We start from the raw sequence: 57671 nt of genomic DNA on the forward strand, positions 1-57671 counted from the left end.
GAAAATGATTCAGCAAATGAATATGCATCATCCTTCAAAAACTTCTTCCAATTCTCATCATTACTTGGAATTTGCTTACCTTCCCATAACGGAAGTGTATAATTTTCAGCTTGTACTTTCGGCCATGTAAAACTTTCTGCACCAGTCGATTCCACTTCAATATTTAAGTGGTCTTTTTTCTTTTCTAAGTTTACTTTTACTTTTTGATCTGGATATTCCCATGATGTGCGATCCTTGTCTTTTTTTAAATTCGACACCTTCATTTTCGGTAACGGTTGTGATGCCTGTTCCTTTACACCATCATGTTCTACAGTTAACGTGAAAGTCTCTGGATTTACATCATAAGTAAAATCTTTATACGTCGCTTTCTTTATTTTAGACTCTTGTAAAGCATCATTACCATTTACATCACACCCGACTAAAGTCGAAAATGACATTGTTGTAAGAAGACATATTGCTATCATTTTGTTCATCTTCTGCACCTCCACCACTGAATATACAGGGGTTTTGTTACAGGAATGTGGCAAAAAATAATAGAGCTAGCATAATGCTAGCTCCATTCGGAATATGAAAAATAAATTCATGAACAAATCTATTCTGCTTTAAAGAAGATATGTAATACAATAAGACTTTAATCCATGCCTTTTCGCTCTAACTAATTATTAGTCCAAACGAATCAAAGTTTTAACAAGCATTCTTTATCTGAAAAAGTAACTGTATATAATATATCCTAAAACTAGCACTAAAATTAATATTCCTGTACCTTTCCAATTCATACCACCTACCATATCAACGTGGTTACCTGTTTCCGCTCTATTGAGCCCATCATTCAAAGAACCGGTAGGATTATTTTTCAATTCACTTTGTCTCATACGTTCTCTTTTTTCTTCTGGTGACTCTTTTGAACTCATATAATCACCTCCAAAATTAATACGCCCTTTACTCAACTATACAAAATTAAAATTCATTTTATATTCTCTTTCTAAAATATTATTTCTTTGAAAAAATTCCGATTAAAAATGTATTCCCCATAACGTAAAGAAAGCTAGCGATGCTAGCTTTCTTTATAATCCAATATGTTCTTCCTTATTTACAGTAACCCCTTTATGATCGATTTCAAGCTCACATACTTTCATTGCTATAAATACTCTCGCTAATTGCTCAGCAATTTCTTGCCGCTTCTCATATGGAGTTAATATAAAAATGGATGGTCCCGCGCCACTAAGTGCTGTACCATATGCCCCAAACTCTTTTGCACATTTACGAATAGATGGTAATAACGGTATAAGTTCTAAACGATACGGCTCGTGAAAATGATCTCTCTCCATCATCTCACCTACAACTTCCCACTTCTTTTGACATAATGCAGCTACTAACACATTGCTAATTGCACTAGCTTTAACAGCCTCATGAAAAGGAAACATCTTTGGTAATACAGATCGACTTTCATCCGTATTTAGCTCTTCATTTGGAATAAGAGAAATTACGCCTAACTCCTTACTTTCAATCCTCACGACCGAAACATTCTTTCCGTCCAGTGCTCCAATTACAGTTCCACCTAAAATAGACGCAGCAACATTATCTGGATGTCCTTCAAAATTTGTAGCAATTTGAACTTTTTGATCAGTTGTTAAATGTAAATTTCCAAGTTGATTCGCAAGCTCTATTCCTGCTACAATCGCTGACGCGCTGCTTCCTAGCCCTCTTGTCAACGGAATATTACTAGTAACTTCTATTATATGGGGTGATAAAGAAGGACATACTTTACATGCCGTACTAACAATTAAATTTTTATCGTCTGTTGGAATTGAATCGTCAAAAGAATGTACTACTTGCCACTTATCAGCTTCTCCTTTTACACTCACTTCTAAATATAATGACAATGCTATTCCTACTGAATCAAATCCAGGTCCAACATTCGCTGTGCTAGCAGGAACACGAACTCTTAATGGTATCACGACATAATCACCCCTTTAATATGATCTTTAATTTGTTCTATATCATTTGAAACACTTGCAATGTCTAATTTATTAGAGGAAATTGCGATATCAGGATCTTTCAAACCGTTTCCAGTTAAAACTGCAACAACTGTCTCTCCCTTTTTGATTTTTCCAGATTGAACATGTTTAATTACGCCCGCTAATGAAGCATTTGATCCTGGCTCTGCAAAAACTCCTTCAGTTTTTGCTAACAATCTATACGCATTTAAAATCTCCTCATCTGATACCATATCTATTTCACCATTAGACTGCTCAGCAGCCTCTACTGCATACGACCAACTTGCTGGGTTACCAATGCGAATCGCTGTTGCGATTGTTTCAGGTTCCTCAATTACATGTCCTTTTACAATTGCCGCTGCTCCTTCCGCTTCAAAACCGTGAATTCTTGGCTTCTTATAGCCTTTTTCTTTCTCATATTCACAGAACCCTTTCCAATATGCTGTAATATTCCCAGCATTCCCAACAGGAATAGCTAAAACATCTGGTGCGCTTTGCAACTGGTCACAAATTTCAAATGCCGCTGTTTTTTGTCCTTCAATTCGATAAGGATTCACTGAGTTTACTAATGTAATCGGCTCTTCTGCTGCAATATTTCTTACAGCCCGAAGTGCATCATCAAAGTTTCCTTCTATTGAAATGATCTCCGCCCCATAAGCGACTGCTTGCGCTAATTTTCCATGCGCAATTTTCCCTTCTGGTATTACGATAATACATTTCATCCCGAGGCGTGCCGCATAAGCTGCAGCCGATGCCGATGTATTACCTGTTGATGCACAAATAATTGCCTCTGAACCTTCTTCTTTCGCCTTAGCAACGGCCATTACCATACCACGGTCTTTAAAAGAACCTGTTGGGTTTGCTCCTTCATATTTTCCGTATAACTGAATCCCTAATTGCTTTGATATATTTAATAATGGAATAAGGGGTGTATTCCCTTCCATTAAACTGACATCAGGTGTGTTTTCATTCACTGGTAAATAAGAAACATACTGTTTTAATAGACCTTTATACATATTGTTTTTCCTCCTCAATAATGTAGTAACTGTTTATTTCACTTGCGACATCTTCTATCGCTCCTAAAACTCGTTCGAATTGATATTTTGAAGTTTGATGTGTCACAACAACGACCTCTGCAAGTTCACGATTCAAAGGTAATTGAATGACCTCTTTTAAACTCACAGAATAATTAACGAAACATTCTGTTACTTTTTGCAACATTCCAGGCTCATCTCGTAATGAAATGCGTAAAAAATATTTCGAAACTACTTCTTCATCTCCTTGTAATTCATATGGCTCTGGTTCTTTTAACGCACTTTTGTTTTTCGGAACTTGATTCATATTTTTAACGATTGAAATAATATCACTTACTACAGCAGAACCAGTTGGTAACTTCCCAGCTCCTGGTCCATAAAACATCACTTCCCCAACCGCTTGACCGTGAACATACACCGCATTGAATTCGTTATTTACATTCGATAATGGATGATGACTTGGCAATAAAGTCGGTTCTACGCTTAAATGAATGGATGATCCTTGTTTCTCCGCTTTACCAATTAATTTCATAGTAAATCCTAACTTTTCGGCCATTTCTAAATCTTTTTTTTCGACCTTTCGAATACCTCTAACTTGAACATCCTCTAAAGAAACATTCATCGAAAAACCTAAGTTAGCAAGAATCGCTACCTTTCTCGCAGCATCTAGTCCATCTACATCTGCTGTTGGATCAGATTCTGCGAAACCCAATTTCTGCGCCTCCTGTAAAGCCTCTTCATACGACCATCCATTTTGACTCATCTTTGTTAACATATAATTTGTTGTTCCATTTACGATTCCCATTATTTTTTCAATTTGATCTGAAGCTAGCCCGTCTGCTAATCCTCTTAATATTGGAATTCCACCTGCTACACTTGCTTCATAAAACAAATCGCAATTATTTTTATTTGCTAATTGTAGAAGCTCAGCCCCATATACAGCCATTAAATCTTTATTTGCAGTTACAACATGTTTTTTACTTTGTAAAGCCTTCATAATATGCTGTTTCGCTTCTTCAATTCCGCCCATTACCTCTACTACAATATCAATATTTGAATCATTTAGAACTTCATCCACATTACTCGTTACTACGATTCCCTCAATACAAACATCACGTTCTTTTTCTAAATCACGCACAACGACTGCCTTTACCTTTACTTCACACCCTGTATCAAGAGCGATTTTTTGATAATGTTCTTTCAAAATATGGACAACACCACTTCCGACAGTACCTAACCCTAATACCCCAACATTAATAACATTATTCATCTTCTAATCTCCTCCTAGAATTTTATTTTTCACCTCTATCAATCACCTTGCTCTGCCATTTTTTCATACAGGTGGTGGTTATTTCCGTACGTGCTAATCGTTTCATGTTACAGCACCTCCCTTCAAAGTAATAAAAAAACACACTCATCCCTAGTAAAGGGACGAATGTGTTTTCGTGGTTCCACCCTTGTTCCAACCCAGACTTATTTTCTTCCAGATTGCTCAAGTTCAGATAACGGCTGATACCGTCAATAATTACTAGATTACTCGTTCACTATTGAAGTTCAAAGGTGGTAAGATCATTTCCCGTGTTAGGAAGCTCGCAGCCTTTGGCTTCCCTCTCTGTAAACCGTAAAAATCATCTCATGTCCTTATCGTTACTTTTTCGTTCATGTTTATTTGTTAACTCATTATACTCGCATAAAAAACAAAATCAATATATTTTTTTATTATTTAAAATTTTCAATCTTAAAACCCATAAAAAAACACACTCATCCCTAGTAAAGGGACGAATGTGTTTTCGTGGTTCCACCCTTGTTCCAACCCAGACTTATTTTCTTCCAGATTGCTCAAGTTCAGATAACGGCTGATACCGTCAATAATTACTAGATTACTCGTTCACTATTGAAGTTCAAAGGTGGTAAGATCACATTTCCCGTGTTAGGAAGCTCGCAGCCTTTGGCTCCCCTCTCTGTAAACCGTAAAAATCATCTCATGTCCTTATCGTTACTTTTTCGTTCATGTCTATTTGTTAACTTATTATAGTTATGAAAATTTTAAAACGCAAGCCTATTTTCACTCACTAATTTAAAGATAATTTTTTATTATATTTCACAATAACATTTCACAAAGAGCGCTCTTATTGCGTATCTTATAACTTATCAACTTATAAACCAGCTGTTCACATATGAACATCACTTTCTACAATGTGAAGATCCTCCCTCACTAAAACTATATTAATAAAGAAATTTTCAATACAATCTTTTCGTATAACTTTCTTCTAACGAACGTGCAACTTCCTCTTCTGAGGCATTCACTTTCGCATGCTCAAGTAACATTTTTGCTGCTGAAGGTAGCGCTTTTTTATTTAACCACGATTCTGGATTCCACATATTTGAACGAATAAAAGCTTTTGCGCAATGAATATAGCATTCTTCTATTTCAACAACAATTCCAAGTAAAGGATTACGTCCATTCGCCTGCATTTCTTTTAATATTTCTTCATCATTTGTAACGTAAGCACGGCCGTTTATTCTCAGTGACTCTCCAAGACCAGGGATAAAAAAGATTAATCCTACGTGCGGGTTCGAAATAATATTTAAAATAGAGTCTATACGACGATTACCCGGTCTTTCAGGAATGATAATTTTATTTTTATTTATGATGTATACAAATCCAGGTGCATCTCCTCTCGGCGAAGCATCACACTCTCCGAATTTATTTGCAGTAGACAATACTAGAAAAGGAGATTTAGATAGAAAATCTACGCAATGATGATCAAGTGATGATATAACTTTTTTCAAAGCGCGTTCACTAGGTTGCCCCAATATTTGTCGTAATTCTTCCTCTGTTGAAATAATCGATTTTATTTCTTTACTTTCAATCCTCACTTATACCCACCTCTTTTTCTTTATTTTCCCAAAATTCAATACAAATATTGTATAATAAAATTTGCAGAAAGGGGAATTAAAATGACAGAGTGGTTAACGATATTTGATCCTGAAAGAAATACACTTGGAAAGAAATTACGTGATGAAGTGCATCGTGACGGTGATTGGCACGAAACATTTCATTGCTGGTTTGTAGAAAAAGATGCTGAAGATATGTTTTTATATTTTCAATTACGCTCTAAAAATAAAAAAGAGGCACCGGGTATATGGGATATTACATCAGCTGGACACATTATGCATGATGAAGATGTACAAATTGGCGGCCTACGTGAAATTGAAGAAGAATTGGGACTTTCCTTTCAAACTACTGATTTAGCATACAAAGGCATCTTTAAAATAGATTATGAAATTTCAAATCTTATTGATCGTGAGTTTTGTCATATGTATTTTCACAATGTAATAAAACCACTTCCATTTGCACCAGGTGAAGAAGTAGATGATGTGATGAAAGTACATGCAACTTCTTTTCTACAACTATTAAAAAGAGATATTTCATCTTTAACGGCTATTTCTGTTTTAAACAGGAAATCGATAACGATAACATTTGAAGATATCTATCCTTATGAACTTGAATACTATGAATTTGTTGTAGAGCAAGGACAGGAATTGCTAAAAAATAATAGTTTGTAAATAAAATAGGACTCCCAGCTTATATTGCCCGGGAGCCCTATTTTATTTTTCATTATTGTTCAAGTGTCTTTAATCTTTTCTCTACTCGCATAAATAAGTGAATAATCAACAATAGCATAACAATCAAAATCACTAAAGTTGTATGGGGATATCTAAACAGGATACTAATAATACTTCCTATCAACAACATAATGAACCCATTTTGTTTCATCACTTCTGCACTATACTGGTTACCAGCATCCCATAATTCCTTATTTTTCATAGATCGTTTCGTCCGGTAACCGTATGCTGCGTTTATATCTGTCGGTGGATTCTTTTGAAGAATAAGTGCGGCAAGTATAAATATAACACCAATCAATATGCTCATTCCTATGTTTACTAGTGCATACATCAATTATATCCCCTCCTAACTTACACGTTCATTATACGGTATAATCCTGTATTTCCCAATTACTAACACGTTTATTTTCTTTCCTTCGATGTTTGGAACATACTTGGAAGTGTTACAAAACGTGCTCCTTTCGTTTTTAACTGCGGAATGATTTTGTCTAGCGCATCTACAGATCCCTGCAAATTCCCACCTGGAGTTGAATGCTGAAGTATTACACTACCAGGAAATGAATTCCCTAACACATTATTTGTGATTGTGTCAGCACTTACACCTTTCCAATCAACTGTATCAACACTCCACTGCACAATCATAAAATTTTGCTCCGTTGCCCATTTCAATTGATTTTCAAGTATTTCACCATACGGTGGACGTATAAATTTAGGAGCATAACCAGCTAAACGACTTAATATTTCTTCCGTTTTTATAATTTGATTATGGTACTCAGCCTCATTTACTTTCGCTAAATTCGGATGATTATACGTATGATTACCAATTACATGCCCTTCATTAGCAATACGCTTTACTACATTCGGATACCTTTCTGCATTTTCACCGAGTAGGAAAAAGGTTGCTTTCACATTATGTTTTTTTAACTTATCTAATATTTTTGGTGTAAATACTAAGTCTGGTCCATCATCAAATGTAAGAGCTACTTCCGCTTTATTGTATGGCCCTGAAAAAGCATACGCATATTTTTCGACCCATGAAAACGGTGTCCATGATCCCCGATCCTCTTCTTTCATTTGGAGTTGATAATTTTGAGGAACATTTAATTCGTATGGCACTGCGCTTATATAGTTTCCATAATAAAATGAGTTATATGGCATATAAGCATACGAAATATCTCGTTCTAGTCCCCATTGAAATGGAACGAACATTTCTGGTGAATAAAAATAATACATGATAAAAACCTCCCTAAAATTTCATATGTCGCGTATATATACTTTGTTAGAGAATTTCTTATCAATATACAAAAATAAGACTGTCCATTATTAGGACAGTCCTATTACTCAATATAATTAATAAATTACTTTACTATCTCTCGGTAATTTTCTCACATGTTTTAAATAACTTGTCACCTTGTCATCATCACCTTGCGGGTATTGATATCCATAAGCGTTAGCAATCTCATTCGCAACTTCTCTAAACAGATCTTCCATTATAAAGAATGACTCCCATATGTTTTCATATTCTGCATTTGAAAATGTCTTTTTAAATTGCTCCCACATATCTTTTTCAAAATACTGTTCGAAATGCTTTCCAAACTTCCCTGTATTAACTGTAAAGCCTGTTTTCATCCCAATATGCCATTCTAGCATAACAATAAGCATATCTCGCACAGGGCCATCAAGCATTCCTTTCACGTAAGAAAGCTCTTCTCTCCATAGCCCCTTTGCCACATTTGTACTGCACCACCAAAACTCATTACAGCAATCTAAAAATTCTTTTTCTGAAGGCTTTTTTATAACATAATCTTTATCGCTTGTTGGTGGAAATTCTCCAATACAATCGTCTTTATCCAGTAGTAATTTACTTAAACTATCTTGTCCAACGAACTTATTTATCAAATCAAATGGAACTAGCGTTAAATCAATCCGATTCCCATCCGTAAACTGCATTAAATACGGAAACTTTCCATCTTCATCAGCTGGAACTAATGACATTTCTTCCGGCATTTGCACAATCATTATTTCTCCAAATCGTTTAATCCAACTATGATCACACGTAAAAGACTGTATTTCTTTCACAACATAAATAATATCATAGTCTTGAAAACAATCTTTTTTCACATTTGGATTTACACGTGATCCATTCATGATGACAGCTCGAATTCTCTCATCTTCTTTTGCTGTATTTATAATTAAGTCTAGCATTTCTTTTTCAGTTCTCATCTATTCCTAACCTCCAATTTTATATATAAACTTATATTGTTATGTATGTTGGAGGTCCACGAGCTAACTGTGTTGCACACGATACACGTTATAATTTTTGAAACTTCTTTTTCATCCCTTTTACCTCCTTACATCACTCTTTTACGACTGCCATTACAAATCCATCATACCCTTTACTTCCGACAGTTTGAAGCGCTGTAGCACTTACACGTGGCTCAGCAGCTATTATCTCATAGAAACGACGTATCCCTTGTACACGGGGATCACTACTAGTATTGTCAATAACTCCTCCTTCAAGTTTTTAATGCTTTTCTACCATTCACTTATGATTATACTGAAAATTCTGTTTTATATACAAAAATAAAGAAGGGACATCCACTCCATTACGAATAGATGTCCCTTCTCTGTTTTTAAATTTAGCACTTACGGATTAGTAGACCAAAGTCCAGCAGATTTAATAAATGTACGTTTATTTAATTTCAGCTGTGCTACGATAAATTCTGCAATATCTTCCGCTTGCATTACTTTATCAGGATTTCCATCAGTTAATCCTAAATCTACCGCCATATCAGTTGCTACTGTACTTGGTGTTAAAGCTGTTACACGAATGTTATGTTTACGAACTTCCATCGCTAACGATTCTGTTAAGCCAAGAACACCAAATTTAGAAGCACTATATGCACTCGTTACAGGTGCACCTTTTTGCCCTGCTGTAGATGAAATATTAATAATATCACCAGATTGTTGTTCAATCATGCTTGGTAAAGCTGCACGAGTTGCATAGTATACACCCATTAAGTTTACTTGAATGATTTTTTCCCAATCAGCAACGTCTAATTCTAAAAATTTACCAAACTTAGAAATACCTGCGTTATTAATTAAAATATCGATAGATCCTAAACCGTTTTTTAACGTTTCAATTGCAGTAGTTACCTCTTCATATGAAGATACATCTGCAGTCGCAATAACAGCTTTTACGCCTTCTGCTTCCACTTCCTTCGCAACTGCTTTTAAATTTTCTTCTGAACGAGCTAAAAGACCTACATTCACGCCTTCTTTCGCTAATGCGATTGCTACAGCGCGACCAATCCCTCTACCTGCTCCTGTAATTAAAGCATTTTTCCCTTGTAATAATTCTGCCAAGTATAACACTCCTTACTCTTCTCAGTTATTTATTATATTAAAAGTGTATCTATGTTTATGTAAAAAGGCAATGATGCACTTTCATGTGCGTAGGTTACTTATAGGTAACTATAGTAATAATAAATGTACCTGTAAAGAAAAGTAGTGCTAAAGGAACACCCCTAGCACTACTTTTCTTCATGATTTGGAATACGTACAATAAATTCCGCACCATGTCCTTCTATGCTCTCAACCTTTATTTCTCCTTGATGTAGATCAACTACTTTTTTTACTATCGCTAATCCTAAACCACTTCCTCCATACACTCGATTTCGTGAAGAATCAGCTTTAAAAAACCGTTCAAATATATGTTGTTTTTGTTCTTCTGAAATACCAATTCCCGTATCATGAATACGTACTTCTGCTAATTTCTTATGTTCTTTTAACCGAATTGTAATCGTGCCACCATTTGGCGTGAATTTAATGCTATTATGAATTAGGTTAATCCATACTTGACTCATACTTTCTTGGTCTGCAGTGAAAAGAACTTTCTCTAAATCAAGTTCCAACTCAATTCCTTTTTCATCCCAGAGCGGCTCACTATTTAACACAATCTGTTTCAACTGTTGATCTAATCGATAGGTAACTCTTTCTGGTGAATACTCTTCTGATTCTAAAAGTGTTAACTTTAATAAATTTTGACTCAATTTAGATAATCTCGTTGTTTCAGTTTCAATAATGGTAAGATAATGCTTCCTTTTTTCATCAGTAAGATTATCATCTTGTAGTGCCCGAGCAAATCCTTTTATAGTTGTTAATGGTGACTGTATTTCGTGAGAAACATTCGATACAAACTCTTGTCTCATTTTCTCCATTGTATTTAGCTCATCTGTCATATCGTTAATACTTTTTACAAGCACTCCAATTTCTCCATCATACTTTTCTTCATTTCGTATTTTTACGGAGAAATCTCCTTTTGCAATTTTTTGTATCGGTTCAATGATCGTCCAAATCATCGCCTCTCGCTTCGGTCTCATTAATACTCCGATCAATACCCAAATAAGAACAATAAATACAAAGCCGACCATATCACTAATTAGAAAAGTAATAAAAGGCGATACGTTTATTTCAAAAGCTTTCATTACACTAGACGATACAAAAAAAGCTATTGACCAAATTATAGTAAGAAAAGTAAAGAGCGCTACTATCGCCCCCATTACTTTTAACATCTTCATCTTACTCATTCTTTCTCTTTGTCTCATTTACTTACCTCTAAGCGATACCCTAAGCCCCTTATCGTCCTTATATTAAACTTCGATAGCTCTTCTTGAAACTTTTCACGCAACCGATTAATATGAACGTCTAGCGTGCGTTCATTCCCTTCAAAATCATATCCCCATATGCCTTCTATTAATTGCTCTCGTGAACAAGTTCTTCCCGCTTTAGATCCTAATGTAAAGAGCAACTCAAATTCTTTTAGTGGTAGCGTCACCGTTTGTTCTCCAACTGTAACTTCAAATGTTTTACGATTTAAAAGTACATTCCCCACTTGGATAGTTTGCGATACTGTAATTTGGTAACGTTTCAATAATGCCTTGACTCTTACAACTAATTCTAACGGATCAAATGGTTTCACAAGATAATCATCTGTTCCGAGGTGAAATCCTTTTACTTTTTGAGATGTTTCACCTTTAGCAGTTAGCATAAGAATCGGCATATCATAGTATTTTCTTAATTCATAACATAAATCATACCCATCCATATTTGGCATCATTATATCAAGGATTACCATATCAACTTTTACTTCTTCTATTTTTTTTAGAGCATCCAGTCCATCAACCGCCTCATATGTTTGAAAACCTTCTCGTTCTATAAATACAGAAACGAGTTCTCTAATGTGCGGATCGTCATCTACAATTAATATTTTAGGTATCAAGGAATCATATCCTTTCTGCTTAACATACTTTTTACAACTCTCTAAAATCAACAATCAGTGAAGTTCACCCTCACTGATTGTTTTCATTCTATAATGCACCTTCTTTAATTTTCAACTGCTGCGTTGCAAATTCACGGTACATGTCATGCGTTCGTAATAATTCGTCATGAGATCCACTACCTGTCAAATTCCCTTTTTCAATAAAGATAATTTTATCTGCATCTACTACAGTAGAAAGTCTATGCGCAATAACTAAAGTCGTTCTACCTTTCATTAAGTTATTTAAAGCCTTCTGAACAACCGATTCCGATTTACTATCAAGACTTGAAGTCGCTTCATCTAACATAAGAATTTGCGGATCTCGAAGCAGTGCTCGAGCAATCGCAATTCGTTGTCTTTGTCCTCCAGAAAGCTTCACACCACGCTCTCCCACTTCTGTTGCATACCCGTTTGGTAAATCATGAATAAATGCATCAACATACGCCATCGCTGCTACTTTTTCGATTTCTTTATCAGTCACTTCACCTTCAACACCGTAACAAATATTATCACGAATCGTTCCATCAATTAACGGACTATCTTGTGAAACGTAACCAATTTGACGTCGCCATGACTGTAATGAATATGCTGTAATTGGTTCTTCCCCTAATTTAATAACACCTTTCGTTGGCTCATAAAAACGTTCTAACAATGAGAATAAAGTTGTTTTCCCGCTACCACTTGGCCCTACAATTGCCGTTACTTTTCCGGATTCAATCGTGAAATCGATATTTTTCAAGACTTTCTCTTCTTCGTTATACTCGAAATGAACATTTTCAATCACTATCGGCTGCTTTGCATTTGTAACTTTCACACCAGTTTCATGGTCTTCTACTTCATACTCTAAAATTGTATTAATTCTTTCAGTTGCACCAATCGCCTTTTGGAATTGCGTAAAGAACATAGATAACTGACTCATTGGCATTATAATTTGAACTAAATATAAAATAAACGCTACAAGTTCACCTGTTGTTAATGCACCACTAGAAACTCGCATTCCACCGTAGCCTACGATAATAACAAGTAATGCCATTAATACAAACGACATAACTGGTGAAATTAAAGCTTGCACTTTTCCTTCTTTCAAACCAAATTGCAATAGCTTTTCGATACCTTTATTACCAGTTTCATATTCTCTTTTTTCTGTATTTGAAGATTTCACTAAGCGAATTTCTGATAGTACTTGTGTTAATACACTAGTAAAAGAAGCCGTTTCATCTTGAAGTGCTTTTGAAATCTTATACATTTTTCGTCCAAGTGGAACTAAAATTAGTACCGATAACGGAATAACCGTTAAAAGTAAAATCGTCATTTTCCAGTCTAAAACAAATAATACAATTAATGATCCAATAATTGAGATACCGCCTGTTAATAAGTTTGACAAATGCTCAGAAATTAATGTTTTAACAACACCTGTATCATTTGTCATACGACTAATTGTATCTCCCGTTCTGTTTTGATCATAATAAGACACTGGTAAGATAAGTACCTTTTTCCATAATCGCTCCCTAAGTCCAGCCACAATTTTTTGCCCGATATAATTCAGTAAATAAATAGACAACCCTGCAGCAATTGTTTGCATAATAAAGAATGCAACTAATCCAATAATTTGTCCCGTACTAATTGATGAAATTGAAAAATTATCGACTAAACCTTTTGTTAACATTGGAATAAACAAACTCGCTCCAGTTGAAAGCAAGCTCATTAATAAAGCGAAAATAAGAATGCCTTTCGGTGGATTTGTATCTTGAATGAGACGTAAAAACTGCCTCCAATTCCCTTTTTTCTTTTCTGTATTCCTAACTTCCATTGTCTTTCATCTCCTCGTTATAAACAAAACTATTATTTCTAAAACTAGAATACGCTATAAATGTAAACTGAATGTAAACACACTTTTTCTATTTTTACAAAATATACATATAAACGCATCTTTACAACAAGTATAAACATCTGATATTATTACCAGGTACTTATTATTATTCTATGCGAATTATAGACTACGCATAGAATATATATAACTAATTTTATCAATTAGCTAATTTAAAATACTATATAAATCTCCAGCATCGAAAGGAGTATCCTTTTTGCAAACAAATACACATTCCGAAAAGGAAACAATCATTTTTATTCATGGATTAGTTGGAAATCGCCGCGCCTTCAAAAAAGAGCATAAACGATTTTCTTCTTCCTACAACATTATAACTTATGACTTATTGGGTCACGGTGAAGATAAAGGAGAAGCTATTGAATTTTCATTGCAGCGGCTCGTAGATCAATTATTGAACTTGTATGAAAAAGAGGGTATTAAAGAGGCTCATATTTGCGCCCTAAGCTATGGCTGTTATATCTCTACGACATTTGCGCAAATGCACCCAGAAAAGGTACTAAGCATTTGTCATATTGGTGGACATTATAATAATCCTTCCCTTTTATATAACGTGTTTCAAAAATTTTGGGAAAAGCGAGGAGATGAATATTCCACTTGGCTTTCTCAATATGCAAATACAATTTTCCCAAGCGGAATATTAAAGGCAAATCCTTTCGCTGTTATTTCACGAAATATTTATTATCGCTTTGGGTTACAATTACATTCGTCTATAATTGCTCAATCATTACGTCATCGCTTAGAATTCGACTTAAAATCAAAATTAAAAGGACTTCCTCACCCTATATTATGGGTAATGGGTGAACATGATCATCTCTATAAATCTTGTCTTTTTGATTTAAAGTCTATTCTTCCAAATGTTTTATATAAAGAAATTCCATTGGCTGGACATGCAGCAAATTTGTTTCGTCCAAACTATTTCCATGATTTATATGCTAAATTTTTGCATGGAAATTTGAAATAAAGGCTACCCTATATTTCTAGTTTATATAACTATGAAAAAGGCTTCCCAAGTTTCCCTGGAAAGCCTTTTCTCTATACGAAAAGTAGTTTATAAACTACTTTTTCTTAGTATGCTTTTGTGTAACCTGTTAGGTGTTTAGACCAGTAAGAGTTATTAATTGAACTAATTCTTACACCAACACTTTCATTCTCTGCACTAATGAACTGACCGTTTCCTAAGTAAACACCCATGTGAGAAAGACCTGATTTATAAGTGTTAGAGAAGTATACTAAATCACCTGGTTGTGGATTGCTAGTTTTTGTTTTAGAGCTCCAGTATCCAGCAACTGTTTGACGTTCGCCTGAATGACCAGTTTTATTTAATACGTAGTGAATGAATCCACTGCAGTCGAAACCAGCAGTAGTTTGACCACCAAATACATATGGTGAACCATTTAAAGATCTAGCGAATGCAGCGATTGAAGATGTATCTCCACCTGTTGGCGCTGTTGGTTTTTGTACTTGGTTTTGTCCTTGGTTCGTACCTTGGTTACCACCAGTAACTACATTGTTCACTCCGCCTTTTACAAACTTAACAAAGTCTGCACTTACATAACCAGTGCGGCCGTTATGGTTAATTTTATACCAACCATTTTCAGCACCAGTAACGTTTAATACTGTACCGTTTGTTACCCCACCAATTACAGGGTTATATGTAGCTGGACCTGTACGTACTTTTAAAGCACCTGTGTTAACAACATATGAACCACCAGTTTGAACTGTAGTAGTATTGTTGTTTGTAGTTGGTTGCTGTGTTTCGTTAGATACAGCTGAACCACCTTTTGTTACGAAGTCTTTACTTACGTATCCAGTTCCACCATTGAAGTTAATTTTAAACCAATCTTGAACTTCACCTACAACTTGAACTGTTTTACCTTTGTTTACAGAACCTAAAACAGTATGAGACGCGCTTGGGCCTGTACGTACGTTTAGTGAAGAAACGTTTACTGTATAAGTACCTGTTCCTTGTTGAACAGTAGTTCCTTTATTGCCACCAGTTGTTACGAAGTCCCCACTTACATAACCTGTTTGACCATTTACATTAACTTTGAACCAACCGTTTTCTTGTCCAATTACTTGTAGTACTTGACCTTCTTTTACTTTAGAAATAACGTTATGTCCTGTACCAGCACCTGAACGTACATTTAATACATCAGCTGTTACTGTGTATTTTAATTCAGAAGTTGTTTCTACATTTTTTGTTTCAGTTACAGTCGTTTGAGTTTGTGTTTGAGCTTGTCCATTAATTTCTTTTAGCGCATCATTTGAAACTTGTGCATGAGCAGAATCCATTCCAGGAACTGCTACGCCTGCTACAGACGCTGCTGCTAAACCTGCGATTACTTTTTTCATAAGTTGTCTTTACTTCCTTTCCCTACTATCCTCTTGAGAAAAACTATAAACTTAATACTTTACAATATTATCAAAGTAAAATATTCATCCAGTTCCATTTTTTAGCAAGAGTTTTATTTTTCACACGTCGTTCATTTTAAACGAATGAAGTGAATTCCGTGTGAACTTCATGTGAACTTTACCATTAAACAGTGTGTTTTTGCAACGATTTTTTCAAATTTCTTATGTATTACATCAAAATCCAATACCTTATTAGTTATTTTAATATAAAATTCACACTTTATATCCAACATAAAAATTTCATTAATCTAATGTAAATACACAATAGTTTTCTAGAAAGTTCTTTTCATGAGGCATATTCTTATCATGACAAAAACACTTCGTTTATCAAAACGTATAATATTTTAAGAAAATTAATTTTCTATATTATCTATGATTTTAAACAAAGTGATAATTTGTAAGATTTCACACACAAAAATCCCGTCCCACTCGTGAGCATTCCAATTCCAAAAACACAATTGACGATTTGTTTTTTTACTAACTATGGAATCATTAGGGATTAATTGATAAAATATGTATAGTCACATAAAAAGAGGAGTTACATTCGTGGAAAAAATTATAGACGATCACATAAATAATAATATCGAACTATACTATGCTCTTACGCGATTATTATCATTTACAACATTTAAAAAGGTAACAACTATTGAAACAAAGAAATACGAATTAAAAGAGCAGATGAAAACAATTCAGCATACAAGTTCATACCATGTATAAGAAGGTGAACAGATTATATCTCTGTTCACCTTCTATTTTTCATTTTATTTTATTTGTAAACTTTCACTCGAGTTTCTAATGGCTGTGATTCCTTATCCCCTGCAGAGACCACTGGTTTACCAAATGGCATTTGCGCAATTAACTTCCAGCTTTCTGGTACATCCCATTCTTTTCTTACTTCATCATCAACTAACGGATTGTAATGTTGTAATGTAGCACCAAAACCTTCAATTTCTAATGCTGTCCAAATCGCAAATTGCAACATTCCTGAAGATTGTTGAGACCATGTAGGGAAATTGTCTTTGTATAACGCAAAGTTCTCTTGCAAACTTTCTACTACTTTACTATCTTCGAAATATAAAACTGTTCCATAGCCACTTTTAAATGCATTCATTTTCTCTTCAGTAGGGGCGAAATTATTTTCAGGTACAATTTTTCGTAACGTTTCTTTCGTAACATCCCATAATTTGTCGTGTTGTTCACCTAGTAATACAACAACTCTTGCACTTTGAGAATTAAAAGCCGAAGGTGTATGTTTCACAGCATGATAAATCACTTCTTGAATTCTTTCATCAGAAACTACTTGCTCTTTACTTATCGCATAAATAGATCTTCTGTCTTCAATTGCTGAGTAAAAATCTTTTGCCATCACAATTCCCTCCAAATTTTATTTGAGGCAGTATCATATGTACGAAGCATATAATGCCCCTTAAACTTATCAATAATAAGTTCTTAACTTAATATTATCAACAAACAAAAACAAACTCAAATGATACCCCTTAATTTTCCACTTCTTATACTCCAAAAAACAAAAAACAGCTTATCGTCATCCAAATCAGGATTCAAATAAGCTGTCTGTATTTTTTATATAGCGACCTACATTATTCCTTCACTTAATTAACCAATTGAAACGCATAGGACATTAGCTTTTGTGTTTCTGTAAAACGTTTTGTTTTACCTTTTGTGCCCATCACAACTGTAATAATACGACTATCACCTTGTTTTGCAGTACCTGTAAAACAATACCCTGCGCTATCTGTAAATCCTGTTTTCAGTCCATCCATTCCTTCTATATATAAACCTTTATTATTCTTGTTTAACATTTCATTTGTAGTTTTAACATTAATATTATTAAATGCTAACTGACTTTGACTTAAGTGCGTCACTTCTAATATCTCTGGATAATCTTTTATAAGATGATACGCTAATTTAGCTACGTCAGCTGCTGTCATTTTTGTTTCACTTCCATCAGGCTCCTGCAATCCGGAAGCATTCGCGAATTTTGCTGTATCTGACATTTCTAACTGCTTCGCTTTTTCATTCATTAATTGGACGAAGTTTTTTTCTGTCTTAGCTATATGTTCTGCTAAAGCGACAGCCGAATTATTAGCCGACTCAATCATTAACGCATGGTATAAATCATTAACAGTTAATGTGTCATTAACTTGCACTGGAATTTTCGCACCCTCTGTTTGTGCCGCTTTCGCACTTATTTTCACTGGATCTTCCCAGCGAACTTTACCATTATGTATACTCTCTAAAAGAAGATACGCCGTCATCATCTTAGACATACTAGCTGGCGCAAAAGCTTCATTTTCATTATATTGATAAATAATATCTCCATCACTCGCATCGATAATCATAGCTGCTTTTGCATCAATTTCCGGTGGTATGTACTTTTGTGGAACTACTTTTTCAGATAGTCCTGTTTTGGGTAGCTCTGCCACTTGTAAAGGCTGACCCTCTATATTGGTCCCACTCTTTTGAGCTCCTTGGAAAAAGAACCAACATATACCCAAAGTAATTACTAGTAGGATTGTTACCTTTCCCCATTTTAACCGCTTCATTTCAAAACTCCTTTAGTAAACCTTTTATACACTCACATTTAACCATAACAACAATCACTTTATATCGTCAAGATTAAATAGCATAATTATACATCTATAGCAATTATTATTTGAATGCCTTTTGCATATGTTATACTAAAAATAATCAAATTTAAGAATATTCAATAATAACACAAGACAAAAACACTATAAAATAGAAAGGATTGCTACAAATGATACTTCCAAAAACATTAAAATACGGTGATACAATTGGGATCTACTCCCCCTCTTCACCAATAACATATACTTCTCCAAAAAGGTTTGAGCGAGCGAAATTATACTTACAACAGAAAGGATTTCGCATACTAGAAGGCTCACTAACAGGTCAATATGATTTTTATCGTTCAGGGAGCATTCAAGAACGTTCTGAAGAACTAAATGAATTGATTAGAAATCCTAACGTTTCTTGTATCATGTCGACAATTGGAGGAATGAATTCCAATTCATTATTACCTTATATTGATTATGCCGCTTTTCAAAAGAATCCTAAAATAATGATTGGCTATTCAGACGCAACAGCGTTATTACTAGGAATTTATGCAAAAACAGGAATTCCTACATTTTATGGTCCAGCACTTGTTCCTTCTTTTGGTGAATTTGAGCCTTTCGTAGATTACACGTACAAATATTTCGCGGAAACTTTAATAACTGATCAACCTCTTCCTTACAACATAAACCAGCCGTTATTTTGGTCAGATGAATTTATTAATTGGGAAGAAAAAACGAAGGAAAAAGAACTTCGACCAAACAATTGGATTTCAGTAATTGGTGGAAAAGCTACTGGACGGATTATTGGTGGGAATTTAAACACTATACAAGGTATTTTGGGCAGCCCCTATATGCCACATATTCAAGAAGGTGACATTCTATTTATTGAAGATAGCTCAAAAGATGCAGCTACAATTGAAAGAAGTTTTTCATTACTGAAGATTAACGGCGTATTTAATAAAGTTTCTGGTATCATTCTTGGAAAACATGAACAATTCGATGATTGTGGTACAAATCGAAAACCTTACGAAATACTACTAGAAGTACTACAAAATCAAAAGATTCCTATTCTAGCCGATTTCGATTGTTGTCATACTCATCCAATGATTACTATGCCAATAGGTATTCAAGTAGAGATGGATGCAACAAATAAAACGATACAAATTTTAGAACAATGGAAAGTATAACTCTACTTTATTCAAAACAAAAGCTACGTATTCCCTTCTATTGTTTTACATTAGAAGACATGATACTATATATTTTGGAATGTGAAAGAATAAACAAAAACTATTTTAATATGCATTCTATATAATAAGAAGCTATTGATTATATAATGTACTTATACGTAAAAGAGAGTGAATATATGAAACCAACTATTAAAAACTATGTATTTTTACATGTGGCCTTCTTGATATATTCTATCATTATGGTTTACATGAAATGGGCAGCTAAGTTCCCCCTTGCTTCAATCTCATTTTTCATTGCTTATTTCGGACTCGTTGTACTTTTATTCGGATATGCAATCCTTTGGCAACAAGTAATTAAGCATTTTGAAATATCAAAAGCATATTCACACCGCGGGATTATTATATTATGGTCAATGCTTTGGTCAGTATTCCTATTCGGAGATACGATACAGTGGAATCATTTACTTGGTGCAGCTATTATTATCGTCGGAATTGTGGTGGTGACAAAAGATGAATAGTTATATGTTATTATATATTTTCGGGATAATTTTAGCTAATTACTCACAAATATTATTAAAAAAGGCTACTTTACAACAATATGATTCTAGAATAAAAGAATATGTGAATCCTTATGTTATCATTGGCTACTCTTTATTTGTAATTAATGCCGGATTAAATGTAATCGCCTTAAAGGGCATGCCATTAAAACAAGCATCGGCATTAGAATCATTAAGTTATATCATCATATTAATTTTCAGTTGGTATTTCCTAGGGGAGAAAATAACAAAACGAAAAATCATCGGCAACATTATTATCGTCGTTGGTGTAATCGTTTATTGTATACAATAATAAAAAGATCCGTTTGTAATAAACGGATCTTTTTATTATTGCCCTAAGTTTTGAATTTTATCTTTCAAATCACGAACTTGTTCTATCGTCTGCATGAGCTCAGAGTTTTTAAATTGCTCTACATCTATTTTCCCTTCCTCTACCTTTTTCATAGAGGCATCAATTAATGTATTTAACTTTTCATTATATCCGACAATTTGCTGGTGAAGATCCTTCGCTACATCTGGTGGTGTTAATTCATTAAAAGCTGGTATATCTTGTTTAATTTCACTAAGTTTCGTTTCCAATTCTTTTCGAGCTTCCCCATCATTAATAGCTTTTTCAGCTAATGCTGGTGCTTCATTTGCAAATGCACTTATTTTATTCACATAGTCTGTCGCCTTTTGAGCATAATCTATGGAGTTCTTCCCTTCCTCTACTAGCGAGCATCCCATTAAACCAATTGAAACTACAATTGAAAGTAAGATTGCTTTTGTAAACTTCATTTTTACCTCCTAAATAATTTTCATTCTTTTATACATTTATAAACATTTATTTTTCTTCTTATACATTCTAGAGAAATCATTTTTCTGCTACTAAAAATATAGACAAATGTATATTCTTAGAGTATTCCTGCTTCTACGTGTCCTGTCTCGCCAATCACTCGCTACTACAGTTTGCTGTAACACTCCACAGGCATAAATTCCGATGTAGCCCACCGTACATATATACAATCTATTTACGTTAGTATTGTATATTCTTTTGCTTGTAAAAGATTGATAGACGCATTTAAATCTCTATCTATTACATTTCCACATTCACATTCATATACTCGGTCAGATAGTTTTAAATCTGCTTTCTTTTGGCTACAACATGAGCATAACTTTGACGACGGATAGAATTTATCTACTTGACGTAGTTCGATTCCGTATTCCTTACATTTAGCCTCTAACCATATTTTAAATGTATAGAAACATTGTTGTGCAACTGCTTTTGATAGATGTTTGTTCTTCATCATACCTTTTACATTTAAGTCTTCTACTGTAATAAACGTTGGCTTGGTTTTCACCACAGCATTTACAACAGACTTTACATACGCTAACCGAATATTCGCTAGTCGAGCGTGTAGTTTTTGCACTTTAAGAATATTTTTGTTTATATTCGCTCTTTTATTGGTAGCAGATTTTCCACCTCTCTTTTTTATATTTTCATATTTTCGCGATAAAGAGCGTTGTTCACGTTTTAACCGTTTTTCTATCTTTTTTACTTTTACTGTTTTATTGATATTTTTGTGAGTTTTCCCATCGCTACGTACAGCGAAATCCTTCACCCCTAAATCAATCCCTAGACCTATTTTATTAGGTATTGTTTTTACCCTTACTTCTTCTATTTCACAAAGTACAGATACAAAATAGCTCCCTGCTCTTTGATATACTGTGCCACTTTTTACAGTTGCATTTTTAGGGATATATCCATATTCTTTTAACCTTACCCAACCAATTGTGGGGATTTTTACTCTATGCCTTTCTACTGTCCAATCTGTTTTGTTGTTTTTAGGAAAATAGCACTTCACATCTTGCTTCTTCTTTTTCTTATATCGTGGAAATTTAGATAAACCCTTAAAAAATCGCTTAAAAGCTTTATCCCCGTTCATAATCGCTTGTTTTACAGCTTTACTTGATACTTCTTTTATCCACTGGTCACATTCTTTTGTATAGACATTGTTCAACCATTTAGAAAAGTCATACCCACCTAGAAACTTTCCTTCGGCTTCATACAGCTCTTTGTTTTTAGAGATATACAGGTTGTAAACATACCTACACACACCAATAGTCTGATTTATTTGGGTTATTTGTTCTTTTGTCGGATGGATTTCTATTAGATATGCTCTTTTCATAAATCTTTATCCTCCGATATTTTCTTTTTGTATTTCCTTAACCGGTAAATTCTACAACTGAATACATGAACGATAGATATTAAGTCTTGAATAAGCTCTTCCTGTGGAGATAATTTTTCATTAGTTACAACAATAATCTCTACCCCAAACTTCCTAAGGAATTTTTCAAACCATTCATAACCAAAACGTATAAACCTATCTCTGTGTGCAATAATGATAGTTGAGACATTACCATCCGTACAATCTTCAATCAGTTTATTCCACTGTTTCCTGTTATAATTCAAACCACTGCCAATATCCTCGATAACTTCATCTACAATAACCCCTCGTGCATTAGCAAATGTTTTTAAAAACTCAATCTGATTCTCTAAATCATCTTTCTGCCCCCGATTAGACACTCGTGTGTAAATAACCGTTTTACCTACTTTATTTTCTTCCTGAATCCCATATAGTCTTTATACTGTTTATCTGTATAATATCTTCTTCCTTAAGGGTTTCGATAAGCAGTCAATACACCCTCGTTACCCCATCTCTGCAAAGTTCTTACAGATACATTAATTATTTCAGCAAATTCTTTTGGTTTATATTGTTTCATAGGTAGATTGTAACGCATCCATTTACATTTGTGTATTTTTTATATAACTGTATTTTTCTCCTTTTCAGCGTGTATTTCGTACGATATATAATTTTTTACATTTCTACCTCGTGACTACCTTCATTTAAATATAAAAACAGACATACTTATTTTAAGTATATCTGTTTTCGGGGGCTCATCACTCATCTATCCTGCATCAACTGCGTGTAAAATCCCGATTGGTGCAGGAAACACCCCCCACCACTTTATCCTCTTACATACCCTATTACCGTTACAATATCTATTTCTATATGTACACTAATAATATCTTCTATAATGTCGGTATATCCTTGTCCTAAAGGTGTTCCGTAATGTAATAAAATCTCCTTTTTTTCATACACTGACTTCGGTATTGTAAAAATAAATCTCCTCAAATTCCGTTCATCAGCAGGTTCCATAATTAAAATGATACCATCTTCTTCAAACATATAATCACGCCTTCCAACAATCCATTCACTATGGCTCAGTATTGCCTTGAAAGGCTAGGTTTTAAACACCCCTTCTCACAATATAAAGCTAAACTTTAATCATTACATACTCATCTCGCTACTACATCATATACAACGATGCCACGAATACGCGTAAAAAAACACAAACCTTGAATTATCAAGAATTTGTGTTTTTCTTCATTCCATTTTTATATACCTTTATCAAGCTCGTATAACCTACGATATTTCTCATTTTCTTTCAGTAGCTGTTCATGACTACCTTGCATAGCGATTTGACCACCATCAAGGAAAATGACTTCATCAACATGTTCAATCCCTACTAAATGATGAGCGATCCATAGAACAGTCTTTTCTTCAGTTGCAGAAAACATCGTTTCTATTAAAGACAATTCCGTTTTAGGATCTAAACCGATAGTCGGCTCATCAAGTACAATGATTGGTGCTTCTTGCATAAGAGTTCTTGCAAAAGCTACCCTTTGCCTCTCCCCGCCAGAAAATCTCATACCCATTTCATGCATTTTTGTTTGTAATCCATCAGGAAGAGAAGCAATATGTGAAGCTAGTTGTGCTTTCTCTAGAGCCTTCCATATCTCTTCATCAGTAGCATCTGGTTTACCAATTCGCACATTATTTCCAATTGTCGTATCGAATAAATGTGGTTTTTGGTTTAATACAGAAATATATTTTGACAAAAGGTTCGTATGAGCTTGTTCACCATTCAATAGAACTTGGCCATTCACCGGGCGTAGCGCACCAGTTAACAATTTTAATAAAGTAGATTTCCCTGTTCCACTTCTACCTAAAATAGCAATTTTCTTTCCTGCCTTTATGTGTAATGATACATCTTTTAATACAGGTTCATTACTATTCGGATAATTATACGATATATTATTCAGTTCAATATCTATATGTTTTTGTGCAACGTAATCTTTATCTCCAGGTAACTCATTTCCATCTTGCAGAACGCTATCACTTTCTACGCTATTAAGCCTATGAGCAGATTCTACATATGATGGAATTCGATCGATAGCATCCGATACAGGAATAAGCACATTTGTCACAGATAATGTCATTAATACGAAGGCTGCGATAACTGTAGGGGCAATCTGTTCACTTGCAGATTGATTTCCAGTCCACATAATCATTGAAATGACGACAATACCTACTATTAAATGAATGATACTGTCTCGAATATGGTACCAGCGTTTCACTCTTTTCTCTGTCTTTAACAACTGAGCATTTTGCGCTACATACTCATTAATAAATTCATCTTTTCTACCACTTGCCTGCCAATCAGATAACCCAAATACAGCATCTGTCAGTTGCTGATACAAACGATTTCTTCCTCGTTTCAAAGTAACATGATGTCGTTTCATCAAGAGTAGCGATACGAACGGAATAAGAAAAACGATAACTGCTAACATACACCCTGCGATAAGTGCAAATACTACGTCAAATGCACCGATAACAAGAACGAAGATGCTATATACAACTAGTGCTAATATACTAGGGAATATCGTACGCAAATATAGGTTTTGTAAATGCTCTATATCCTCAGACAATACACCTAATACATCACCAGTTTGAAATCGCGAGCGAAAAAATAACGCCTGCGGTTCTACAATTTTATATAGTTTTGTCCTCATTTTTTCTAATACACGAAGGACGACATCATGCCCAACTAAACGCTCAACATAATGAAAGACAGCTTGCCCTATACTAAACGCACGCGTTGCAACGATTGGAACATATACAGCCATTACATTTTCTGGTCTGAGAGCAGATTTAGAAATTAAATAACCTGAAATGAAAAGTAACATCGCACCTGAACTAACTCCAAGAAGCCCGAGGAAAATAGTCAAAGTCATCCTACCTTTATTTTGCTTTATATAAGGTCTAATCCAGTTACTCATCTCTCTCTCCTCCCTTTCCCATGAAAATGTAATGACTCTTTATCTAAAAGCTCTTCATATGTTCCACTTTCTATTATCTTGCCTTTATTTAAAATAACAATATGATCCATCTGTTTCATCCAATGCAAACGATGTGTTGCAAGAAATACTAACTTACCTTTAAACAGACGTAACATCGCTTGTTTTATTTCAAATTCAGTTTCAATATCAAGATGTGCCGTAGGCTCATCTAATAAAATGATTGGTTTATTGCTCAAAAGTGCACGTGCCATCGCAACACGTTGTTCCTGTCCGCCACTTAGCATACGTCCACCTTCCCCAATTCTTTCGTGCATCCCATCCGGAAGCGATGCAACAAGTGAACGAAGACCTACCTCATCTATAACTCTCTCAACTTCTTCATCAGTAATATTTGTTTCATAGAAACAAATATTATCTTTTAATGAAAGTGGGAAAATATAAGGTTGTTGCGGAATATAAGCAATGTTTTTTTGCCAGCTATCACGAGTAGATGTATCAATTTCCACACCATTTATAATCATATTTCCATCGGACGGATGTAAGAATCCTGCTAACACATCTATTAACGTTGATTTCCCTGCTCCACTTTCGCCAATAATGCCAATCGCACCGTTCCCTTTCCAATTGAAATGAACCTCTTCTAATATGGCCTTTTCAGATTCTTCATTATTAACTTTTATATTTTGTAATTTCATGCTGCTCAAAGAATTCCACGCTATATCTACATTTGATTCTTTCGGTCCCCTAGCTTTTTGTTGTTTTACGATCTCTTCAATTTGCTCCATTGCAATTTGTCCATCTAATGTAGCATGATAGTTCGCTCCAACTTGCTTAATTGGTAAAAAATATTCGGGAGCTAAAATTAGAATAGTAAGAGCCGGCAATAAAAGAATCGATTCGTCTATTAAACGAATACCTAAACCTACTGCTACAAAGGCAATTGATAAACTCGTAAAGAAATCTAGTGCAAAAGAAGAAAGAAAAGCAACTCGCAAAGTGCGAAGTGTTGCTTTTCTATATCTTTTACTTACTTTTTCAATTTTGCCTTCATGCTCCTGACTTTTCCCTAAATACTTTAATGTTTCTAATCCTTTTAGTGTATCTACAAAGTGATTTGAAAGAACACGATACGTATCATATTGGTTATCAGCCATTTTCTGCGCTGCTAATCCTAATAGAATCATAAATATAATAACGATCGGAATCGTTACAACTAAAATGATTCCAGACTCTATATCTAGTGTAAAAACATATAAAACAACAAGCGCCGGAACGATACAACTTCGAATCATTCGAGGGATCGTTAATTCAATATATGTTTTGAATTTCTCTATCCCTTCAATCGATAAGGTAACCAGATGACCAGTCCCGTTCGTTTGGACAAATCTCGGTCCTAATGTAAAATATGCTTCTATTAACTGTTTACGTAATGCCAATCCCGTTTTTTCAGCGAAACGCTCAACCAATATTTGTGATGTTCGCACTAATATTTGACGAGCTGCAAACGTGATTCCAAAATAAACAATTTCATTTAGTACAGCTTGCACTGTTTCTCCATGAAATAAAAAGGTAATCGCTCGTGCTAAAAAGACTGTCTGTGCAATAATACTACACGCCTCTAAAACACTAATAAAACTTAATGCTACATATAAAACTCGGCTACCAGGATACGATGGAAGTCCTCTTTTTCTTTTCATTAGTACTCCAAATCTTTTTCTGACTTAACAGGTTGTCTAAATACATAGAAACTCCATATTTGACTACCAATAACAAACGGTAAAATAGCAAGTGCAAAATAACTCATTAATTTTAATGCATAAGGCCCTGATGCCGCATTATAAATTGTCAAATCATTCGCCGCTCCTAATGAACTAATCATGACACGCGGGAACATGCCGATAAACACACTCGCACTTAATAAAATGATTGTTAAACTCGTCATAAAGAAAGCCCAACCATCTCTTCTTCTCTTATTTAATAACGTAGATACAAATAACGCTACGAAAGCTCCAATCGGAACCATTATCCACTCTGAACCATGTGCAACGAAAATATCTGTTTTCCATAACCCTACACCTGCAAAAACAAGAAGAATTATTAATGTAATAGGTGCGATTTTTGTTGCGGCAATACGTGCACGTTCTCGCAGTTTTCCTGTTGTACGTATAGTAAGAAATTGTAAACCATGAACAATACATAGAAGAAGAAACATTACTCCTCCAAGTAACGCAAATGGATGAAGTAACTTCATGAATCCACCTACAACATTTTTACTTTCATCAATTGGTACACCTACCATAAAGTTTGCAATTGCAACTCCCCAAAGGATAGGCGGTAGCAGACTTCCAATAAACATGCCCCAATCCCAAAAACCTTTCCATTTATGATTCTCTATTTTCGCACGGAATTTAAAGGAAACACCTCTTATAATTAAAGCAAGAAGCATAAATACAAAAGGAATGTAAAACCCACTAAATAGAGTTGCATACCAGTGCGGGAATGCCGCGAACATAGCGCCACCAGCACAAACAAGCCACACTTCATTCGCGTGCCAAAATGGCCCAATTGTATTTAAGTAAATTCTTTTTTCTAAATCGTTCTTTCCTAAAAATCTTGAAACTATACCTACACCGAAATCGAAACCTTCAAGTACAAAGAAGCCTACAAATAAGATTGAGATAACTACAAACCACAATTCATTAAGAGATAACATAATCTTCCTCCTTATCAAATGGATCATGGCTTTGATAATCCTTTTTCGCTTTCTTATTCGCATGACCTTTAATGATACGAACGAATAAGTAAATAGTAATTCCTCCGATAATTAAATATAGTGATGTGAATGAAATAAGAGAGAATAATACTTCTCCAAATGTAACGTTTGGAGATACAGCATCTTTTGTTTTCATAACACCGAAGACAACCCAAGGTTGACGTCCCATTTCAGTCATAATCCACCCTACTGTATTACCGATAAACGGTAGTGCAATTGCATATACCATTATTTTTAAATACCAAGGTTTTTCAGTTAAGCGATCTTTTCTTGATAAGAACCATCCGTATGCTCCAAGAAGCAACATGAACGTTCCACTCATTACCATCGCTCTAAAACTCCAAAACATTGTGTGTACTGGTGGAATATAATCTCCAGGTCCATATTTTTCTTCATATTGCTTTTGAATTTGATTCATTCCTTCTACTTGACCACTAAATTTATCGTATGACAATAGACTTAGCATGTAAGGAATTTGAATTTCAAACGAATTTTCTTTCTTCTCTGTATCAATTTTCGCAAATACTGTAAATGGTGCTGGGTCCTCACTCGTATTCCATAATGCTTCAGCTGCAGCCATTTTCATCGGATGTGTCTTAATTAAATTTTGCGCTTGTGCATGACCGAAAAATAATACCAATGCTGTTGAAATTGTTCCAACAACGATAGAAACTCGGAAAGACTTCTTAAACACCTCAGTCTCTTGTTGTTTTGTAATTTTCCATGCACTGACACCAGCAATAAAGAATGCACCTGTTGCAAGTGCCGCTGTAATTGTATGTGGGAATTGCACCCATAATTGTGGATTTTGAATAATCGCCAAGAAATCATTCATTTGTGCACGTCCATCTGCTGCCATTTCATATCCTACTGGAGCTTGCATAAATGCATTTGCAGTTAAAATCCAAAATGCTGATAACATTGTTCCAATTGAAAGGAGCCAAATACATAAAAGGTGAATTCGCTTAGGAAGTTTATCCTCACCGAATACCCATAAACCTAGGAATGTAGACTCAATGAAAAATGCTAATAAACCTTCAATTGCAAGTGATGGTCCGAAAACATCACCAACAAAACGTGAATACGTTGACCAGTTCATACCAAACTGAAATTCTTGTAAAATACCTGTTACAACTCCTACTGCGAAGTTAACAAGGAATATTTGTGTCCAAAACTTTGTCATCTTCTTATAAACTTCTTGTCCCTTTACCACATACAACGTTTGCATTAACGCGATGATAAAAGCTAAGCCAATAGATAGCGGAACGAAAAAGTAATGAAAAATCGTTGTAGATGCAAATTGTATTCGTGCCAATTCGAGCGTATCCATGCTAAACTCACTTCCTTCATAATTTTTATATCGTAATATCGATTGAATTGTATGAATTCACTTCATAATGAACAATCCAATCATTTGGAAATACAAAAGATAAATTCGTTTATGTACTTTTTGAAAATATAAATTGTCAGTTTTTTTGATAATTACAAAAGAACTTTTTTACACGATTTATCTTTTCACTATTTCTGTAGTGTTTTATTCGTTAATCGAATTGTATAATATACTCACATAATAAATTCAGCTGATTTTTGACGTATTATTGACATCATTTTGTCTGAAATATGTCATTTGTAATTTTTTTGAATTAAATTTTTCATATTATAAAAACGTATTTTTCAAACATAAAACAAACTCATTTATCAATAGAAATTACGTTTTTCTCTTCATACACTTGACTTTCTTATAAAAAAATGTCCTCGAAACCACTCTCAGAAAACACTTAATTTTTGTCAAGAGAAAAATGCATTTTCAAAATTCAAACGAATAATATTGTTATTCACAAATAGAAAAAAACTTCCCTTTCCCTAGACAAAAAGTTCGTTTTTTTGTCATTTTTTCAAACTGTATTCAGTTTGAATTTGTCCATCCCGCATCGAATATTAGCTCACGCCAATCGGGTGACCATTAAATAGTGGGATAAATATAAAAAAGTACCGAGAATAGATTATATTCTCGGTACTTTTATCATTATTTCGTTGTATATTTTCTAACAGCCGGCATAATTTCAGTAGCAATCAATTCAATGTTTTTCTCAATCTTATCAAATGGTACACCGCCAAAATCAATTTGTGCCATAAAACGTTGCTGTCCAAATAATTCATATTGGTAAAGCATTTTTTCAATTATTTGTTGCGGGCTACCTATCATTAACGCGTCACGGTAATCTACTGCATTTGTAAATTGTTGTTTTGGATACCCGCCACCACGTAGTGCAAGCATACCAGCATTAATATGAGGATAATATTCACTAAGGGCATCTTGTGAATTTTCTGCTGTATAAAATAAACTTGTAGTCGCAATTGGCAATGTCGCTGGATCAAAACCACTTTGTTCAGCAGCTTCACGATATGCATCAACTGAAACTTTAAAATTAACTGCTGGACCACCAAGTGTCGTAAGCATCATTGGTACGCCAGCGTGTCCTGCCTTAATTGCACTAGCAGGTGGTCCCCCAACAGCACGCCAAATTGGCATATTATTATTTTTAGCTCTCGGTATAATTACCGCATGCTCCAGTGGCGTTCTAAACTGCCCCTTCCATGTTACACTTTCTTCTTTATTTATTTTTAATAAAAGATCCATCTTCTCTTCAAATAATTCTTCATAATCATTTACATCGTAACCAAGTAAACTATATCCTCCAATACGAGATCCACGACCAGCAACGATTTCAGCACGACCATTAGAAATTAAATCAATTGTGGCAAAGTCTTCATATACACGCACCGGATCTGACGTACTTAATACTGTCGCAGAACTCGCAATCTTAATGTTTTTCGTAGCTTGTGCAATAGCCCCTAAAATAACTGTATGAGCTTGCGTTGTAAAATGTGCTTGATGACTTTCACCGATAGCAAACACATCAAGTCCTGCTTCATCCGCCAATTTACTTGTTTCAATTAATTCATGGATTCGCTTTTCCGCACTAACTTTCGAGCCATTGTGCGGATTTAAAATATGATCCCCAATTGAATATAGTCCAAATTCAATTCCTTTACTTGTATCAATTCGATATTTTTCCATAGTTGCTCTCTCCCTTTTAATTAAGTGGTGCTAACTTCTCTTCTATTTCTTTTCTTCTCTCTTCTAAAAATGGTGGTAAATCAAGCCCTTTTCCTAATTCTTCAACTGCTGAATCTACAGTAAATCCTGGTCCATCCGTCGCAATCTCAAATAAAATTCCATTTGATTCACGGAAATATAAGCTTTTAAAATAAAAACGATCGATAATCCCTGTTGATTGAAACCCTTTATCTTTCACTGCTTCATTCCAATAACTCAGTTCTTCATCATTTTTCACACGAATAGCTAAATGATGAATACTTCCTTTGCCAGGTCTTTCGCTCTCTCCCTCTTGCTGTTTCACCAAAATTTCTCCAAAAGATTGGCCAGCGATAGATTGATAAATCCCCTCATCGTCTGAACGAGATACTTCTTTATAACCAAACAAATCTGTTAGTGTTTTTGATAATTTATTTAAACTGCGCACTGTCATTTCAACTGTTCCCATACCTAAAATACGATGATTTTTCTCTACAGAAGAATCATCCCATGCAGTCCAATATTCAGGCACTTCTTCAGTTTTATTATTTAGTAGCACTAACCGTAAACCGTCCGGATCTTCAAAGTGCAGAGCATCACGACCCGCATATGTTGTAATTTCTCCATGAGTCACTTGCAATGATTCAAAACGTTTCTTCCAAAATGTAAGACTCTCTGACGAAGGTACGAGTAAACCTATTTGTGTGATTGCATTTGTACCACGAACTGTTCTACCTACATTCGGCATTTCAAAAAATGATAATTCAGTTCCTGCACTACCTGTTAAATCACCATAAAACAAATGATACATAAATGGATTATCTTGATTGACTGTCTTTTTCACCCGGCGTAGCCCTAACACATTTTGATAAAAGTCATTATTCACTTGTGCATTTTTTGTCACCATCGAAATGTGGTGATGTCCTGGAATTGTGTACATAATATTTCCTCCTCTAACTATCACTTGATTAGTCAATTGATAGTGTAAAAAAAATTACTCGTGTGGTAATTCTTTTTTTTCACTATGCTTATGAACTTTTGTCATTAACTCGTATAGTATTTTCTGTTCTTCCTCATTCAATACATCATCAAAAAATGATGATTGAAATGCAAGTTGCTCTGGTAATGATCTTTCTAATATCGCTTCACCCTTATCAGTAAGGCTAATCGTTTTTGTTTTCCATTCTTGTTTTCGTGCAATATATCCTTCTTTTTCAAGGCGTGTTAACATTCGAGAAATACCACCTTGTGTAACGGTAACCTTCTCCGCTAACTCCATTTGTGTAAGCGGTTGATAAATTCGTATTTGCATAAGTACATCAAATTGAGCTGTCGTCAAATCAAAACGTTTCAAAAACTCATTTGACATCTGATTACTTTGGTTCGTAAATCGTATTAATCGTAACCAGATTAACGATCCTATCGTATTTTCACGCATGTTTTATCACTTCCTATCGTTAATCTTATTATCACTTTACTACTCAATTGATAAAAAAGCAAGTATAAAGATTTAAATATCAATCAATATATAATTATTTTTAACTTTTAATTTCATTCATTGCTATATTTAAAGCTGCCACAGCTTTTGGCCAACCAACGTAAAAAGCCATATGTGTTATTAACGCAATCATTTCATTTTCTGCAATCCCATGTTGTTTAGCTATCCGCAAATGAAATGGTAATTGTTCTGTATTACCAAGGCTAATTAGTGCCGACACTGTACATAAACTCCTTTCTCTTAATGTTAAAGTGGCATCCCGCCACACTTCTTCAAACAATATCTCTTCACTGTAATGAACAAACGTAGGCGCCATTTCTCTCATTTTCTGTTGAATATAAAATTCAATTGGTTCATTCATCATTTTACTCCCCCTTCATTTTCACCAGTTGTGCCACTCCTTGACCAAATGACCAGTTTTCAGCAGCTGTCTCATTTAGTGTAATAAAAATATCAGCACCCTTTATGTTTGAACACTCAGAAATTTTAAAGGATATCGATTGGTACAACTCCCTTTTCTGCTTTATCGTTCTTCCCGGTCCACATGTAATAGAAACATGAATTATGTTTTCTGTTCTCTTTTCTTTTCGTTCTAGCAAATAATATGGATTATAAAAGAATTGGTTCGGTTGATAAGGTAAAAACATTTGAAAATAATCATTTTCAGGGATATTAAAATAGTCAATTAATGAAAGGTGAATACATTCACTTATCTTTTTCAACACTTCTTTATTTAATATATTTTCAGGATAATAAACGTTCACAAAAGGCATATATTCTCATTCCTTTTTCTTATTTTGGCATTCAATAAGATTTTATCGTGAGATGTGTAAAATCTCATAAATTGTAATACCGTTCATTGCATTAATTTCAGGCTTCTCTTCATAAAAACTAAATTGACTATATCCCCATTTATCTGGATTATAAACTAATATATTCCCTAAATTCTTTTCTATATCTTGCACATTTTGATGCACAGTATTAAATTGAGTCCCAATCAATGATTTACTTTGAGAGATACTTCCTGCATATTCAACAACATATCTACTCTTCTGAAAATCATCACTTAGATTAACAACTAAAGGAACACCAATATTAATTTGTTGCCATCCAAATGAGTCTAAAATATTGTCGTAATAACCATCAAAGATAAATCTATTCATCCCTTCATGGTTATTCCATATATATAATGGAGCGTAACAATTAAATAAATTTTCATTTTCCCCTGCTTCAGTAATTAAATATGCTTTAAAATTTAGGTCTTGAAAATCGTCTGTTTTATACCCATTATTTTTTACCCTTTGTCTAATTATCCCCATATCATAATCTTTTGGCAAAATGACCTTATATTGCATCCCAATCATGTTTATCACTCACTTTCGATATTATATACATAATGATAAATCGATGTTGGATCGGTGTAAAATAGGTATAAATTATGCTTGGTATCATTTATAATGATACCAAATAAGGGGTTGAAATGAATGGAAATAAATGATCTTATCATATTTAAAACTGTAGCTAATGAAGGCTCTATTAGTAAAGCTGCTAAAGAGTTAGGTTATGTGCAACCAAATGTAACTGAGCGAATCAAAAAATTAGAACAAGAATTAGAAACACCTTTACTACATAGAGATAACAAGGGGGTTTCACTGCTACCTTCAGGTGACATTTTGTTAGATTATACGAATAAAATATTGAATTTATTAGAGGAAGCTAAAAATGAAATTAAAACGAACACTTCTTACCGAATAGCGACGTCACAATCTATTTTAGCTAGTTATTTGAGTGTACGTATCAAAGAAAATTTCAGAAATTATCAAGTATATATAGAAAGTAGTAGCCATCTCCAAAAACTGTTACAAAAAGTTGATATGGTCATAACTTATGAGGATAATCTAGATTCAACCTTTAACAAAGTATTCAGTACAACAATTTCTATTGGCTTATTAAAAGCAAAAGAAAAGTGTAAAGTCGACTATTCAAAGGAACTATTTTTCGTTAGTAACGATACGAAGTGCCCCTTTAGAAATCGGACAATACAATTTCTAAAAGAAAACAATCTATCTCAGCGTCAACTTCAACAGTTAGACTCTTATTCACTTATTGAAGAATTTATTGCTGAAGGAAATGGTATAGCTTTTTTACCGATTAAAAATGATAAATTAGCACCAATTGAAGATGTGGCGATTGAAAAATTATCTATTAACTTCTTTACAACTCAAGACTTAGAAAAAGAGATTCCAGGTGAACTATTTAACAAATAAGGCCGTTATACTTGTTATATTTTTTCGGCAAATCGATATCCCTTGTCGAATCGCTGATATATTTCAAGTTGTGGTCGATAAATTTTAAAAATCGCCGATATAATCTCATTTACTATCGTACAGTTCACCAAAATAAAAAGAGATGTTACCTAGTTAAAAAGTTCAACTACTAGGACATCCCTTTTCATCTTGGAGACTTGCCTCATTATCCATACATTTCATTAGACTTTACACGTTCTGCTCCACCCCGGTGCTTTTCTCCTTCTTACTTCTTTTTAAATTCTTCAACTTCTTAAACGTTCCAACTAATCCTTTCGGAAAAACTAGAAGCACGATAATATACAACAAGCCAAGAATAATCGTCCATCGTTCAAAAATCGGATACTCAGTCGCTAGTTCTGATAAATAATATTTCAGTGATTCAATAATCCCAGCTCCAGCAATGGCTCCGATTAACGTTCCAACTCCTCCGATCATTGTCATCAATAATGCATTTAGCGTCATATCAATTGAAAATACCGTCGTATTTACAAAACGCAATGTGATAACGAATAATCCTCCGCTAATCGCAGCTACTATCCCTGCCACTACACTCGCGATAATTTTATAATGAAGAACTTTATACCCAAGTGCTTCAACACGTTGTTCATTTTGTGAAATTGCCTTTAATACTTTTCCAATAGAAGATTTTGTGAACAATCGTAACAAAATAAAAATAGCAATTAAACATATAAGTGTTACGTAATAATACGTAAAACGATCACGGAATATATCTGGTACACCAAATGTAAATCCATCTCCTCCATGAGTCAGTGAACGCCATTTTTCAGCAAGTACAAAAAACAATTGGGAAATAGCGAGCGTTAACATTGCATAAAAATGACTTTTCAAACGTAACGAAAGCAAACCGATTATATAGCTTACAATAGCTGAAATAATTACAGCGGCCGCTATTCCTATAAAAAAGTTCGTTATCGATACTCCTTGCCGATCAAATAATAGTGCTACCCCATATGCTCCTATACCAAAGAACATGCAATGACCAAATGAAACAATACCTGTATATCCAAGCAGAACATCAAAACTCATTGCGAAAATAGCAAAGATGAAGATTTGAGTGAACAAAATTAACAAGCTCCGTGATTCATTTACGAACGGAAATACACTTAAACAAATGAGCATAAATAATCCAAAGTATACTTTGATTCGATCCGATGTGCTGTTCACCATTTCACCCCTTTTCATCAACGAGCCCCGTTGGCTTCACTATCAAGAAAAATAGTAACATTAACATATTGATTGCAAGCGATAAATCTGGCATAAAATACGCTGTAAAAGCTCCGGCTAAACCGACGATTAAAGAAGCTATCGCCGAACCTTGTACACTACCTAATCCTCCAATGATAACTACTATAAAGGCTAAAATTGCGTACTGCATGCCCATCTCAGCGAAAATAACGCCTGAATATGGTGCAAGTAGGAAACCACCTAACGCAGCCATCCCCGCTCCTAATAAAAAGACAAACGAGAATATCGCTTTTACGTTAATACCAAGGGCCTGAACCATCTCTTTATCCATTACACCCGCGCGAATCATTAGTCCTATCTTTGTTTTTTTCAGCAGTAATAGTAAAGCAATGTAAATTAGTATCCCAACTAAAATGACGAATAGGCGATATTTAATTAGTATAACGCCTCCAAATGTAAAACTTCCTTGTAACCATAACGGTAATTTTGCCCCAATGGGATTTGGTCCCCAAAATATTTTGATGCACTCGCTAAGAACGAGCATTCCTCCGAGCGTAACGAGAAGCTGCCGAACATGGTTTCCATACACTGGCCTAATAAGAAATCTTTCTAAAATGAAACCAAGAAACATCCCCATAGCGACTGCTCCAATTAGCGCTAATAAATAACTCCCTGTCATATTGAATAACCAAACGCCTGTAAATGCTCCCCATGCAAATAAACCGCCATGTGCAAAATTCAGTACGCTCATTAAACCGAAAATAAGTGATAGACCAGACGCTAATAAAAAAATAAGCATCCCTGTCGAAACGCCGTTTACAAATAAGTTAATTAGCACATCCACGTTCTATCCCCCCGTATCAATGTTAAGAAATACCTAAATATTTATGACATGTTTCCTTATCCTCTCGCAGTTCCTCCATGAAACCGTTATGCACAATGCGCCCATTATCCATAATGTAGAAGTAATCACCGATTTGACTAGCCATCATGAAATTTTGTTCAACAAGTAAAACAGTCGTTTTCTCCTTCATTTTCAAAATTGCTACCATTAATTTTTCTATCATAATTGGAGACAGCCCTTTACTCGGCTCATCAATAAGCAATAGTCCATCACTATTGATAAATGCTCTTGAAATCGCCAGCATTTGTTTTTGTCCCCCGCTTAAAAGTCCGCTTTTTTTATACCAAAATTGCTTTAAGTCTGGAAAAAGTTCAAGCATCCATTCTAGCTTCTCTTCCGCTTCTTCCCCGTTTTTCCCCTTAGCAAGTACGAATGTCTCTTCTACCGTTAAATCATGAAAAACCCCTTGATTTTCCGGCACATAGCCTATACCTTTTCTTGAAATTAAATGTGTAGATAGTCCATTTACTTTTGTACTATCATAATAAACTTCTCCATTTGCTATCCGGTGAAATCCCATAACTGAGCGCAATGTTGTTGTTTTTCCAGCTCCATTTCTTCCAAACAATACAGTAATCGTCCCTTTCTCAACCGAGAGGGATACTCCTTGTAAAATATGAAACTGATCTAAATACGTCTCAATATTATTCACTTGTAATAGTGCCACTGTATAATCCCCCTAAATAAGCACTTTGTACACGTTCATCTTTCATCATCTCTTCCGGTAATCCTTCAGCCAATAACTCACCATGAAATAAAACGATAAGATGATCTGATAAACCTAACACCATATCCATTTTGTGTTCAATAAGTACAATTGTGCTCTCTGGATTCTTTTTAATATTTTCGATTACTTGTAATATAGCCGGAACTTCCTCAACTGAAATACCTGCCGTCGGCTCATCAAGTAGTAATACATCTGTCTTTAATGCTAACAACATAGCAAGCTCTAACTTTCTTTTTTCCCCATGAGCTAAATCTTTTGCCAATACGTCCCCTTTCTCGTGAAGTAGTACGGTTTTTAAAAGACGTCTCGCCTCTCCAGTTTGCTGCTTTAACTTAGCTGAATTCGGAAAGAAACTATAATAATCTTGAACGAATGATTGAACACTTAAACGCACATTTTCAAGCACTGTTAGCTCCGGGAAAATATTCGTCAGTTGAAAAGAACGACCAATTCCTAAGCGCGTTCGTTCTGAAATTGATAGCTTTGTAATATCTTGCCCTTTAAAATAAACTTCACCTTTCGTCGGAGAAATTTGCCCACTTAATAAATTGAATAAAGTGGTCTTTCCAGCACCATTCGGCCCAATAATTGAAATGAGCTTTCCTTTTTGTACCGTTAAATTAACATCCTTAATAACATGATGCTCACCAAAAGATACACAAAGATTTTTCGTCTCTAACAAATGTGTCACAAGATTCCTCCCTTAAAAGCGATTGTGTTTAAACTTTTAAAAGAAATGAGTATAAAGAGGGGATTCCCTCTTTATACAAATAGTACTGAAAATTCAGTTTATTTATTTTGAACTGATGGTTCTGTTTCTTTCATCGTTAATTCTCTCTCTAGCACTGGTACAGGATAATCAACACCCTCTTGCTTTTTCAACGTTATAGAATACAGAGTTTGTAATGCTTGATGATCTTTCTCTCTAAATTTCATCTTGCCTTTCGGTGTATCAAATTCCATTCCTTCCATTTTCTTAATAAGTGTATCTACATCCGTATCGCCCTTCGTTTTCTTTAAAGCTTCGACGATAGAAATTGCCGCTGACATTCCTCCCGCTGTAAATAAATCTGGAACAGCACCATTAAAACGTTTTTTATGTTCTTCTACTAACCAATCATTCACTTTATTTTTAGGAAGTGTGTGATAATATACAGAAAATCCTTGCATTCCTACTAACGCATCCATCGTTTTTAATGCTGGTATATCAGGTGCACCAGTAGAAATTTTAATGCCTTGTGCTTCCACATTCATATCTTTCAACTGTTTCCATGGAGAATTCGCACCTGCCCAAACGATAAATAAATAATCTGGTTTTGAGCTTATAATATTTTGAATATTTGCAGTGAAGTCAGTTGAATTTGTATCAGCATATTGCTCGTTTACAATATTCGCACCTAATTTCTTCGCACCAGCTTTAAATGCAGCAATTCCTTCACGACCGAAAGCATTATCTGGAGCAAACGTCGCAATCTTTACATCTTTTTTAGCAATTGAGGCAGCCCCTGCAATCGCATCTTGTGAAGAGCTTCTTCCTGTTCTAAAAATATATTTATTCCAGTTCTTCCCGGTAATACTATCCGCAACTGCCGGTTCTACAACCATAATCTTTTTATACTCTTCAGCTATTGGTAAAACTGCTAATGTATCACTTGAACTAGATGATCCGACTAAAAAATCAACTTTCTCTTCTTCTAATAATTTTGTAGCCTTCTTAACCGCTACATCAGCTTTCGTCTCCGTATCTTCTACGACAAACTTAATCTTCTTCCCTTCCACTTTCCCTGTTCCACCAGTTGCATAGTCTAACCCTAATTCAAATCCATTTACCGTTTGTTTTCCATACGATTCTAGCGGACCTGTTAATGAAGCAAGAACCCCTACCTTAATCGTTTTTTCATCTTCTGTACTTGTTTTCTTCCCTGAACAAGCTGCTGTTACTAATAGCGACCCTAAAACACAACCAGTAACCACCGTTCTTAGCCATTTACGTTTTTTCATCGACATTGTGATCCTCCCCATACTTTACTTTCTGTTAGAATCAAACACGCCAAATTCCCCTGTCCGTAATCATGACTTTAAAATTGATAATGGAAAACTCTTGTAGTAACCTCTACATTCGGCATAAATCTATGATCACCTTCCTATTAAATGGAAACGGACATACAATCAATATATATTCTGTTGTTCAAATGAAATTACTGTTTCATTACAGTAATCATCACGAAAAAAGCTACAAATAATTAACTTAATTCCTTAAGTCAACTATTTGCAGCTTACATAAAAACATTGATAGATCAACTACTTATTTATTTTCTACTTTTTCTAACCCTTCAACCAATTGTTTCTTATCTAGCCCTTCCCCTATTATCACCAAGTTTGTCGGGAAACCGAAATCCTGTTCTAATAAAGTTGGTACCCCAAATGAATATTGTAATAAGTGTGGGTACTTATCCCCATGGAATTTCACGAAACCTTTCACACGATAAATGCCATCAGGTAAATTTGAAAGCCATTCATATAATTTATCTTGATCGATTGATTTCGTAAATTGATATGTCATCGTTTGTATATGTAAATGCTGTTTTACATGTAATGTTTCATGCTCTTCATTACTTCCAAATTCAGCTTCTTCTATATCATTCAAAGATATATTGCAATACTTTGTTTCATACAATTTCGCATGATTATTGATTGCTTTTACGTCTTCAAATACTTTGTTCTTATCTTCCTCTGTTAATAAATCTGATTTATTAATGAGTATATGGCTTCCATATTTCAATTGCTCATGTAATAGCTGTTGTACATTTGCACTTAATACACTTCGATTTAACCATCTCACTGCATCTAATACGACTACTATAGATTTCACTTCAAGGAAAGGTGCTAGAATTGGTGATACACATGCATCTAACACTTCAATTGGATGTGCGACACCTGTTGTTTCTATATAAATTACATCCGGTCTTTCTTGTTGATATAAAGAATGTAATTGTATTTCAAGCTCTTCTTTTAACGTACAACAAATACATCCTTTTAGAAGTTCTCTTAACACATTCTCTTTTCCAATAATATCTGTATCTACCGAGTATTCACCTATTTCATTCATTAAAACAGCAACTTTTCGATTTTTCTTCTTTTCTGCTAATAATAAATTTTGCAGCAACGTTGATTTCCCGCTACCTAAAAAACCACCTAATATATGAATTTCTACTTTACTCATATGACCGACCATCCATTTCTCTACTTCAAATTTCTTCAAAGCGTAATTATTACGATTTATACTAATCATTTTATTAAAAGAACAACTATTTGTAAACAAAACTGCTAGATTATCGTTTCATTTTCATTCACTTCATGAGCAACTCTAATTCCGGACTCGATTGCCCCTTGCATCCATCCATGTGTTAACGTCGTATGTTCTCCTGAAAAGTGCACTCTTCCAGCTGTTGGTGTAATATATGGAAACAGTTCAAGCTCTTGTCCTGGCTCAAAAGCTGTAAATGCTCCGCAAGAATACGGATTTTGACTCCAACTAAAAGAAGCACCTGTTACAAACTCACTATAAACCACGTTACCATATATTTGCGCTAAATTTTTTAATGCATAACGAATACGTTCTCTATTCGAGAGACTATCCCATGTTAACGCCTCATCTGCCCACGTATAACTTGCTAAAACGATAGCTGCCCCTGGTGTATGAATGCCATAACTCGGATAATATGTAAAGCGTATAGGTAAATCTGTAATTGATTTCCCACCACACTGCCCCGCTCTTTCCCAAAATCTACTTTTGAACTCTATCGCAATTTTAGTCGCTGCAATATAATTCAATTCACGAATTGCCCGCCTTTTAAAATAAGAGAATAAATGATACGGCTGGACTTCTACAAAGCGCAAAGCTGAAAATGGAATTGTGACAATGGCAATATCACCCGTTATTATAAATCGCTCTAACGTTTTTTCACGGTTTACTTGCATCATCACTTTATTATCTTCTTGTATTATTTTTTCTACTTTATATGACATGAAAATATTATCCTTTAGCTGTTGTAAAAATGAATTTGGTAATGCATCCATCCCGCCCGTTATCTCGTAATATTTTGTCGTTGAAGTAAAAAAAATCATTTCCCGTAATACTTCAATTAAAGACATTCCCATATATGCTTCCATATCAAGAAGTACACCGATCATATCTATTGCTCCATCAGAATAATACTCGGTTAAAAAAGAACCGAGTGAATATGTTTTATACTTTTTTTCAACAATAATCCAGTTTTTATTAGGATCTTTCTTAATATAATTAAGTATCGGTTCTAATACCTCTAATATTAATTCTTCTGCCGTTTTCCCTCTTTCTGTTTCTAAAACTGGATATCCGAGTACACTTGGATCATTTTCAAACACATTCAATCTCGTTCTAATATTATTCGTATAGATTATATCTGAAGAAGTTTTATTAATAAAAAGATTTAACTTTAGTTTAAATTTACGAATGTAAGCTAAAGTTAAATCATGAGTCTCCGGAATACGCATAGGGCCTGCGTTAAAATATAATCCTGTGCTAAATGGCTTACGAATTGTATACACCCTGCCGCCTATTCTGTTATTTGCTTCTATAATCGTTACCTCGTGCCCAGCTTCTTTTAATAAAGATGCTGCAACTAATCCAGATATCCCCGCACCAGCAATTGTAATCCTTTTGGGGTTATTTGTTTTGGCAAGCCCCTCATGGATAATTTGAAGCATTTTTTCCATCGATAATGGATTCCCCATGCCAATTCCCCTTTTATGAAGGATTTTACTGAATTATATTCGTTTAGCAGGGTTCCTATGTTTCGGTCAAGTAATTGGACGGATATATTTTCAATTACTTGAATATCTTTTATAAAATGTAATAAAATAGATACGAAACTATAGAAGTAAGACGTATTATCTTACATAATAAAATTAACGAAATAGCGAGGAATTTTGAAATGAAAAAAGGTATTAACCGTGTTGTATTAGTAGGAACAGGAGCAGTAGGATGTAGCTATGCTTACTGTATGATTAACCAAGCTGTCGCTGAAGAATTTGTTTTAGTTGATGTAAATGAAGCAAAAGCAGAAGGAGAAGCAATGGACTTAAGCCATGCCGTACCTTTCGCACCAGCTCCAACAAAAGTTTGGAAAGGTAGTTATGAAGATTGTAAAGACGCAGATCTTGTTGTAATTACAGCTGGATTACCACAAAAGCCAGGTGAAACACGCTTAGATTTAGTCGAGAAAAACGCTAAAATCTTCAAACAAATTGTTCGTAGCATTATGGACAGCGGATTTGATGGCATCTTCTTAATCGCAACTAACCCTGTAGATATTTTAACTTACGTAACTTGGAAAGAATCTGGTTTACCGAAAGAACGAGTAATCGGTTCTGGTACAACACTTGATTCTGCTCGTTTCCGCTATATGTTAGGTGAGTACTTCGATATTGGCCCTCATAACATTCACGCTTATATTATTGGAGAGCACGGTGATACAGAACTTCCAGTTTGGAGTCACGTATCAGTTGGTATTCAAAAACTAGAAACACTTCTTGAAAAAGACAACACATATAACCAAAAAGATTTAGATGAAATCTTTATAAACGTTCGTGACGCAGCTTACCACATTATTGAACGAAAAGGTGCTACATACTACGGCATTGGTATGTCACTGCTGCGTGTTACGAAAGCAATCTTGAACAATGAAAACAGCGTATTAACTGTATCAGCATATCTTGAAGGTCAATACGGCCAACAAGACGTTTATATCGGCGTACCTGCTGTCTTAAACCGCGGCGGTGTTCGTGAAATTTTAGAAGTTGAATTAAGTGAAGAAGAAGAATTAAAATTCGATCATTCTGTTCAAGTATTAAAAGAAACACTGGCTCCTGTACTTTAATCAAATATTTAGTAAAAAAAGCAATCCAACTTATATTGGATTGCTTTTTATTTCCCCTCAATATAAACGTTACTATTCTCCATGGCAGAAAGGAGTGATTTCATGGATGATTCTTGGCCGATTGGAACCCTCCTTACTAGCTGTAACATCCTTAATACTCTTAAAAACACTATTTCCAAAGAAAAAATAACCGATGTTTTCACCAAGAGAAAACATCGGTTACATTTTCTATCATTTATTATCTTTAATCGGTTCATCATTAGTTACGTCAAGTATATCTAATAAAAAGATAAAGATTGGAATCCCGATAATAAGCCCCCATATTCCGAGGAAATGCTCTGAAAAGATAAGAATCATAAATGTATAAAAAACAGGCAAATTCGTTTTTGCAGACATAAATTTTGGATTTAAAAAATAACTTTCAAGAGCATGGATTACTGTAATGAATACTAGTATGTATACAACATACATAACCCCACCGACGTTATAGGCAATTATACAAAGTGGAAACAAGGAAATAATAACACCAGCAACTGGAATCAAACCGAGTAGAAAAACCATGACAGCTAATACAAGAAGCTGCGGAAATCCTAAAATGACAAGTGCGATTACAGTGAGAACACCATTTACAACCGCAATTAAAAACTGTGCTTCAATCACCTTTCCAAACGATCTTGCAAATCTTTCGCCGAAATATGCAATCTCCTCATAAAAAATCTTTAATTTACTATCTTTAAATTTGGACGTGAATGAAATAATTCGCTCTTTTTCTAATAAGAAAAATAAGCTTAAAATAAGAGACAATAATATTTGCAAACTTACCTTTCCTATGTTTGCTATTGATTGATAAATGACATCCACACCTTGTTCAATATATTTTGATACTTCCATTTCATTAATTGCTGAAAGTACGTATCTAATCATCTCATTATCAGGTGGATGTTGAAAAAACAATTTAAATTGATAAATTAATTGTGAAATTTGTATCGTTAGTACCGGTAAATACTTATACAATGTTGTGACAATAAAGGTCACTAATATTATATACAAACAAGCAATAACGACCTTCCTATTCACTTTCAATTTTTTTGAAATAAAGCGTTGAAACCGATCCATTAAAAATGTCAGTATAAACGTAATTAGGATTAAATTGATCATACTTTTTAATCCATATAATACAAGTGCTAATATTATTAAAACGAGAAACCGTTGAAACCCTCTACTTCGAAAGAAATTTTTCACTTCATTCATTAAGAATTAACCTCCCCCTTCAATGGATGGAATTGGATATATTACAAAATATGCTTATCCGTTGTAATACTATTACATTTTATGAACTTCTATAGACAATCTTTCTTACTAATTGGGAAGAATCCTTTTTTTCTTTTGGAAAATAATTTTTATATACGTATATCCTCCGGCACATGCCAATAGGACAATCCCTCCTGCGATAGACAACGTTACCTTTACCCATTTTTTTATGTTGTTCCCTCCACTCTACAAGTTGCTCACTAGTAAATTTTCATATTGAAAAAAGAGAGTTATCTTCTTAACTCTCTCTAGACAAAATGCTAAATGATACAATTAATTATTCCAATCAAATCATTGCTTTTTTTCCATTCGCTTCGCTAACAATTCCTTCACTTGGTTATAGGTTAACCCCGAATTTTTATTTAAACGTTTTACTTCCTCAACATCAGTACCTACCACTGTATATTTTTTATCATCATTCATTTTTCTACTTCCCTTCTCACTGGATTATTTCTTATATTTCTTCCCTAAATGCACATAAATTAACACCAATACAAAAAAGGAAGCTGTTTCTAATCACAGCTTCCTTCTCATTATATATTGTATTTCTTAATAAAATTTCACTACATCTTCAGTAGGTAAGAATGTTCTTTCTCCTGACTGTTCATTTGGTTCACCAAATGGCATTTGTCCTACTAAGCTCCACTCTGCTGGAATGTTCCAAGTTTCTTTCACTTCAGCATCTACGATTGGATTGTAATGTTGTAATGATGCTCCAATTCCTTCAGCAGATAATAGCATCCATACCGTATGTTGTAACATTGCATTTCCTTGATGAGACCAGAATGGGAACTGCTCTTTATATAATGGTGCATTTTCTTGCATTTTTTCTACTGTTGCTTGATCTTCAAAGAATAGTACTGTTCCTACACCTGCATGGAAGCCTTTTAGTCTTTCTACAGTTGCTTCAAAGTTTTCTGCTGGTACGCGAGCTCTTAGTGTTTCTTTTACGATATCCCAAAACTTTTCATGCTCTCCATCCATTAATACGACCATACGGCCACTTTGCATATTGAAAGAAGTTGGTGCATGTAAAGCTGTTTTTAAAACTTCTTCAATTCTTTCTTTTGTAATTGTAGCATTTTTTGTTACTTTACGAATTGAACGGCGGTTGACGATTGCTTCTTTTAAATTTGTTGTAGTTGCTGACATTTTAATTCCTCCAAATGTATGTTTTATAATTTATTTAAACAAATTAATTTGATTCCTCCATGACAAACGAATTAGCAATAGCCATCCGTATTACATTGCATTCCTTCAAATGAATTTGTTTTATCCTTCTCGATTTCTTTATCAATTACTCTTTGTAACGTTTCTTTACTAGCAAGCCCTTGAATGACTTCATCTCCAATCATTACAGTTGGGACAGCCATAATATTCGCTTCATCATATGCATGTTGAATTGCTTCTTGATGTTTTTCTTTATATTTACGAGTTACTAAAGCATCTTTAAATTCAGCTTCAGGAAGCCCTACTTCTACCGCTAATTTCGTTAAAACATCAATATCCTCAATGTTTTGTTCTTCTTGGAAAAATGCTGTGAATACACGGTGATGATACTCATTTCCAAGTCCACGTTCTTTCGCAAATTGACATCCTTCGAAAGCTAAATGTGTATATGGATGCGGTGAAACACGTGGTAATCGCATTTCAATTCCTAATTTCTTTGCAGTAGGAAGTATGAAAGCATCCCATGAACCTAATTTATCTGGCTCATTCCAAGGATCTATTTTAGAATATGGACTTGGACGCAATTCAAATGGCATCCATTCAATTTCTACATCTTTCTCTTTCGCTACTTCATCTAATGGACCTTTTGCTAAAAAGCAAAACGGGCATATAAAGTCTGAGTATACTTTCATTTTTACAGTCATATCTTTACACCTTACCTTTATAGTTGTAATCAATATAGTTACAATAATAACAAAAAAATATAGATATTATTTTACGAATTCATTTTCTCTTGCAAAGATTCAAATAACTGCCCCATCGTAATATTTCTCAAAACTTCTTCCATCGCGGATTGTGCTTGAATTAAAATAACTTCTAACACAGCTTGAATATTTGCTCCAATTGGACAATCTGGATTTGGTTGCTCGTGCATATGAAATAGTTTGTCTTCTTCTACTACATTCACTGCGTGATATACATCTAACAATGTGATTGCATGTAAATCCTTTAATAATCCCGCACCACCTGGTCCACGATTTACGTAAACAAATCCAGCTTGTTTCAAGTAAGACATTATTTTGCGAATTACTACCGGATTTGTATTTACACTTTCGGCCATATAGTCCGACGTACAAACTGAAGATGGATTGTTTTTCAAAATAGATAAAATGTGAACAGCTATAGAAAAGCGGCTACTAATTTTCATCGTTATCACCACCTCGATGTAATCATTATAGTTACAACAAAAAGATAAGTCAATCCTTTTTATAGATTTTTTTAAGCAAATAAAAAAAGTGCCTCATTACAATATATGAGACACCTTATCTTATTCTGCAAATAACTCTTGAAATTCTTCAATAAATAACTGAACAGCAAGTGAAGCTTCCTTTAATGAAGGAACAGCTAAAGCAATCTCTCTCCACACTTGCGGCTCCAATTCTCGCGTTTGCACGTTCTTTGGTAAATTCGTTAAAGATAATTCAGCTAATATTGCAATTCCTAATCCTTCTTGAATCATATTTAAAGATGTTGTTACAGTCGAAACCGCATATTCAACTCGAAGTGGCACGTTTGCTTGTTTGAACATATCAATAATCGGTGGTTCATATCCACCTTTAAATAGTATAATCGGTTCGTTCTCTAAATCACTTATCGTAATAGAACTTTTCTTACAAAGGGGATGATCGTCCCTTAAAACTACAACCATCTTCCCTTTCGTTACTGGGACTATTTCCATATCTTTATTCGGTAAAATGACAATTCCAATATCGATAACTCGTGATAATAACCAATCTTCAACTTCTTTTAGCGCTCCCTCACAAAGAACTAATTGTAAATTGGGATACTTTTCACGAAAGATATTAATCATTTTCGGTAAGAAATACGCCGAGGCACTCGGAAAACTTCCTATACGAATCGTTCCAACTTCATGCCCTTTCTCCATCGCCACTTCTTGTTCAATCTTCTCAACACCATTCAAGATTTCTCTAATATGTACAAGAATTCTGTTTCCAACATCCGTAACGATTAACCCTTTTCGTTTATCACGTATAAGTATAGTAACTCCTAACTCTGACTCAATACTTGAAATCGCATGACTAACAGCTGGTTGCGTCATATTTAACACCCCGGCGGCCTTCGTAAAACTCCCTAATTCAACCGTTTTAATTAAAACTTGAAGTTGTGTAATGGTCATAACTAATCACTTATACTCCTTATAAAAAAGATTCATTTTATTTATCATAGTCGATATCATATCATAGTGAAATGAATAACAACAAGGAGGTCTCACAGTGACACAGCTTTCTCGAACTAAGACGGCCATAATCCTTACCTTTCTCGTTTTTATGTGGGGAATCAATTGGCCGTTATCTAAATTTGCTCTGCATTACACACCACCCGTACTCTTTGCAGGGATTAGAACATTAATAGGAGGATTTATCCTACTTATTTTCGCATTACCAAAATACAAACAATTAAATTTAAAAGAAACTTGGCATTTATACTTTATTTCATCTTTACTCAATATCATTTTATTTTACGGACTACAAACTGTCGGACTTCAGTATATGCCCGCCGGACTCTTCTCCGCAATCGTATTTCTCCAACCAGTCTTACTCGGCATTTTCTCATGGATTTGGCTTGAAGAATCAATGTATGGCTTGAAAGTTTTCGGACTTATTCTCGGATTTATTGGTGTAGGGGTTATTAGCTCTAGTAGTTTAACTGGACATATTTCTATTATTGGTGTGCTACTTGCTTTAGGATGCGCTATCGGCTGGGCACTCGGCACAGTATTTATTAAGAAAACTGGACACCGCGTTAATGCCATTTGGATGGTAACACTTCAACTTATTATTGGTGGATTTTGCTTAATCGGATTCGGTTCAGAATTTGAAAGTTGGTCTAACATCGCTTGGAGTATACCTTTTGTAAGTGTACTACTCTTTATTTCATTCTTCGTTATTGCAATGGGGTGGCTTGCTTACTTCACACTTGTTGGAGCTGGTGAAGCGAGTAAAGTTGGAGCTTATACATTCCTTATCCCTCTTATCGCTATTATTGTAAGTTCAATTTTCTTACATGAGGCCATTACAATTAGCCTATTTATTGGACTATTATTTATTGTGGTGAGTATTTGTTTTGTAAATATAAAGCCGAAAACACTTACTGTAGGGCAGCAAGTTGAAGTGAAATAAATAGATATAAGAAAGAGCCTACTGCTTGTAGGCTCTTTCTTATATCTTACTTTTTACGACGTACTACAAAAATACACGTACCCACCGATGATGCAATCGCTAAAATAGATAAGACAATTGCTATTGTTTGCATATTACTTGTACCTTCATTCTTTTCCACACTAGACACTTCTCCATGTTCTCCCGTGAGTGATGTACCTTTTGTAATCGTCGTAAGTGAATGTGGCTTCTCAGCTTTCTCATCGCCTGTCCATTCAACAATTTCTCCGTCTTTGTATTGTTGATATGCATCCCAAGCTATTTTTTGCTCTTTATCTGGATTTTTAGCAACGAAAGTAAATCGCTGAAACTGACCAGGTAAAATCCCCTCTCCTGTTGCTTCCCATACTACAGTTTTAACTTTTCCAGCTGCGTCTTTTTGTTCTTCTACTTTCCATCCTGGCACTGGCTCATACTGTTGAAACTCAACTCCAGACGGTATTTTCAGTGTGATTTTTGTTGTCGCTACATTTTTTTCAACGGGTACTTTTATTGTGTAAGTCTCCCAAGAGTTAACGTCAGAAGTTACTGGTTTTACGGTTACATGAGCACTAACAGGTAACGAAAAAATTCCCATTGCAATTATAGTCGCTATCACTGTTGTTCCTAATTTTTTTATACGTTTCATTTTCTTATAACTCCTTTTTGACTATCTATAAGTAAGAAGTTCCTAGCGGCCACCTACAATAAATTTAAAATCTAAATCGAAGCTATCAAGAGATTTTGTTAATCCATGAACATGTATATTCCAGTTTCCTGTCATATTAATATACATCCCTTCCGCTTCATATTCTCCCGGTGAAACTGCCGAAACTTTAAATGAACCTTTGCCCATATTCATATCTAATGATTGAGTCGTCAATACGATTTGTTCCATATCGGTAACAGGCTGTCCATTCTCATCCTTTACATTAATATGGAATGTATTCTGTCCTACCTTATTAGGACTTACATGTAAAGTAAGTTCATATCCATTATCTACTTGTTTACTCTCTGTAAAAGGTCCAGTAGGGGGCATCGGTGGTGTTTGTACGTTTGTCATAAAGGCTACGATTATGAAAACGATAATCCCAACAATAAACTCTACTTTCACTGAAGCTCCTAACCTTTTCTGAGCTCTCATTCTCCCTTTCACATAATGAAAAATCCCCAATATCCCCATGCAAACGAATAAAAGTATCTTAGTTAATAAGGCTAATCCATACTTCGTATCAAATAGCGAATGGATCGTTGGAATAAAAAATGTACTATTAAAAAGACCTGTTATTAATATCACAATGACAGCACCTGTTGCCCATGGTGAAAAACGCTTAATCGCATCCCAATACATAGTCCACTTGGCATCCTCTTTACGCAAAAGAAGAATAATCGATGACAGACCACCAATCCATAATGAAGCTGCAAATAAATGTAGAAAATCCATAGCGATAGCAATTTCTTTAAACTTTAAACCATATGCGTGACTATTTAAGGCCTTCATTATAAGTAAACTAATGAACAATACAAGTGGAATGCTCCATACTTTAAAAGACGAGAGCTTTTCACGTTTCATCGCAAAATATGTAACAATCATGAGCGTACTAATAAGAGCAATTTGAGTGATCCATACATAGCCAAAAACAGATAACTGTAATGTTTCTTTTAATAATAAAGGATCGAATGCTTCTAGCCATGAAACATCAGCGTTCATTTTCGCTTGCAATGGTAAATTGAATAGTAAACTAATGAATATACCAAATAATGATATCCATATTACTTTCTTACTCCTTGATTGAACCTCAATTCCCTTCCCTTTATAAATAATAAGATTAAAGAATAGAACTCCTAAAAATAGTGAGAAACTTGTATATAAAATTCCGCGTTCCACAATCATATCGATTTTGGGAACATAGCCCATCTCTTCTACTTTTATATCATCTGTTCCCGCTTCTGCTGACCCAATACGGAATGGAATAACTCCTTGAATTGGATGTCCATCAGCTGAAATAGCTTTCCACTGAACAGAGTAGAGACCATTTTTGAGATTCTCTTTTAACCCAGCTTCTAATAATTTTTTATTACTTTTATCTATATGAGCATCTTTTAAATCTACTCTTTTACCTGAGGAATCTCTTACAAACAATGTATTAAATCGTGAAACTTGTATATCCTCATCGAATTCAATTTTCACAACAGATGGCGCTTTCTTTAACGTTTCATTTTCCGTAGGGTTTGATTTCACAACATACGCATGAGCAGATGCGCTTTTTGGTATCAATATAATACACACGCATGCTATTAATACCCATGCCCCTAACCTTCTTATTACTTTCACACTCATTTCACTTCTTTCTTTTTCGTCACTACACTTTCATTACTTTTTACTTTCTAAATTTTATTTTTCGATAAAATATTAACCTGATTAAATATAAGGTTCTATACCGTATTACTCTCTATTTATTTCTCACCTCTATACTTCCAATATAATAGTAGCTACCTTCATGGATACTACTTACATTTTTAAAGTCAATTATTATTATAGCATAAAATATATTTATATAAGTTTCCGAAGAAGAAAAGTTATCGTGAATCATTTGTGAAGAAAGTGTGAAATACATAAATAAAAAGGTGTTACGTTATTACGTAACACCTTTTCATTTATTTCTCTTCCGGATAATCACAATACTCAATAATCGTTCCCTCTGTATCCGCTGGGTTAAGGTAAATTAATCGTCTACCATGTTTATTAATTCGAAGTGTATGTTCTAACGTTCGAATACCTTGTTCTTTTAACTCTTCTAAAGCTACATCTAAATCATCGACACGATAGGCAACGTGATGAACACCTTTACCTTTTTGCTTTATAAATCGTGCTATTGGAGAAGTTGTATTATTCGTCGGCGCAAGTAATTCAATTCTATCACCATCTACTTCAAGAATGGCTACTTCACTTTCAACACCGGGTGCTTCACTTACGTATCGATCTATTAAAGTTCCTAACAAAACTTTTTCATAAAAGCGTATCGTACTATCTATATCACGAACTGCGATCCCGATATGATCAATTGTTTTTTTCATTCTATTTCCCCTACTACTTTATTTTTTCTATCCTTATCAATATTAACAAAAAAAGTTATAGAAACAAGTTCTATAACTTTTTTTGTTTAACCTATTTTTTTATTTGCTCTAGCTGTTGGTTGAACTTGATTTTTCACTTTTAAAACGCTAATACCATACCCGATAAATCCACCGATAATCGCTGGGAAGATCCAGCCTAAACCTACTTCCTGCATCGGAAGGAATTTAGTGAACACTCGGCTTACCACTTCAATGTTAACTCCAGCTGCACTTAATCCATCAAATAAACTGATGATAAACGTTACGATTAAACTCACTTGATAAACTTCAGCTCTTCCTTTGAATAACGAGTGGAAGAATGTTAAGAAAATCAACACGATTGCTAGTGGGTAAATCGCTGTTAATACAGGAACAGAAACTGAGATTAATTGCGTTAATCCAACATTCGCCACAATAGCACTAAACACACATAGCGTAATTGCAATTACTTTGTAAGGAACTTGCGGGAATAACTTATGGAAAAATGAAGAACATGCTGATACAAGTCCAACGCTAGTTGTTAAACAAGCAACTGTAATCATTAATCCTAATAATATTCCACCATATGATCCGAAATAGTAGTTCGAAACTTTCGCTAATACTTCTCCGCCATTTTCTAAATGTCCAAGCTTCGCAACACTTGAAGCTCCCATATAAGAAAGTGCTGTATAAATCATTGCTAAGATAGATGCTGCAATGATTGTTGCTTTTGCACAAACGACCATAATTTGTGTTTTCGTTTTCGCACCTTTTTCTTTAATTGCATTAATGATAATGATCCCGAATACGAACGATGCAAGCGTGTCCATTGTTAAGTATCCTTCTTGGAATCCTTTAAAAAATGCATGTGATGTATACCCTTCAACTGGTGCTTGCATATCTCCAATCGGATGAATAAAAGCAACGATTACTAAAATACCGATGAATGTTAATTTAATTGGCGTTAATATTTTTCCAACAATATCGACAATTTTCGCAGGATTTAGCGAAAAAAAACAAGTGATGCTAAAGAATATAATTGTAAAAAGAATTAAAGGTGTAGAACCTAATCCCTCTGGCATAAAAGGCTTAAGACCAATTTCATAAGAAACGTTCCCTGTTCTTGGTATTGCAAATAACGGACCGATCGCTAAGTATAAAACTGTTGTAAACACAATCCCAAATACCGGATGAGCGCGACTTGCTAATGACTGTAAATCGTCTTTACCTGAAATTCCAAATGCTAATACACCAAGTAATGGCAATCCTACTCCTGTTACTAAAAATCCAGCGTTTGCAATCCATACATTCTCCCCCGCTGATTGACCAAGCATAGCTGGGAAAATTAAATTCCCTGCTCCAAAAAATAGTGCAAATAACATTAATCCGATAACTACTATGAACGAAAACGGTACTTTATTCGTCATAATAAAACCCCCATTCAAAATTCCTTATCTCATTTCCAATTTTAACTAATTGAATTTTCTGAATATTTAATTTAAGTATCAACTATTCTTGAACTCATTATAGTTTGATATATAATATTTTGCAATACTATTTTCAAACTTTTCTTTTATTTTATAAATATACATTTTTTAACATAGAAACTAGACTAAAAAACCAACATGGTCATCCATGTTGGTTTTTCTCTTTTGCTATCCTAAATTAAAATTTTGCAGCTACTTTCTTAACATTTTCTAATCCTTCTTCAATGATTTGCTTTGAACGATCTGGATATTGATTGTGTCCTTCAATTACTACTGTCTCTGGATTTGTAATTCCCCAGAATCCAAGTACGTTTGTAACATAGTTAACAGCCATTTCCATAGGAGCCATTTGTTCTGAAGAATAATCTGAACCACGAGCACCTAATACAACCGCTTTCTTATCTCCAGCTAAACCTTCTGGACCATTTGCTGTATATTTAAATGTTTTTCCAGCTTGAGAAAGGTATGAAATATACGTGATTAATGGTGCTGGCACTGTAAAGTTCCATAATGGGAACGCAAATACAACCTTATCAGCTTCTAAAAATTGATTTAAATATTTATCTACTGTAGCAACGGCCTTCTCTTCTTCAGCTGTTAGCTCCATTCCTTGACTACGTTTATATCCACCTGAAATAGCGATATTTCCGTAATAAGGAAGATCTAATGCAAATAAATCTAACTCCGTAATTTCTGTATTTGGATTTGCTTCCTTATAAGTACTTACAAATGTTTCATACATTTTTGAACTAATTGCTTGCTCCGCTGGACGATCGTTTGCTTTAACAAATAATACTTTTGACATTTTTTTATTCTCCTCTACATTCGTATTTTCTTCTTTCTTACCAAATAATGAGCTAAATAGTCCCATTTTCTTCACCTAATCTTTCTTTTCATATTCATTATTCATCATCATAAAAATTCTTATTCTAAGAAAAAGTTCCAATAGATACCTTAAGTTAAGCTATTACAACTTTTCGTTATTTAATTACCTTATGTAAGTGATTGTAATATAGTCACTTACTTTAGTCAAGTAACTTTTAATAAAAAACAAAATCTCGAATTAAAAACATTAACTAAAATACAATTGAACACCAAATACATCTTTATTACTTGTATAATAAACTTAGAGAGGAAAATTCATATATAGAAAGGATTTATTCATGAGCACTATAGAAAAGATTCAAACTTTTATTATTCTTTTTGCTGTTACATGTGGCATCGCACTCGGACAATTTAATATCATACATACGTATTCAGACAAATTCATTGTCCCCTCCTTATTTTTCATGCTATATGGATTATTCCTCAGCATCCCATTAAAAGAAATAAAAAATGGATTTCGCAATTTAAAATTTGCTGGAACAAGCCTTACCATTAACTTTTTATGGACACCTTTCCTTGCTTGGGGATTAGGTGCATTATTTCTTTCAGACCACCCAGCACTTTGGGTTGGATTTATAATGTTGATGGTTACTCCATGTACAGATTGGTACTTAATATTTACTGAAATAGCGAAAGGAAATGTAGCACTTTCTACAGCCATTTTACCCGTAAATTTAATTTTACAAGTATTACTGCTTCCAATTTATTTATTTTTATTTGCTGGTGTAATGAAGACTGTAGCGGTTTCAGTTTTAGTAGAAAGTATTGTTATTGTAATCGTCTTACCATTTTTACTTGCACACGCTACAAAATTCATTATGAATAAAATGAAAAAAGCTGACGCACTCGAGAATAAAATCATTCCATTTTTCAGCTCTGCTCAAATTGTATTTTTAAGTTTAGCAATTGTAGCGATGTTTGCATCACAAGGTAAATATTTACTACAAAATATGAATGTCGTTTTATTATTACTGATTCCTGTTCTATTGTTCTTCATCATTAATTTTTTACTAGGACAATTTATCGGGCGCATCATGCATTTATCTTATAAAGATACAGTAAGTCTAAGCTTAACAACGTTAGCAAGAAACTCGCCTGTTGCACTTGCTATTGCTGTGACCGCTTTTCCAGATGAGCCTCTTATCGCACTTGCACTTGTTATTGGACCGTTGATTGAGTTGCCAGTACTTGCTTGTATTTCACAAGTGTTGTTGCTTATTAAGAAAAACCAGCAATACACATAATAAAAAACGTCCCAAAATGGGACGTTTTTTATTATGGAAAGATTACATACAACACTTATTTCTTATTTATCAATACAAATGAAATAACCGAAACTACAAACGTAATAATACCAATTATAATAAATCAATCGGCTCTAAAAATTTTATATGTTATAGAAGATTAACTTTTCGTTACATTAACAGATCCTTTCTAATTAAAAATTATAGGAAAAGTAAATGTAACGAAAGCTGCCCAAAGTCCGTAGATTGGCAAATACTTAGTAACGGCATCTTGGATAGTTAAAGGCCCGGATTTGTTTTGTAGAAAACGCATATAGGAGAGCATAATCCAAATTAGGTTTGCCCAGATAAGTATGTTTACTCCTAAAACAGCAAGTCTATTAGGCGTAATCCCATAAGAAGAAAGTCTGAACACGATGGCTGACAAAGCCACACTGTCAATGATAAGCGCAAGAACAATTAAGGCAAAATTTATATAATCTGAAATGTTCTTTTTCTTGTCTGAATCGCTCTCGATAATGGAAAATATGGTAACGGCCAATACACCAAGGAGTATTCCGTTGAAGACTATCAGGAAATTGCGGTCCAAGAATGGATTTTTTCCGACACATATAACCGTTATAAGATAGATCAACAATGTGATCAGGACAAGAGGACTAAAAATTTTAGCTATATATGGTGTAATATTCTTAGCAAGTTTAAGATTCATTGATACCAGATATGTAGCCACAATAGCAAGAGCGGCAGCACCAAATAAAACAACATTACTAAAATAGAAGTCTTCTATATTCAAGTCAACAAACCTAAATAACTGCATTGTTAATGCTGCTAGTACCATTCCGCTAACTGCCATGCTGGCGTAGAGAATACAATATTCCAAATTAAATTTAATATAAGCTAACCTTGTACTGCCTTTTGAATATTCATTTCCTGTAAATGCAAGACCTACCAATACCCATAAAAATATGGGAAGGTGTAAATAAGCAAGGATAATACTATCTTTATAATTTAATGGCAACAT

The 57671-nt window shown here is 34.3% G+C and carries 58 protein-coding genes, 2 pseudogenes and 2 other annotated features (2 of these 62 cut by a window edge); of the genes and pseudogenes, 10 read left to right on the top strand and 50 right to left on the bottom strand.

Going from position 1 to position 57671, the window contains the following annotated elements:
- The 6 genes from VK90_RS11025 to VK90_RS11050 form a co-directional block, all read right to left on the bottom strand.
- A protein-coding gene (locus VK90_RS11025; RefSeq protein ID WP_048372737.1) for a glycoside hydrolase crosses the window boundary here: on the bottom strand, positions 1-473 show its start. It extends 1834 nt beyond the left edge of the window; 473 of the gene's 2307 nt are visible here — the first part of the coding sequence; its start codon is at positions 471-473; the stop codon falls past the left edge of the window.
- A 225-nt stretch (positions 474-698) separates the two neighbouring features.
- On the bottom strand, positions 699-911 hold the full coding sequence (locus VK90_RS11030) for a DUF6366 family protein (RefSeq protein ID WP_048372738.1): 213 nt from the start codon (positions 909-911) through the stop codon (positions 699-701).
- Positions 912-1064: 153 nt separating this feature from the next.
- Positions 1065-1958, bottom strand: coding sequence for a homoserine kinase (gene thrB, locus VK90_RS11035; protein ID WP_048372739.1), 894 nt, complete (start codon positions 1956-1958; stop codon positions 1065-1067).
- Entirely contained in the window at positions 1955-3013 is a 1059-nt protein-coding gene (thrC, locus tag VK90_RS11040) for a threonine synthase (protein WP_048372740.1), read from the bottom strand. The genes thrB and thrC overlap by 4 nt, the downstream gene beginning before the upstream one ends.
- On the bottom strand, positions 3006-4301 hold the full coding sequence (locus VK90_RS11045; RefSeq protein WP_048372741.1) for a homoserine dehydrogenase: 1296 nt from the start codon (positions 4299-4301) through the stop codon (positions 3006-3008). Before VK90_RS11045 ends, thrC begins: the two co-directional genes overlap by 8 nt.
- 154 nt (positions 4302-4455) lie before the next feature.
- Positions 4456-4688, bottom strand: a binding site (T-box leader).
- 114 nt (positions 4689-4802) lie between these two features.
- Positions 4803-5037 (bottom strand) — a binding site (T-box leader).
- A gap of 235 nt (positions 5038-5272) precedes the next feature.
- On the bottom strand, positions 5273-5911 hold the full coding sequence (locus tag VK90_RS11050) for a pyridoxamine 5'-phosphate oxidase family protein (protein ID WP_048372743.1): 639 nt from the start codon (positions 5909-5911) through the stop codon (positions 5273-5275).
- 81 nt (positions 5912-5992) lie between these two features.
- Between VK90_RS11050 and VK90_RS11055 the strand changes: the two genes are divergently transcribed.
- Positions 5993-6601: an NUDIX hydrolase gene (locus tag VK90_RS11055; protein WP_048372744.1), complete on the top strand. Its 609-nt coding sequence runs from the start codon at positions 5993-5995 to the stop codon at positions 6599-6601.
- A gap of 52 nt (positions 6602-6653) precedes the next feature.
- Here the strand turns inward: VK90_RS11055 and VK90_RS11060 are convergent, their stop codons facing one another.
- From VK90_RS11060 to VK90_RS11090, 8 genes and pseudogenes are all read right to left on the bottom strand, one after another.
- Positions 6654-6992 carry an SdpI family protein gene (locus VK90_RS11060; protein ID WP_048372746.1) on the bottom strand — a complete coding sequence of 113 codons (339 nt, stop codon included), beginning with the start codon at positions 6990-6992 and terminating at the stop codon, positions 6654-6656.
- Positions 6993-7063: 71 nt separating this feature from the next.
- Positions 7064-7894, bottom strand: coding sequence for a peptidoglycan-N-acetylglucosamine deacetylase (locus tag VK90_RS11065; RefSeq protein WP_048372748.1), 831 nt, complete (start codon positions 7892-7894; stop codon positions 7064-7066).
- Positions 7895-8011: 117 nt separating this feature from the next.
- Positions 8012-8884: an aminoglycoside 6-adenylyltransferase gene (locus VK90_RS11070; protein ID WP_048372750.1), complete on the bottom strand. Its 873-nt coding sequence runs from the start codon at positions 8882-8884 to the stop codon at positions 8012-8014.
- Between the two features lie 133 nt (positions 8885-9017).
- Positions 9018-9179: pseudogene (locus VK90_RS28440) on the bottom strand (O-methyltransferase); the annotation flags it as partial.
- Between the two features lie 128 nt (positions 9180-9307).
- Positions 9308-10027 (bottom strand): 3-ketoacyl-ACP reductase, encoded by a 720-nt coding sequence (locus VK90_RS11075; protein WP_000818985.1) that lies wholly within the window; start codon positions 10025-10027, stop codon positions 9308-9310.
- A 167-nt stretch (positions 10028-10194) separates the two neighbouring features.
- The gene (gene hitS / locus VK90_RS11080) at positions 10195-11268 is read right to left on the bottom strand and encodes an envelope stress sensor histidine kinase HitS (RefSeq protein ID WP_048372752.1); all 1074 of its coding nucleotides are present in this window, start codon (positions 11266-11268) and stop codon (positions 10195-10197) included.
- Positions 11265-11942 carry an envelope stress response regulator transcription factor HitR gene (gene hitR, locus VK90_RS11085; RefSeq protein ID WP_048372872.1) on the bottom strand — a complete coding sequence of 226 codons (678 nt, stop codon included), beginning with the start codon at positions 11940-11942 and terminating at the stop codon, positions 11265-11267. Before hitR ends, hitS begins: the two co-directional genes overlap by 4 nt.
- An 88-nt stretch (positions 11943-12030) precedes the next feature.
- Entirely contained in the window at positions 12031-13791 is a 1761-nt protein-coding gene (locus tag VK90_RS11090; protein ID WP_048372754.1) for an ABC transporter ATP-binding protein, read from the bottom strand.
- A gap of 274 nt (positions 13792-14065) precedes the next feature.
- Here VK90_RS11090 and VK90_RS11095 point away from each other — a divergent pair, with 274 nt between their 5' ends.
- Entirely contained in the window at positions 14066-14830 is a 765-nt protein-coding gene (locus tag VK90_RS11095; protein ID WP_048372755.1) for an alpha/beta fold hydrolase, read from the top strand.
- Between the two features lie 104 nt (positions 14831-14934).
- Here the strand turns inward: VK90_RS11095 and entFM are convergent, their stop codons facing one another.
- Positions 14935-16221 (bottom strand): enterotoxin EntFM, encoded by a 1287-nt coding sequence (gene entFM / locus VK90_RS11100; protein WP_048372757.1) that lies wholly within the window; start codon positions 16219-16221, stop codon positions 14935-14937.
- 606 nt (positions 16222-16827) lie between these two features.
- Here entFM and VK90_RS30235 point away from each other — a divergent pair.
- Positions 16828-16998 carry a hypothetical protein gene (locus VK90_RS30235; RefSeq protein ID WP_002171452.1) on the top strand — a complete coding sequence of 57 codons (171 nt, stop codon included), beginning with the start codon at positions 16828-16830 and terminating at the stop codon, positions 16996-16998.
- A 49-nt stretch (positions 16999-17047) separates the two neighbouring features.
- On the opposite strand, the gene VK90_RS11105 is transcribed toward VK90_RS30235, so the two are convergent.
- Complete coding sequence (locus VK90_RS11105) at positions 17048-17647, bottom strand: nitroreductase family protein (RefSeq protein WP_002171451.1); 600 nt, start codon at positions 17645-17647, stop codon at positions 17048-17050.
- Positions 17648-17891: 244 nt separating this feature from the next.
- Entirely contained in the window at positions 17892-18845 is a 954-nt protein-coding gene (locus VK90_RS11110) for a D-alanyl-D-alanine carboxypeptidase family protein (RefSeq protein ID WP_048372759.1), read from the bottom strand.
- Positions 18846-19057: 212 nt separating this feature from the next.
- Here VK90_RS11110 and VK90_RS11115 point away from each other — a divergent pair, with 212 nt between their 5' ends.
- The 3 genes from VK90_RS11115 (at position 19058) to VK90_RS11125 (ending at position 20908) form a co-directional block, all read left to right on the top strand.
- Positions 19058-20059: a S66 family peptidase gene (locus VK90_RS11115; RefSeq protein WP_048372761.1), complete on the top strand. Its 1002-nt coding sequence runs from the start codon at positions 19058-19060 to the stop codon at positions 20057-20059.
- A 176-nt stretch (positions 20060-20235) separates the two neighbouring features.
- Positions 20236-20577 carry an EamA family transporter gene (locus VK90_RS11120; protein WP_033718893.1) on the top strand — a complete coding sequence of 114 codons (342 nt, stop codon included), beginning with the start codon at positions 20236-20238 and terminating at the stop codon, positions 20575-20577.
- Positions 20570-20908 carry an EamA family transporter gene (locus tag VK90_RS11125; RefSeq protein ID WP_002171447.1) on the top strand — a complete coding sequence of 113 codons (339 nt, stop codon included), beginning with the start codon at positions 20570-20572 and terminating at the stop codon, positions 20906-20908. The genes VK90_RS11120 and VK90_RS11125 overlap by 8 nt, the downstream gene beginning before the upstream one ends.
- A 35-nt stretch (positions 20909-20943) precedes the next feature.
- Here the strand turns inward: VK90_RS11125 and VK90_RS11130 are convergent, their stop codons facing one another.
- The 14 genes and pseudogenes from VK90_RS11130 to VK90_RS11195 all read right to left on the bottom strand — a co-directional run bounded on the left by VK90_RS11130 (position 20944) and on the right by VK90_RS11195 (position 34536).
- Positions 20944-21393 carry a DUF6376 family protein gene (locus VK90_RS11130; protein WP_048372763.1) on the bottom strand — a complete coding sequence of 150 codons (450 nt, stop codon included), beginning with the start codon at positions 21391-21393 and terminating at the stop codon, positions 20944-20946.
- A 233-nt stretch (positions 21394-21626) separates the two neighbouring features.
- Complete coding sequence (locus tag VK90_RS11135; protein ID WP_048372764.1) at positions 21627-22784, bottom strand: RNA-guided endonuclease InsQ/TnpB family protein; 1158 nt, start codon at positions 22782-22784, stop codon at positions 21627-21629.
- Positions 22781-23379 (bottom strand): annotated as a pseudogene (locus VK90_RS11140) (IS607 family transposase). Before VK90_RS11140 ends, VK90_RS11135 begins: the two are co-directional and overlap by 4 nt.
- Positions 23380-23624: 245 nt before the next feature.
- The gene (locus tag VK90_RS11145) at positions 23625-23846 is read right to left on the bottom strand and encodes a hypothetical protein (protein WP_048372770.1); all 222 of its coding nucleotides are present in this window, start codon (positions 23844-23846) and stop codon (positions 23625-23627) included.
- Positions 23847-24055: 209 nt separating this feature from the next.
- Positions 24056-25780: a thiol reductant ABC exporter subunit CydC gene (cydC, locus tag VK90_RS11150; RefSeq protein ID WP_048372771.1), complete on the bottom strand. Its 1725-nt coding sequence runs from the start codon at positions 25778-25780 to the stop codon at positions 24056-24058.
- On the bottom strand, positions 25777-27498 hold the full coding sequence (gene cydD / locus VK90_RS11155) for a thiol reductant ABC exporter subunit CydD (RefSeq protein WP_048372772.1): 1722 nt from the start codon (positions 27496-27498) through the stop codon (positions 25777-25779). The genes cydC and cydD overlap by 4 nt, the downstream gene beginning before the upstream one ends.
- Positions 27498-28514 (bottom strand): cytochrome d ubiquinol oxidase subunit II, encoded by a 1017-nt coding sequence (gene cydB, locus VK90_RS11160; protein ID WP_025150009.1) that lies wholly within the window; start codon positions 28512-28514, stop codon positions 27498-27500. Before cydB ends, cydD begins: the two co-directional genes overlap by 1 nt.
- On the bottom strand, positions 28501-29904 hold the full coding sequence (gene cydA / locus VK90_RS11165) for a cytochrome ubiquinol oxidase subunit I (RefSeq protein ID WP_002171439.1): 1404 nt from the start codon (positions 29902-29904) through the stop codon (positions 28501-28503). Before cydA ends, cydB begins: the two co-directional genes overlap by 14 nt.
- Before the next feature lie 696 nt (positions 29905-30600).
- Positions 30601-31656 carry an LLM class flavin-dependent oxidoreductase gene (locus VK90_RS11170; RefSeq protein WP_048372773.1) on the bottom strand — a complete coding sequence of 352 codons (1056 nt, stop codon included), beginning with the start codon at positions 31654-31656 and terminating at the stop codon, positions 30601-30603.
- 16 nt (positions 31657-31672) lie between these two features.
- Positions 31673-32614, bottom strand: a complete 942-nt coding sequence (locus VK90_RS11175; RefSeq protein WP_048372778.1) for a ring-cleaving dioxygenase — start codon at positions 32612-32614, stop codon at positions 31673-31675.
- A gap of 54 nt (positions 32615-32668) precedes the next feature.
- Entirely contained in the window at positions 32669-33112 is a 444-nt protein-coding gene (locus VK90_RS11180) for a MarR family winged helix-turn-helix transcriptional regulator (RefSeq protein ID WP_048372779.1), read from the bottom strand.
- Between the two features lie 100 nt (positions 33113-33212).
- Positions 33213-33536, bottom strand: a complete 324-nt coding sequence (locus VK90_RS11185; protein ID WP_048372780.1) for a carboxymuconolactone decarboxylase family protein — start codon at positions 33534-33536, stop codon at positions 33213-33215.
- Position 33537: 1 nt separating this feature from the next.
- Complete coding sequence (locus tag VK90_RS11190) at positions 33538-33945, bottom strand: tautomerase family protein (protein ID WP_048372781.1); 408 nt, start codon at positions 33943-33945, stop codon at positions 33538-33540.
- Between the two features lie 42 nt (positions 33946-33987).
- Entirely contained in the window at positions 33988-34536 is a 549-nt protein-coding gene (locus VK90_RS11195; RefSeq protein ID WP_048372782.1) for a DUF4865 family protein, read from the bottom strand.
- A 120-nt stretch (positions 34537-34656) separates the two neighbouring features.
- Between VK90_RS11195 and VK90_RS11200 the strand changes: the two genes are divergently transcribed.
- The gene (locus VK90_RS11200) at positions 34657-35439 is read left to right on the top strand and encodes a LysR family transcriptional regulator (RefSeq protein WP_025150015.1); all 783 of its coding nucleotides are present in this window, start codon (positions 34657-34659) and stop codon (positions 35437-35439) included.
- A 228-nt stretch (positions 35440-35667) separates the two neighbouring features.
- Here the strand turns inward: VK90_RS11200 and VK90_RS11205 are convergent, their stop codons facing one another.
- The 7 genes from VK90_RS11205 to VK90_RS11235 form a co-directional block, all read right to left on the bottom strand.
- Positions 35668-36621 carry a branched-chain amino acid ABC transporter permease gene (locus tag VK90_RS11205; protein ID WP_048372874.1) on the bottom strand — a complete coding sequence of 318 codons (954 nt, stop codon included), beginning with the start codon at positions 36619-36621 and terminating at the stop codon, positions 35668-35670.
- Positions 36622-36670: 49 nt separating this feature from the next.
- On the bottom strand, positions 36671-37531 hold the full coding sequence (locus VK90_RS11210; RefSeq protein WP_048372783.1) for a branched-chain amino acid ABC transporter permease: 861 nt from the start codon (positions 37529-37531) through the stop codon (positions 36671-36673).
- Between the two features lie 22 nt (positions 37532-37553).
- Positions 37554-38258: a branched-chain amino acid ABC transporter ATP-binding protein gene (locus tag VK90_RS11215; RefSeq protein WP_025150018.1), complete on the bottom strand. Its 705-nt coding sequence runs from the start codon at positions 38256-38258 to the stop codon at positions 37554-37556.
- Positions 38236-39009: an ABC transporter ATP-binding protein gene (locus tag VK90_RS11220; RefSeq protein ID WP_048372784.1), complete on the bottom strand. Its 774-nt coding sequence runs from the start codon at positions 39007-39009 to the stop codon at positions 38236-38238. The genes VK90_RS11215 and VK90_RS11220 overlap by 23 nt, the downstream gene beginning before the upstream one ends.
- 98 nt (positions 39010-39107) lie before the next feature.
- Positions 39108-40325, bottom strand: coding sequence for a substrate-binding domain-containing protein (locus tag VK90_RS11225; RefSeq protein ID WP_048372785.1), 1218 nt, complete (start codon positions 40323-40325; stop codon positions 39108-39110).
- Positions 40326-40623: 298 nt separating this feature from the next.
- Positions 40624-41541 (bottom strand): CobW family GTP-binding protein, encoded by a 918-nt coding sequence (locus VK90_RS11230; RefSeq protein ID WP_033719345.1) that lies wholly within the window; start codon positions 41539-41541, stop codon positions 40624-40626.
- A 104-nt stretch (positions 41542-41645) separates the two neighbouring features.
- Complete coding sequence (locus tag VK90_RS11235; protein WP_048372786.1) at positions 41646-43094, bottom strand: flavin monoamine oxidase family protein; 1449 nt, start codon at positions 43092-43094, stop codon at positions 41646-41648.
- Between the two features lie 200 nt (positions 43095-43294).
- On the opposite strand from VK90_RS11235, the gene VK90_RS11240 reads away from it, so the two are divergent.
- Positions 43295-44239 (top strand): L-lactate dehydrogenase, encoded by a 945-nt coding sequence (locus tag VK90_RS11240; RefSeq protein ID WP_002171426.1) that lies wholly within the window; start codon positions 43295-43297, stop codon positions 44237-44239.
- A 231-nt stretch (positions 44240-44470) separates the two neighbouring features.
- Here VK90_RS11240 and VK90_RS11245 read toward each other — a convergent pair whose 3' ends face one another.
- From VK90_RS11245 to VK90_RS11270, 6 genes are all read right to left on the bottom strand, one after another.
- Entirely contained in the window at positions 44471-45490 is a 1020-nt protein-coding gene (locus tag VK90_RS11245; RefSeq protein WP_002171425.1) for an AI-2E family transporter, read from the bottom strand.
- Positions 45491-45841: 351 nt separating this feature from the next.
- Positions 45842-45973, bottom strand: a complete 132-nt coding sequence (locus VK90_RS31085) for a hypothetical protein (RefSeq protein ID WP_048372788.1) — start codon at positions 45971-45973, stop codon at positions 45842-45844.
- A 126-nt stretch (positions 45974-46099) separates the two neighbouring features.
- On the bottom strand, positions 46100-46702 hold the full coding sequence (locus VK90_RS11255) for a nitroreductase family protein (RefSeq protein ID WP_048372790.1): 603 nt from the start codon (positions 46700-46702) through the stop codon (positions 46100-46102).
- Between the two features lie 71 nt (positions 46703-46773).
- On the bottom strand, positions 46774-47424 hold the full coding sequence (locus tag VK90_RS11260) for a DsbA family oxidoreductase (RefSeq protein ID WP_025150030.1): 651 nt from the start codon (positions 47422-47424) through the stop codon (positions 46774-46776).
- A gap of 71 nt (positions 47425-47495) precedes the next feature.
- Positions 47496-47927: an Rrf2 family transcriptional regulator gene (locus VK90_RS11265; RefSeq protein ID WP_048372791.1), complete on the bottom strand. Its 432-nt coding sequence runs from the start codon at positions 47925-47927 to the stop codon at positions 47496-47498.
- A gap of 120 nt (positions 47928-48047) precedes the next feature.
- Positions 48048-48917, bottom strand: coding sequence for a LysR family transcriptional regulator (locus tag VK90_RS11270; RefSeq protein ID WP_002171420.1), 870 nt, complete (start codon positions 48915-48917; stop codon positions 48048-48050).
- 97 nt (positions 48918-49014) lie between these two features.
- On the opposite strand from VK90_RS11270, the gene VK90_RS11275 reads away from it, so the two are divergent.
- The gene (locus VK90_RS11275; RefSeq protein ID WP_048372792.1) at positions 49015-49920 is read left to right on the top strand and encodes a DMT family transporter; all 906 of its coding nucleotides are present in this window, start codon (positions 49015-49017) and stop codon (positions 49918-49920) included.
- A gap of 46 nt (positions 49921-49966) precedes the next feature.
- Here the strand turns inward: VK90_RS11275 and VK90_RS11280 are convergent, their stop codons facing one another.
- The 5 genes from VK90_RS11280 to VK90_RS11300 form a co-directional block, all read right to left on the bottom strand.
- A complete protein-coding gene (locus VK90_RS11280) occupies positions 49967-50587 on the bottom strand; it encodes a YcnI family copper-binding membrane protein (protein ID WP_048372793.1) in 621 nt (206 codons plus the stop codon).
- Positions 50588-50629: 42 nt separating this feature from the next.
- Positions 50630-52279, bottom strand: coding sequence for a copper resistance CopC/CopD family protein (locus tag VK90_RS11285; RefSeq protein WP_048372794.1), 1650 nt, complete (start codon positions 52277-52279; stop codon positions 50630-50632).
- Positions 52280-52596: 317 nt separating this feature from the next.
- Entirely contained in the window at positions 52597-53016 is a 420-nt protein-coding gene (locus VK90_RS11290; protein WP_000750833.1) for a VOC family protein, read from the bottom strand.
- A gap of 86 nt (positions 53017-53102) precedes the next feature.
- On the bottom strand, positions 53103-54461 hold the full coding sequence (gene brnQ / locus VK90_RS11295) for a branched-chain amino acid transport system II carrier protein (RefSeq protein ID WP_048372796.1): 1359 nt from the start codon (positions 54459-54461) through the stop codon (positions 53103-53105).
- A gap of 238 nt (positions 54462-54699) precedes the next feature.
- On the bottom strand, positions 54700-55392 hold the full coding sequence (locus VK90_RS11300; RefSeq protein ID WP_048372798.1) for an FMN-dependent NADH-azoreductase: 693 nt from the start codon (positions 55390-55392) through the stop codon (positions 54700-54702).
- Positions 55393-55684: 292 nt separating this feature from the next.
- Here VK90_RS11300 and VK90_RS11305 point away from each other — a divergent pair, with 292 nt between their 5' ends.
- A complete protein-coding gene (locus tag VK90_RS11305) occupies positions 55685-56650 on the top strand; it encodes an arsenic resistance protein (protein WP_048372803.1) in 966 nt (321 codons plus the stop codon).
- Positions 56651-56840: 190 nt separating this feature from the next.
- On the opposite strand, the gene VK90_RS11310 is transcribed toward VK90_RS11305, so the two are convergent.
- A protein-coding gene (locus VK90_RS11310; protein WP_048372805.1) for a DUF4153 domain-containing protein crosses the window boundary here: on the bottom strand, positions 56841-57671 show its 3' portion. 417 nt of this gene lie beyond the right edge of the window; the window shows 831 of its 1248 coding nt (coding positions 418-1248); the start codon falls outside the window, past its right edge; the stop codon is at positions 56841-56843.

It is taken from the genome of Bacillus sp. LK2, from assembly GCF_001043575.1.
Lineage (GTDB): Bacteria > Bacillota > Bacilli > Bacillales > Bacillaceae_G > Bacillus_A > Bacillus_A paramycoides.

Excerpts from the sequence above, each read along its gene's own strand:
- VK90_RS11190 (WP_048372781.1), bottom strand. The coding sequence starts at position 33,945 with ATGCCTTTTGTGAACGTTTATTATCCTGAAAATATATTAAATAAAGAA.
- VK90_RS11130 (WP_048372763.1), bottom strand. The coding sequence starts at position 21,393 with ATGAAGTTTACAAAAGCAATCTTACTTTCAATTGTAGTTTCAATTGGT.
- VK90_RS11195 (WP_048372782.1), bottom strand. The coding sequence starts at position 34,536 with ATGATTGGGATGCAATATAAGGTCATTTTGCCAAAAGATTATGATATG.
- VK90_RS11200 (WP_025150015.1), top strand. The coding sequence starts at position 34,657 with ATGGAAATAAATGATCTTATCATATTTAAAACTGTAGCTAATGAAGGC.
- VK90_RS11055 (WP_048372744.1), top strand. The coding sequence starts at position 5,993 with ATGACAGAGTGGTTAACGATATTTGATCCTGAAAGAAATACACTTGGA.
- VK90_RS11280 (WP_048372793.1), bottom strand. The coding sequence starts at position 50,587 with ATGAAACGTATAAAAAAATTAGGAACAACAGTGATAGCGACTATAATT.
- VK90_RS11175 (WP_048372778.1), bottom strand. The coding sequence starts at position 32,614 with ATGTACACAATTCCAGGACATCACCACATTTCGATGGTGACAAAAAAT.
- VK90_RS11225 (WP_048372785.1), bottom strand. The coding sequence starts at position 40,325 with ATGTCGATGAAAAAACGTAAATGGCTAAGAACGGTGGTTACTGGTTGT.
- VK90_RS11135 (WP_048372764.1), bottom strand. The coding sequence starts at position 22,784 with ATGAAAAGAGCATATCTAATAGAAATCCATCCGACAAAAGAACAAATA.
- VK90_RS11255 (WP_048372790.1), bottom strand. The coding sequence starts at position 46,702 with ATGTCAGCAACTACAACAAATTTAAAAGAAGCAATCGTCAACCGCCGT.
- VK90_RS11245 (WP_002171425.1), bottom strand. The coding sequence starts at position 45,490 with ATGAATGAAGTGAAAAATTTCTTTCGAAGTAGAGGGTTTCAACGGTTT.
- VK90_RS11270 (WP_002171420.1), bottom strand. The coding sequence starts at position 48,917 with ATGACCATTACACAACTTCAAGTTTTAATTAAAACGGTTGAATTAGGG.
- VK90_RS11300 (WP_048372798.1), bottom strand. The coding sequence starts at position 55,392 with ATGGGACTATTTAGCTCATTATTTGGTAAGAAAGAAGAAAATACGAAT.
- VK90_RS11265 (WP_048372791.1), bottom strand. The coding sequence starts at position 47,927 with ATGAAAATTAGTAGCCGCTTTTCTATAGCTGTTCACATTTTATCTATT.
- VK90_RS11105 (WP_002171451.1), bottom strand. The coding sequence starts at position 17,647 with ATGGCAAAAGATTTTTACTCAGCAATTGAAGACAGAAGATCTATTTAT.
- entFM (WP_048372757.1), bottom strand. The coding sequence starts at position 16,221 with ATGAAAAAAGTAATCGCAGGTTTAGCAGCAGCGTCTGTAGCAGGCGTA.
- VK90_RS11235 (WP_048372786.1), bottom strand. The coding sequence starts at position 43,094 with ATGGGGAATCCATTATCGATGGAAAAAATGCTTCAAATTATCCATGAG.
- cydB (WP_025150009.1), bottom strand. The coding sequence starts at position 28,514 with ATGTTATCTCTTAATGAATTGTGGTTTGTAGTTATCTCAATCTTATTT.
- VK90_RS11110 (WP_048372759.1), bottom strand. The coding sequence starts at position 18,845 with ATGAAGCGGTTAAAATGGGGAAAGGTAACAATCCTACTAGTAATTACT.
- VK90_RS11285 (WP_048372794.1), bottom strand. The coding sequence starts at position 52,279 with ATGAGTGTGAAAGTAATAAGAAGGTTAGGGGCATGGGTATTAATAGCA.
- VK90_RS31085 (WP_048372788.1), bottom strand. The coding sequence starts at position 45,973 with ATGAATGATGATAAAAAATATACAGTGGTAGGTACTGATGTTGAGGAA.
- VK90_RS11120 (WP_033718893.1), top strand. The coding sequence starts at position 20,236 with ATGAAACCAACTATTAAAAACTATGTATTTTTACATGTGGCCTTCTTG.
- thrC (WP_048372740.1), bottom strand. The coding sequence starts at position 3,013 with ATGTATAAAGGTCTATTAAAACAGTATGTTTCTTATTTACCAGTGAAT.
- cydC (WP_048372771.1), bottom strand. The coding sequence starts at position 25,780 with ATGAGTAACTGGATTAGACCTTATATAAAGCAAAATAAAGGTAGGATG.
- brnQ (WP_048372796.1), bottom strand. The coding sequence starts at position 54,461 with ATGACGAATAAAGTACCGTTTTCGTTCATAGTAGTTATCGGATTAATG.
- cydD (WP_048372772.1), bottom strand. The coding sequence starts at position 27,498 with ATGAAAAGAAAAAGAGGACTTCCATCGTATCCTGGTAGCCGAGTTTTA.
- VK90_RS11030 (WP_048372738.1), bottom strand. The coding sequence starts at position 911 with ATGAGTTCAAAAGAGTCACCAGAAGAAAAAAGAGAACGTATGAGACAA.
- VK90_RS11180 (WP_048372779.1), bottom strand. The coding sequence starts at position 33,112 with ATGCGTGAAAATACGATAGGATCGTTAATCTGGTTACGATTAATACGA.
- VK90_RS11125 (WP_002171447.1), top strand. The coding sequence starts at position 20,570 with ATGAATAGTTATATGTTATTATATATTTTCGGGATAATTTTAGCTAAT.
- VK90_RS11045 (WP_048372741.1), bottom strand. The coding sequence starts at position 4,301 with ATGAATAATGTTATTAATGTTGGGGTATTAGGGTTAGGTACTGTCGGA.
- VK90_RS11065 (WP_048372748.1), bottom strand. The coding sequence starts at position 7,894 with ATGTATTATTTTTATTCACCAGAAATGTTCGTTCCATTTCAATGGGGA.
- VK90_RS11240 (WP_002171426.1), top strand. The coding sequence starts at position 43,295 with ATGAAAAAAGGTATTAACCGTGTTGTATTAGTAGGAACAGGAGCAGTA.
- VK90_RS11260 (WP_025150030.1), bottom strand. The coding sequence starts at position 47,424 with ATGACTGTAAAAATGAAAGTATACTCAGACTTTATATGCCCGTTTTGC.
- VK90_RS11090 (WP_048372754.1), bottom strand. The coding sequence starts at position 13,791 with ATGGAAGTTAGGAATACAGAAAAGAAAAAAGGGAATTGGAGGCAGTTT.
- VK90_RS11205 (WP_048372874.1), bottom strand. The coding sequence starts at position 36,621 with ATGCTCATTTGTTTAAGTGTATTTCCGTTCGTAAATGAATCACGGAGC.
- VK90_RS11170 (WP_048372773.1), bottom strand. The coding sequence starts at position 31,656 with ATGGAAAAATATCGAATTGATACAAGTAAAGGAATTGAATTTGGACTA.
- VK90_RS11070 (WP_048372750.1), bottom strand. The coding sequence starts at position 8,884 with ATGAGAACTGAAAAAGAAATGCTAGACTTAATTATAAATACAGCAAAA.
- VK90_RS11305 (WP_048372803.1), top strand. The coding sequence starts at position 55,685 with ATGAGCACTATAGAAAAGATTCAAACTTTTATTATTCTTTTTGCTGTT.
- cydA (WP_002171439.1), bottom strand. The coding sequence starts at position 29,904 with ATGGATACGCTCGAATTGGCACGAATACAATTTGCATCTACAACGATT.
- VK90_RS11290 (WP_000750833.1), bottom strand. The coding sequence starts at position 53,016 with ATGAAAAAAACAATTGATCATATCGGGATCGCAGTTCGTGATATAGAT.
- VK90_RS11060 (WP_048372746.1), bottom strand. The coding sequence starts at position 6,992 with ATGTATGCACTAGTAAACATAGGAATGAGCATATTGATTGGTGTTATA.
- VK90_RS11230 (WP_033719345.1), bottom strand. The coding sequence starts at position 41,541 with ATGAGTAAAGTAGAAATTCATATATTAGGTGGTTTTTTAGGTAGCGGG.
- VK90_RS11145 (WP_048372770.1), bottom strand. The coding sequence starts at position 23,846 with ATGTTTGAAGAAGATGGTATCATTTTAATTATGGAACCTGCTGATGAA.
- VK90_RS11185 (WP_048372780.1), bottom strand. The coding sequence starts at position 33,536 with ATGATGAATGAACCAATTGAATTTTATATTCAACAGAAAATGAGAGAA.
- hitS (WP_048372752.1), bottom strand. The coding sequence starts at position 11,268 with ATGAGACAAAGAGAAAGAATGAGTAAGATGAAGATGTTAAAAGTAATG.
- VK90_RS11115 (WP_048372761.1), top strand. The coding sequence starts at position 19,058 with ATGATACTTCCAAAAACATTAAAATACGGTGATACAATTGGGATCTAC.